At 61.6% G+C, this 44,259-nt stretch carries 40 protein-coding genes; 12 read left to right on the top strand and 28 right to left on the bottom strand.

What is annotated here, in order from left to right; genetic code table 11:
* Positions 1-361 precede the first annotated feature (361 nt).
* From CXY72_RS02820 to CXY72_RS02770, 11 genes are all read right to left on the bottom strand, one after another.
* Positions 362-577, bottom strand: coding sequence for a DUF2945 domain-containing protein (locus tag CXY72_RS02820; protein WP_104126204.1), 216 nt, complete (start codon positions 575-577; stop codon positions 362-364).
* Positions 578-661: 84 nt separating this feature from the next.
* A complete protein-coding gene (locus tag CXY72_RS02815) occupies positions 662-1,270 on the bottom strand; it encodes a hypothetical protein (RefSeq protein ID WP_104126199.1) in 609 nt (202 codons plus the stop codon).
* A complete protein-coding gene (locus tag CXY72_RS02810; RefSeq protein ID WP_104126203.1) occupies positions 1,257-1,823 on the bottom strand; it encodes an RNA polymerase sigma factor in 567 nt (188 codons plus the stop codon). The genes CXY72_RS02815 and CXY72_RS02810 overlap by 14 nt, the downstream gene beginning before the upstream one ends.
* Positions 1,824-2,044: 221 nt before the next feature.
* Positions 2,045-3,064, bottom strand: a complete 1,020-nt coding sequence (locus CXY72_RS02805) for an aldo/keto reductase (RefSeq protein ID WP_104126198.1) — start codon at positions 3,062-3,064, stop codon at positions 2,045-2,047.
* 434 nt (positions 3,065-3,498) lie between these two features.
* Positions 3,499-6,201 carry an AMP-binding protein gene (locus CXY72_RS02800; protein WP_104126197.1) on the bottom strand — a complete coding sequence of 901 codons (2,703 nt, stop codon included), beginning with the start codon at positions 6,199-6,201 and terminating at the stop codon, positions 3,499-3,501.
* A 197-nt stretch (positions 6,202-6,398) separates the two neighbouring features.
* Positions 6,399-7,895 (bottom strand): beta-Ala-His dipeptidase, encoded by a 1,497-nt coding sequence (gene pepD, locus CXY72_RS02795; RefSeq protein WP_104126196.1) that lies wholly within the window; start codon positions 7,893-7,895, stop codon positions 6,399-6,401.
* 19 nt (positions 7,896-7,914) lie between these two features.
* A complete protein-coding gene (locus tag CXY72_RS02790; protein ID WP_104126195.1) occupies positions 7,915-8,922 on the bottom strand; it encodes an ABC transporter permease in 1,008 nt (335 codons plus the stop codon).
* Positions 8,922-10,457 (bottom strand): sugar ABC transporter ATP-binding protein, encoded by a 1,536-nt coding sequence (locus CXY72_RS02785; protein WP_104126194.1) that lies wholly within the window; start codon positions 10,455-10,457, stop codon positions 8,922-8,924. Before CXY72_RS02785 ends, CXY72_RS02790 begins: the two co-directional genes overlap by 1 nt.
* Positions 10,454-11,503 carry an ABC transporter permease gene (locus tag CXY72_RS02780; protein WP_104126193.1) on the bottom strand — a complete coding sequence of 350 codons (1,050 nt, stop codon included), beginning with the start codon at positions 11,501-11,503 and terminating at the stop codon, positions 10,454-10,456. The genes CXY72_RS02785 and CXY72_RS02780 overlap by 4 nt, the downstream gene beginning before the upstream one ends.
* A 94-nt stretch (positions 11,504-11,597) precedes the next feature.
* Entirely contained in the window at positions 11,598-12,758 is a 1,161-nt protein-coding gene (locus CXY72_RS02775; RefSeq protein WP_104126192.1) for a sugar ABC transporter substrate-binding protein, read from the bottom strand.
* Positions 12,759-12,932: 174 nt separating this feature from the next.
* Positions 12,933-14,168: an epoxide hydrolase family protein gene (locus CXY72_RS02770; RefSeq protein WP_146071027.1), complete on the bottom strand. Its 1,236-nt coding sequence runs from the start codon at positions 14,166-14,168 to the stop codon at positions 12,933-12,935.
* A 214-nt stretch (positions 14,169-14,382) separates the two neighbouring features.
* On the opposite strand from CXY72_RS02770, the gene CXY72_RS02765 reads away from it, so the two are divergent.
* Positions 14,383-15,330: a 3-keto-5-aminohexanoate cleavage protein gene (locus tag CXY72_RS02765; RefSeq protein WP_104126190.1), complete on the top strand. Its 948-nt coding sequence runs from the start codon at positions 14,383-14,385 to the stop codon at positions 15,328-15,330.
* Between the two features lie 55 nt (positions 15,331-15,385).
* Here CXY72_RS02765 and CXY72_RS19140 read toward each other — a convergent pair whose 3' ends face one another.
* Positions 15,386-15,940 (bottom strand): hypothetical protein, encoded by a 555-nt coding sequence (locus tag CXY72_RS19140; protein ID WP_158252447.1) that lies wholly within the window; start codon positions 15,938-15,940, stop codon positions 15,386-15,388.
* Positions 15,941-16,388: 448 nt separating this feature from the next.
* Between CXY72_RS19140 and CXY72_RS02755 the strand changes: the two genes are divergently transcribed.
* Positions 16,389-17,357 carry a sugar-binding transcriptional regulator gene (locus tag CXY72_RS02755; RefSeq protein ID WP_104126188.1) on the top strand — a complete coding sequence of 323 codons (969 nt, stop codon included), beginning with the start codon at positions 16,389-16,391 and terminating at the stop codon, positions 17,355-17,357.
* Between the two features lie 70 nt (positions 17,358-17,427).
* Here CXY72_RS02755 and CXY72_RS02750 read toward each other — a convergent pair whose 3' ends face one another.
* The 14 genes from CXY72_RS02750 to CXY72_RS02685 form a co-directional block, all read right to left on the bottom strand.
* The gene (locus CXY72_RS02750) at positions 17,428-18,099 is read right to left on the bottom strand and encodes a 2-oxo acid dehydrogenase subunit E2 (RefSeq protein WP_104126187.1); all 672 of its coding nucleotides are present in this window, start codon (positions 18,097-18,099) and stop codon (positions 17,428-17,430) included.
* The gene (locus tag CXY72_RS02745; protein ID WP_199183929.1) at positions 18,099-18,971 is read right to left on the bottom strand and encodes a class II fructose-bisphosphate aldolase; all 873 of its coding nucleotides are present in this window, start codon (positions 18,969-18,971) and stop codon (positions 18,099-18,101) included. Before CXY72_RS02745 ends, CXY72_RS02750 begins: the two co-directional genes overlap by 1 nt.
* Before the next feature lie 36 nt (positions 18,972-19,007).
* Entirely contained in the window at positions 19,008-20,567 is a 1,560-nt protein-coding gene (locus CXY72_RS02740) for a glycerol kinase GlpK (protein WP_104126186.1), read from the bottom strand.
* A complete protein-coding gene (locus CXY72_RS02735; RefSeq protein ID WP_104126185.1) occupies positions 20,564-22,288 on the bottom strand; it encodes a glycerol-3-phosphate dehydrogenase/oxidase in 1,725 nt (574 codons plus the stop codon). Before CXY72_RS02735 ends, CXY72_RS02740 begins: the two co-directional genes overlap by 4 nt.
* Positions 22,289-22,326: 38 nt before the next feature.
* Positions 22,327-22,569 (bottom strand): biotin/lipoyl-containing protein, encoded by a 243-nt coding sequence (locus CXY72_RS02730; protein WP_104126184.1) that lies wholly within the window; start codon positions 22,567-22,569, stop codon positions 22,327-22,329.
* Between the two features lie 18 nt (positions 22,570-22,587).
* Positions 22,588-23,616: an alpha-ketoacid dehydrogenase subunit beta gene (locus CXY72_RS02725; protein WP_104126183.1), complete on the bottom strand. Its 1,029-nt coding sequence runs from the start codon at positions 23,614-23,616 to the stop codon at positions 22,588-22,590.
* A complete protein-coding gene (locus tag CXY72_RS02720; protein ID WP_199183928.1) occupies positions 23,613-24,596 on the bottom strand; it encodes a thiamine pyrophosphate-dependent dehydrogenase E1 component subunit alpha in 984 nt (327 codons plus the stop codon). The genes CXY72_RS02725 and CXY72_RS02720 overlap by 4 nt, the downstream gene beginning before the upstream one ends.
* Positions 24,597-24,670: 74 nt before the next feature.
* Positions 24,671-25,603, bottom strand: a complete 933-nt coding sequence (locus CXY72_RS02715) for an HAD-IIA family hydrolase (protein ID WP_233197623.1) — start codon at positions 25,601-25,603, stop codon at positions 24,671-24,673.
* Entirely contained in the window at positions 25,600-27,105 is a 1,506-nt protein-coding gene (locus CXY72_RS02710) for an FGGY-family carbohydrate kinase (RefSeq protein ID WP_104126182.1), read from the bottom strand. Before CXY72_RS02710 ends, CXY72_RS02715 begins: the two co-directional genes overlap by 4 nt.
* Positions 27,102-28,544: an iron-containing alcohol dehydrogenase gene (locus CXY72_RS02705; RefSeq protein ID WP_104126181.1), complete on the bottom strand. Its 1,443-nt coding sequence runs from the start codon at positions 28,542-28,544 to the stop codon at positions 27,102-27,104. The genes CXY72_RS02710 and CXY72_RS02705 overlap by 4 nt, the downstream gene beginning before the upstream one ends.
* The gene (locus tag CXY72_RS02700) at positions 28,541-29,464 is read right to left on the bottom strand and encodes an ABC transporter permease (protein WP_233197622.1); all 924 of its coding nucleotides are present in this window, start codon (positions 29,462-29,464) and stop codon (positions 28,541-28,543) included. The genes CXY72_RS02705 and CXY72_RS02700 overlap by 4 nt, the downstream gene beginning before the upstream one ends.
* 117 nt (positions 29,465-29,581) lie before the next feature.
* Entirely contained in the window at positions 29,582-31,192 is a 1,611-nt protein-coding gene (locus CXY72_RS02695; protein ID WP_104126179.1) for a sugar ABC transporter ATP-binding protein, read from the bottom strand.
* Between the two features lie 78 nt (positions 31,193-31,270).
* Positions 31,271-32,248 carry a substrate-binding domain-containing protein gene (locus tag CXY72_RS02690; protein WP_233197621.1) on the bottom strand — a complete coding sequence of 326 codons (978 nt, stop codon included), beginning with the start codon at positions 32,246-32,248 and terminating at the stop codon, positions 31,271-31,273.
* Positions 32,249-32,397: 149 nt separating this feature from the next.
* Entirely contained in the window at positions 32,398-32,694 is a 297-nt protein-coding gene (locus tag CXY72_RS02685) for a hypothetical protein (protein ID WP_104126177.1), read from the bottom strand.
* An 18-nt stretch (positions 32,695-32,712) separates the two neighbouring features.
* On the opposite strand from CXY72_RS02685, the gene CXY72_RS02680 reads away from it, so the two are divergent.
* From CXY72_RS02680 to CXY72_RS19750, 6 genes are all read left to right on the top strand, one after another.
* On the top strand, positions 32,713-33,546 hold the full coding sequence (locus CXY72_RS02680; RefSeq protein WP_370446196.1) for a GAF and ANTAR domain-containing protein: 834 nt from the start codon (positions 32,713-32,715) through the stop codon (positions 33,544-33,546).
* Positions 33,547-33,878: 332 nt separating this feature from the next.
* The gene (locus tag CXY72_RS19770; protein WP_199183927.1) at positions 33,879-34,886 is read left to right on the top strand and encodes a DDE-type integrase/transposase/recombinase; all 1,008 of its coding nucleotides are present in this window, start codon (positions 33,879-33,881) and stop codon (positions 34,884-34,886) included.
* Complete coding sequence (locus CXY72_RS19765) at positions 34,871-35,617, top strand: hypothetical protein (RefSeq protein WP_199183926.1); 747 nt, start codon at positions 34,871-34,873, stop codon at positions 35,615-35,617. Before CXY72_RS19770 ends, CXY72_RS19765 begins: the two co-directional genes overlap by 16 nt.
* Complete coding sequence (locus tag CXY72_RS19760) at positions 35,614-35,757, top strand: hypothetical protein (protein WP_199183925.1); 144 nt, start codon at positions 35,614-35,616, stop codon at positions 35,755-35,757. The genes CXY72_RS19765 and CXY72_RS19760 overlap by 4 nt, the downstream gene beginning before the upstream one ends.
* Before the next feature lie 6 nt (positions 35,758-35,763).
* Positions 35,764-35,910 (top strand): hypothetical protein, encoded by a 147-nt coding sequence (locus CXY72_RS19755; protein ID WP_199183924.1) that lies wholly within the window; start codon positions 35,764-35,766, stop codon positions 35,908-35,910.
* A gap of 6 nt (positions 35,911-35,916) precedes the next feature.
* Positions 35,917-36,282, top strand: coding sequence for an ATP-binding protein (locus CXY72_RS19750; protein ID WP_199183923.1), 366 nt, complete (start codon positions 35,917-35,919; stop codon positions 36,280-36,282).
* Positions 36,283-36,581: 299 nt separating this feature from the next.
* Here the strand turns inward: CXY72_RS19750 and CXY72_RS02665 are convergent, their stop codons facing one another.
* Entirely contained in the window at positions 36,582-37,592 is a 1,011-nt protein-coding gene (locus tag CXY72_RS02665) for a LacI family DNA-binding transcriptional regulator (protein WP_104126175.1), read from the bottom strand.
* Between the two features lie 233 nt (positions 37,593-37,825).
* Here CXY72_RS02665 and CXY72_RS02660 point away from each other — a divergent pair, with 233 nt between their 5' ends.
* The 4 genes from CXY72_RS02660 to CXY72_RS02645 are packed head-to-tail and all read left to right on the top strand — an operon-like array spanning position 37,826 to position 42,942.
* Positions 37,826-39,100 (top strand): ABC transporter substrate-binding protein, encoded by a 1,275-nt coding sequence (locus CXY72_RS02660; RefSeq protein WP_104126174.1) that lies wholly within the window; start codon positions 37,826-37,828, stop codon positions 39,098-39,100.
* Positions 39,101-39,133: 33 nt separating this feature from the next.
* The gene (locus tag CXY72_RS02655; protein ID WP_104126173.1) at positions 39,134-40,093 is read left to right on the top strand and encodes a carbohydrate ABC transporter permease; all 960 of its coding nucleotides are present in this window, start codon (positions 39,134-39,136) and stop codon (positions 40,091-40,093) included.
* The gene (locus CXY72_RS02650; RefSeq protein WP_104126172.1) at positions 40,090-40,986 is read left to right on the top strand and encodes a carbohydrate ABC transporter permease; all 897 of its coding nucleotides are present in this window, start codon (positions 40,090-40,092) and stop codon (positions 40,984-40,986) included. Before CXY72_RS02655 ends, CXY72_RS02650 begins: the two co-directional genes overlap by 4 nt.
* 36 nt (positions 40,987-41,022) lie before the next feature.
* Positions 41,023-42,942 carry a glycoside hydrolase family 127 protein gene (locus CXY72_RS02645; protein WP_104126171.1) on the top strand — a complete coding sequence of 640 codons (1,920 nt, stop codon included), beginning with the start codon at positions 41,023-41,025 and terminating at the stop codon, positions 42,940-42,942.
* 238 nt (positions 42,943-43,180) lie between these two features.
* Here CXY72_RS02645 and CXY72_RS02640 read toward each other — a convergent pair whose 3' ends face one another.
* Positions 43,181-44,101 carry an aldose 1-epimerase family protein gene (locus CXY72_RS02640; protein ID WP_104126170.1) on the bottom strand — a complete coding sequence of 307 codons (921 nt, stop codon included), beginning with the start codon at positions 44,099-44,101 and terminating at the stop codon, positions 43,181-43,183.
* Between the last annotated feature and the right edge of the window lie 158 nt (positions 44,102-44,259).

Here is a 44,259-nt window from a genome sequence, read left to right as displayed (position 1 = left end):
GACGAGTGGGAAGCCGGCGAACGTCGTTATTTCTCCGAAGCCTCGATGCTCGAGCTGACCACCATGAACAACCCCGTCGAGATCATCGACGAGGCGGTGATTCTCCCCGAACTCGCTGCCGCCTAAACTAAACAAACTGATCCGCACGGTGACGAGGAATTACACCACCCAGCGGGACGTGACCCTTGCCGATGCGCCGACGCCCGAAAAACCAGGGCTGGTTCCTGGCGCACCGGCCCAGCGGCAGGTCTAGATTTGCCGCTGGGCAAGGCTGAGTTTCGAATCGTTGAGGAAGTGCTGCTGTATATTCATCGCAGTCCGGCCGGGTATGACGGGGCAGCGGTCGCACGCTCCATTGCCTCTAACGTGGCGACAGCTTGCGCAGGGCGCTGGCCTTGTGCGCGGCTTCGGCATCCGTCTTTTCAGATTTCACGATAAACGCTGGCTCATCTTTCGAGGCGTGAAACGTGTGGCCCGCAAAGTCGAAGTCGCTCGTCTTCTTCTCGACTATCTCCCCCTGAGTTCGTCCTTGAGCTGTTGCCCAACTCACCCGGTCGCCTGTACTGAAGTCTGTCATCCTCGAAGCATACGGACGGAGAGGGATCTGGGCTAGCACGGCAGGGTTGGAATTATTGGCGATCGCCTGCTGTGCGGGCCTGGATCAGCCAGGGAACGCTGCGCCGTAAATCGCGCGGAGCTCGGTGCTGTCGGCCCCGGTCACGCCGCAGCCGGTGATCGTTCCATCGACCGCGCCGACGAGGAAGCTCTGGCCGACCTCGAAGGGCACGCCCGAGAAGTCGGAGGTCACCGCATCAACCTGTGCTACCTCCACGCGGTCGGCGACGTCGCCGGTGAAGCGCTCCGTGACCTCCAACAAAATGGTCTTGCCCTGGATCTGCAGCACCGTCGCGGCGAACGCCTGCTGCTGCGCCGCGACGGTCGCCGGCTCGAGCACGAGGCAGCTGCCGCTCGCGAGGCCTCCGCCGCTGGGAGGCTGCAACGTCTCGACGGTGGGTTCCGCGCCGCCGAGCACGAGGGGCGCAACGATCGCAGCGGCGATGGCGAGGCCGGCGGCGATACCGATTACCGGCCTCCACCGCCGAAAGTCGCGTCGCGGCGCCTCGGGGGTGACGGTCGTGGTGCTGGAAGACTCGTCGGTCATGATCTGCTCCATTCTGTGGTCGAGCCACGTCGGCGAGGCAGGGGGCAGCGCGCGGGCCGGATCGGCGGCGCGCAGCTGATCGCGCAGCGCACGGTCATCGTCGTGCATCTTCGCTCCCTTCGTCGTAAGTTATATGTCCGGTCGGGTTGCCGGATTTCAGTAGCTCCTGCTTGAGTCGCGCCTTTGCACGGTGAAGTCGGATCGCCGCTGCGTTTGCGCTGATGCCGAGCACAACGGCAAGCTGGGGGCTCGTCAATTCGTCCCACGCCCACAGCCGCAGGATTTCGGCGTCGTTTCGACGCAGGCTGGCGAGGGCTGCGGTCAACCGGGCCGTCTCGGCTGTGCCATCTTCGGTGGATGCGGCGGGGCTCTCGTCCGCAGCGGCCGGTGGCGGGTCGATCGCGATGATGCGGCCGATGAGACGGGTGCGGCGACGCTCGGCACGTCGGGCGTTGCTGAGGCACTGCCGCGCGACGACGATCGCCCACGGCAGGGCGTCGTCGGGCACTTCGTCGAGGCGGCGCCAGCACACCAGCAGGGTGTCCCCGATCACGTCGTCGGCCGTCGCGGCGTCGGTACGGCGGTGCAGGTAACGGCGGACCGGGTCGATGACGAGCACGACGAGGTTGCGCATCCGCTTCTCGCGCTCGGTGTCAGTCACAACTCTCATACTGAGGTCTGTCCGGCACGGGCGCGGGGATTTCAGGCGAAATACTCTCGCACCGTTTTACCCTGTCAGCTTCCCGCGCGTGGCAACAGTCGAGGCTCACACCCACTATCGGGAGGAGGACGGCGAGTCGCGCCTGGAGCAGGCCATGGCAACTCTGTCAGGGCAGTGGAAAGCGCGCCGAAAATGAACCGGCCAATTGCGGGCTTCTACATCTAGTCGAGCATGCGGGAGCGCTGATCGCGTCCCGCTTCGCCGTACGGCCACGCCGAGGGCTCCGGGTCGCTTGCTGTGTTGAGCGTTGCAAGGTCCACTGCGGTGAGCGTGACGTCGACGCTGCCGAGGTTGTCAGCAAGCTGCTCGGTGGTGCGTGCGCCGAGAATGACCGAGCTGACCGCCGGTTGCGCACTCAACCAGGCCAGTGCGATACGCGACATCGACTGACTGTGAACGTCAGCGAGACCTTGCAGCGCCTCGAGTACACGCCACGTTCTCGCCTGAGCGGAGCGCAGGTCGTAGGCCTCGACGCCGCGCTGGGGATCCTCGCCCAAGCGAGTCGCGCCGGAGGGGCGCTGGTGCTGTGAGTACTTGCCAGCCAGCCAGCCGCCACCGAGGGGCGACCACGGAAGCACCCCTAGGCCGTTGGCTTCGCAGGCAGGCAAGATCTCCCACTCCACCTCGCGCGCCAGCAGATTGTATTGCGGCTGCATTGAGATGAGCGGGAACCGTCCGCGAGCGGCCGACGCTGCCTGAGCAATCTGCCAGCCAAGGAAGTTTGAGAGGCCGGCGTAACTAATTTTGCCCGACTGAACCGCAAATTCAAGAAACCCGAGGGTCTCATCAAGCGGGGTTATGGGGTCCCACGAATGCACCTGATACAGGTCGATGTGGTCGACGCCCAGCCGCCGCAACGTGCCGTCGAGCGCGCGCCGCAAGTGCCGGCGCGACGTGCCGGAATCGCGCGGGTCCACGCCGACGGGAAACCGCCCCTTGCCCGCAATCACGAGTCGGTTCCGCGCGAGCGCACTTTGGCCGCGCAGCCATTCACCAACGATCTCCTCCGACTGTCCACTGCTGTACACATCGGCGGTCTCGAGCATGGTGCCGCCGGCCTCCGTGTATAGATCCAGCTGGGCATGCGCCTGCTCGGCGTCAGTTTCGGCGCCGAAAGTCATCGTTCCCAACGCGAGCGAGGAAACGGCCAGCCCGGAGCGTCCGAGGGTGGTGTACTTCATACTTGGGTGACCTTTCTAAAGCGACGAAAGCGGAGAGCGTGGCCGAAAACGCCGACGAATGCTTCCCTGTCGGCATCGACCCGCAGGTCAATTGTCCATGATTCGGGTCAGGGAATTGGCGAGGCCGGGTTCGCAGGTGTGCGCCTGGCCTTGCAAAACGGCGAGACAGCCCTACGACGTCTTTGATCGCTGTCTTCGCTTCGCCGCCACCGCATGGTTGTCGTCGATATTGGCTCAGTCTTCGACTGACATTGAGCACGACACCTGTCGCGACCCAAACATCGACGTCGATAGCATGCTGCCCCACCGCTCACAGACGAACGGCAGAGTCGAGCGTTTGCACCGCACTTTCGGCGCCTCCCGAATTGGAACCACTGACCTGCACAGTGTTGAAAGACGCCGTCATTCAGCGGGACGTGACGCCAGGGGTGGTGTCACCGCCAGTAGTTGCGGCGTCGTACCGCACTGGTATCTGGTGGCGTTTCGTCGGTTGCATGTGGCGATTCGTCTCGGCGTGACACAGCAAACTTCTGGCCCCTGATACCAGTGGGGACAGAGTGATTCAGCGCTCGGCCGCCCAGGCGATACAGGTACCACGCCGCAACTCCGATGGCGAGAGACAAGACCGTTCCGAACCAGGGAGCGCTGATCTCCCAAGCTGGGTAGACGACCCAGTGGGTGAGGTAGATGAACAGGGATGCGCTGGCCAGAAGTCGCACGGCCGGCACGAGAACCCGGTGTATTCGTAGCTGCTGTGCCCAGATCAATAACAGTATTCCGCCCACTACAACCGCTTCGCGCGCTGGATCCCCGAAGAAACCGGCCGTGGCGACGATCGCCGCCACGGACACTGCCAGTCGCTTTCCCCGGCTGTCGGCCCGGGCGATGACCCACCCGAGCAGGAGAGACCACAGCACGGTGATCCCGGCGTAGCGTTCAACACCTTCAGCTTCGATCCCCACGAGCGCGAACCGGAGCGTGACCGCTGCCACAAAGAGAGCAACGGAAAACATCCAGGGATGTCGGCGCTCAAGACGATCGATTGGGCGAATGAGGAACATGGCCGCCAAGCCGAGTATTGTCCACACGGCGGCTTCGAGGAACCAGAATTGCCATTGCTCGTTCCAGCTACCGTCGCCGGGAACAATATTGTTGACCAACAAAGTGGTGGTCCAGGTGTACTTGCCGGTGAACACCGCGACGGCACCGATCCACAGCACGGCCGGAACCGCGATTTGGGCTGCGCTCGTGAACAGGCGGCGAACGCGCGTCGCCCCCGCCACGTTGGCAAGCTGGAACCTGGCAAGGTTGTACCCGGCGACGGCGAGCAGCAGATGCGCGCCGCCCTGCAGTGTGATCAGATCGGCATGGGTGGCAACGATCAGCACGATAGCCACAGCGCGAAGTACGGCGGGAGTTTCTACTCGGGAAAAACGGTCCCACCATCCCCTGCCTGTCGCCGCTTTTCGTTTCTCCGATTCGCCCGGAACAGTGCGATCAGCATGGGGGGAAGATCCTTCGGCCAAGCAAACGAGGGTCTGAGCCGATTGGCTGGGCCAATTTCGTGGCAGGGTCCCGAGCAAATCTTCCAGCCGCAAGGTCACCTCAACGTAGCTCAATGAATCCCCACCAAGCCCGGCGAACGAGTCGTTGATCGTGGCATCGGGTCGCTCGAGAAACACGATGAACAGGTCACGAATCATGTCGGCAGTTGCGCCCTGCCCGCCGTTCACCCCTATCGACGCCTTGTGAGCGTCAATCATTTCGGCATACCGCACGAGCGCGGCAAAATCGGGCTTGCCAGTGACCGTATGCGGAAACTCACTGATCGAGTAGACACGTATCGCGTGAGCGGGAATGCCGAGTAGTGCAGCGGCGCGGATTCGTGCGCGGTCAACGAAGCGGGCCGCTCGGACGAATACGAGGACGTCTTCTCCGGTGCTCGCGGTACGGGCTTCGAATCCCTCCTGGGTAAGGAGTCGTTGAACGGAATCGAGGTCGACCCGGAGTCCGTACACCTTCACAAAACGGTTCAGCCGGCCCACGACCTCGAACATGCCGTCGTCGCGGTGCCGGGCAAGATCGCCGGTGCGAAGCTCGTGGACGGTGCGCCCGAGGGCGAAATCTGCGGGTGTTTCTGCGTAACCGAGCATGACGTTGGGGCCCTGGTAGACCAGCTCGCCGACATCCGTTCCCGGCGCAGCATCGATGCGTAGGTGACCGCCTGGGATGGCGCGGCCGATTGTGCCAGCGGAATGGGAGGCGAACTCCGCGGGGACGTACGCCATGCGCGCGGTTGCCTCTGTCTGCCCGTACATAACGAAGAATTGGAATCCGCGACGTTCCCCGAGGTGCGCAAAGCGGCGCACCGCGTCGGGAGCGAGGCGGCCACCGGCTTGGGTGAGGTAGCGGATGCTCGCGGGCAACCGATCAGTGAACTGGCCCGCCTCGAGAAGCTCGAAGGTATACGGGACGCCAGCGATGGAGGTGATCCGGTGCATCGCGGCCTCGTCCCAGAACGCCGCGTCGGCTACTGACCGTTCAGTGAGGACAACGCTCGCTCCCGCCACGAGATGACTGTTCACCACGGAGAGCCCGTAACAGTAATGCAATGGGAGCGTGGTCACTGCCCGGTCAGCGGGGGTAAGACGCAGATATGACGTTATGGCGTGTGCATTGCTCAACACGTTCTGTCGCGATAAACGCACGAGTTTGGGCGTCCCGGTCGACCCGGACGTGCTCACCAGCAGAGCGAGGTCATCAGCGAAGCTGTGCGCGGAGCCGGGCCGTATCTCCTGCAGAGCCGCGTCACCCCCACTGCCGGCAAAAAGGACATCAGGATTGAACCGGTCGACGAGCGACGTACGAAGAGTCCGCGATGCTTCGTCGTCACCCGGCGGGACTAGAAGTACGGGGTGTCCGCCTTCCAACGCTGCAAGGTACGTGACGATCGACTCGACGGCGTTGGTCGCCTCCAGCATCACCAGTCGCCGCACACTGCCCAGCTCGTGTCGACGTGCAGCGGCCAGCTGGGCCACCTGGGAATAGCTGACGGTTCCACTGCCAGTGACGAAGGCGATGTCCTCGTCAGCGCCATTGAGGAGCCTGAGTCGTGGAGCGGGAACGGACTGGAACACGGAACACTTTCGAACGATACGTAGGAGCTTGTTAGGTAAGGATAACCTAAATGCGTCTACAGTCCTCCGTCTTCACAACCCGATCGTCGAGGTCAAGTCGGGCGGCCGCCCTGAGTCATCTTCGCGTCGCAGAATCGCGTTCTCTGTGTGACAGGCGGGAATGGCCCGCAACCTCGTTGCCCCTGCACCATCCGTGCCTATCCCAGTCGCGAAACGACCATCTTGATCAGCGGCCAGACACGTGCCACGGACTTGTGATTCACCCTCTCCGCGGCAGAATGCAGGGCCTGAAGCTCGGTGCCGATCGAGATAATATCGGCGACGGGCACCCTTCTGCTGAACATACCGAGCTCAAGTGAGCACTGAGACACCTCGACGTTGGGCTCCTTGCCGAGCACGTCACGGTAGGCCGCGGATGCCGTGGCCAGGAGTTGGGATTGCGGACGATACGGAAACTCCGGCGCGTCCAGGCCGTAGAGCTCACAGACGACACCACCGCCGGCGAGCGCCACGAGCGCTTGTACTCGCTCGATCAACTCGTGTTTCCTCGTGGTCAGGGCCGACGTGACCGTCGACATGATCCGTGCACCGTCAGCCGTCGGTCGCAACGTTCCGACATTGTTCGACGTTTCCACACGACCGGGGACGTGCAGATTCCAGCTGACCACCCCCTGCGGGATAAGCCGCAAAACGGTCATGAGCCGGAGTCCGGCGGCATGCGAAAATGCGACATTAGGACGTATCGCGTTCTTCAGTTCGACGCGAATGGCGGGGTCAGAAATCTGGTATTCACTCTTGAGATGTACATCGAGCTCGGCGATGAGAGCCTCGATCGAATCCGTGTCCGCGTCATTAAAGACGATGACAGCGGATGCATCGGCCGGGATCGCACTATTTTGAGCACCGCCAAACGGATCGGAAATGCGCACCTCGTGCGTACCGGACAGCCTGTGAACCGCGCGGGCCAGCACCTGCAGGGCGTTCGCCCGCTCCAACTGAATGTCGAATTCGCAGTGACCACCATTGAGCCCGTGCACCTCCAGCGAGCGCGCGCGGGTCAAGGTAGTCGGTATCGGTTCGAACTCCCCCGGGACATCGATTGTGAACGTCACGTCTCCGCTGCACCCCGCGAGGATCTCTTCGTCGGTGATCCAGTTGAAGTCGATCATGCGGCGCCCAGCGAGTTGCGTGACGTTGAACTGTCCGGCCCCCACCTTTCCCTTCTCTTCCATGGCTGTGAGCACTGCCTCCAGCGGCGGATGAGGAATGTCCGTCGATTCCAGCAGTGCGAGGATGTAGGACACTCCGATTCCGTTGTCCGCCCCCAGAGACGTTCCCGTTGCCGAGATGTACTCGCCGTCGACGACGAGGCTCAACGGTTGGTTCACGAAGTCGAATTCGACACCTTCGGCCTTTTCGCAGACCATATCCAGGTGGCCGTGCAGGATGAGCGGCGCTGCTTTCTCCAGGCCTCCCTGCCCCGGCTTTTTGACGAGTACGCAGTGCAGGTCATCCTGGGTCGCCTCGAGTCCGAGCGATCGCGCGAAATCCACGACCCAGGTGGCGACCTGTTTCTCGTTCCCTGACCCTCGCGGGATGCCCGTGAGCACTTCGAAGAATCGAAATACCTCGCGGGGTTCGAGGTCTCTGAGCACGCCAGAGTTGGTCGCTTCTAGGACGTCCACTGCAGACATATGTGATCCCTCTCGTTTGTTACTTGACAATGCTTGATTTGTTGCGCGACATGGTGAGGGCAACTACCCCGATAATGACCGCGCCGTAGACCAAGCTCTGGGCCTGAGCGTCGATGCCGACTGCGGTCGTCGCGATGGGAACCAGGGCAACGGTCAACGCTCCGAAAATTACCGTGAGCGGATTGACGACACCTCCGGAGATCGACGTTCCTCCGATCAGAGCTGCGGCGATGGCGGGAAGCAGCAGGTCGCTTCCCAGCCCTGTGGGTGACGCAGACCCCGCCTGGGCGATGATCGCGATGCCGGCGAGTCCGGCGGCGAACCCCGAGAGCGCGAAGGCCAGCACCTTGAGGGACCGGGTACGAACCGCAGAGAAGATCGCGGCCGACTCGTTCTTGCCGATGGCCGTCATTCCGCGGCCGATGCGGGTATAGCGCAAAAGCACCCAGAGAAAGACCGCAAGACACACGCCCATCCAGAACGTCATCGGCACATTCGCGATTCCGCTTTCGTACAGCGCGTGAACGCCTTCCCCGTTACTGGCGACGTAGACGGTCGTCCGGCCGCTGGCCACGAGCGCGACTGCCTGAAAGATTCCCAGCGTGCCCAGTGTCAGGGCGAAGGACGGTACCTGCGCGTAGGCGACGATCAAACCGTTCACGGCTCCGAAAGCGGTCGTGGCCAGGAGCACGATTACCGGCGATAGTCCCGCTACGGGCCCAAGTGTGAGCGCGAGCAGGATTGCTCCCAGCAGGCCAATCGCGGCATTCGACAGGTCGATCGACCCGACGTTGAGCACCATGGCCTGCCCGAGTGCCAGCAAAAGGATAGGGGCCGACGACGACGCGATTATCGCCAGTCCTCCACTCCCGATGAAGGCCGGCGTGAGGATGGCAACGACGACGAGTATCGCGAGGAAGATGACGATCGGGCCAATCGCATGCCAGCCTCCGATGCGCTTCACGGACGGCATCTTTCCGCGGGCAGGGACGGCGACCTTCGTTCTCTCGCTGTCAATCTTGGTCATCACAGCATCCTTTCGAGCAGGTCCAGGGTCGCGGGATTGTCGTGCCCGAGGTCGAAGACGCCTGAGATCCGGCCGTCTCGCATCACCACGATGTCGTCGGCGATGTCTAGCGCCTCATCGATCGTGTCGGGAATGAGGATGATCGCGGTTCCTTCATCGCATACCGACCGAATCTGCGCATTCACTGTTTCGGCCGCGCCCGGGTCGAGGCCTCGAAGCGGATGGTCCAGCACGAGGGCCTTCAGATGCGAGGAGTTCAACCACTTGGCGAGGACGACCTTCTGCTGGTTGCCGCCAGAGAAGTCCTGCAGCGTGTGCCCCGGCTCGCGAGGCCGGATGTCGAGCTTCTCAAACCACGCACGTGCCAGAGACAGCCTGCGCCGGGGAAGCTCGAACGGCCCGAGGGCTGCGGAGCCGGGATGCGTGAGCGTGATGTTTTGATCCGCCGGCATTTCCCCCACCATTCCCTCTGTCTTGCGCTCCGCGGGAACGTAGCCCACACCAAGAGCAACGGCCTTCTTGATGGTCAACTGGCGCCCGGAATAGCCCGCGATCGACACCGATCCGGAATCGAAGCCTTCGGCGCCGAATATCGCTCGCGCCACGGACTCGCGGCCGGAGCCGCTGGTACCCAGAATGGCCAGGACCCGGCCGGGGTAGGCATCGATCGACACATCCGCGTAGGAGCCTGCCCGGGTGAGGTCGTGGATCGAGATGACTGGACTATTCGCCGGATCGATACTGCGCCGACTTCGAACGGCAGCGTGAGTTTCCCGACCGACCATGAGACGGAACAGTTCCTCTTCGGTTACGTCATCGACGGTGCGGTCGGCGATCAATTCACCGTCGCGCATGACGACGACGCGATCGCAAATCCGCATCACCTCGTCGAGTCGGTGCGAGACGAAGATCACCGAGCCGATATCGCGAAGCTTGGAGATTTCCCTCTCCAAAATCGCGGTCTCCGTCCTCTCTAAAATCGCGGTCGGTTCGTCGAGGATCACGAGAGGAGTCGTGTGACTGGCGGCACTCACCCGGATCGCCCGGGCGATTTCGACCATCTGGCGATCAACGAACGAGAGGTCGCTGACCCGCGTCTTCGGATTCAAGTGCGATCCGATCAGGTCGAGAGCCTGTGCCGCGTCCGCGTAGAGGCGTCGCCAGTTGTAGAGCCCCAGCCGGTTGACACCGCCCCGGCCGATTGGGGTGTTCACCTCAATATTTTCGGCAATAGTGAGATTCGTGAATAGTGATTGCTCCTGGTGAACGACACCGATCCCCGCGCGTAGGGCATCAGCTGGCCCGCGGAACTGGACTTCCCGTCCGTTGACCGCGATTGTTCCTTCATCGTGCCGATAGTTGCCCGACAAGATCTTCAGCAGCGTGGACTTGCCCGCGCCGTTCTCGCCGATAAGTCCGATAACCTCACCGGGTTGGATACTCAGGGACACTCCACGAACGGCACGGTTAGATCCAAAGCTTTTGGAGACATTGTTCAGGTGAAGCACTGCAGGAGTTGTGGTCAGGTTGCTCACTTCGCCACCCGCAATCTGTCACGCTGCGACCATGCGGCGAACACAATGGCTGCGACCAGGATCGCGCCGGTGACGGCCGACTGATAGCTCGACTCAACGCCGGAGAGGATGAGCCCGTTGTTAAGGATCGTCAGGAGGAATACGCCCAATACGGTGCGCAGGATCCCCCCTTTGCCGCCGGCGAGGTGAGTTCCTCCGATGACAACTGCAGGGATGACGATGAAGAGCACTCCGGAGCCGACTGTGGGCGACCCGATGTCGAGTTGAACAGTAGCGAGGATACCGCCGAGTCCACTCAGTACAGCGGCGATGGCAAAGACGGCGACCTTCACAGGGAAAGCAGGAAGGCCCGCCGAGCGAACGATCGTCTCGCTGTTTCCAATGGCAAGGGTCACACGGCCGATCCGGGTGCTGCGCAGAACGAGTATGCCCAGCCCGATGACGAGCAGCGCCACCCAGAAGGAATTAGGAAGGCCAAAACTTATTCGCGAGGTCCAGCCCTTGAGCCCTTCGTCTTGCAGACGAGGGAGAAGGTCGGTTCCATAGAGCATGGTGGCGATCCCTAGCCCGACGTACCACATACCCAGGGTGACGATAAATGAGGGAACCTTCAGGGCGGTGAAAATGAGACCGCTGGCGATTCCGAGCAGGAGGGCTACGCCGAGGGCGATAACCCAAGCCCACGGCCCCAGGTCCGCTCCCCCGCGCGAGTTATTACTCAGGAGTATCCAGGTCATCCCGGTTGCCCCCATGACTCCCTCCACTGACAAGTCGATGGAGCCGAGGAGAATGACTAAAGTCGCTCCCACGGCCACAATCAAGGGGATGGCGGACTGGGTGAGCACGTTTTGGATGTTGGACGTGGTCAGAAAACGTTCATTGAGTAGGGAGAACACACCGATAAGAACGGCAAGGGCCACGAGTAAACTCAACGGCTCGGCGAGACCGCGAAACCGAGCGCGGCGCTCGATGCCGGACTCGCGGATCCTGATCGCGGTGGTGGTTATGCTCCCCGCGCCCTGTTCCGACAAGACTTTGTGAACCATGAGAAATCTCCTCGTTGATACCGATCACATAATGGTGATGTACCTGATCCGGCCCTCGTCGATCAGACGAGGGCCGGATCAGGTGGCCGCAATGCTACGGCTTGGGCAGGACTTCGGGTCCACCGCCGCCGATCAGAGTTGCCGGCTCGGTGTCCCACGGGCCCTTCTCGACGAGCTGGTCGACGAAATCAGCTGCAGCGGTGGGGGTGTCGTACTTTAGGTAGTCCCCCAGGGTTTCGGGCGTCACACACTTGATGTCGAAAAAACTCGTGCGCTTTTCCTTGGGCAGTTCAGACGGAACGATTTCTCCGGTCGCTGCCAGGTAGGCCGTATACAGACCGATAGCGGAGGCCATGTAGCCGCGGTGGAAGGTCTCGCCGACGATGGCGTTGTTGCCATAGCCTTTCTCCATCAGTGCCACCGTGTCGGGGTACAGGCCGTCAGAGGCGAACTTCACCTTGTCCAGCAAACCCGCGTCGTCGAAGGCCTGGATCGCACCGAGCTGCATGCCGTCGTCGGCGCTCCAGACACCATTGATCTGGTCTCCGTACTTTGCAATCAAGTCCTTGGCATTCTGATTCGCGAGCTGCGGGTCCCAATTCGAGGGCTGGTTCTCGAGAATCTTGATCCCTGGGTAGTTTTCACGCATTTCAGCTTCAAAGCCGGCAACACGCGTCTGGCTCGTTGTGCTGTCCTGGACGCCGGGGAACATGATGACGTTGCCCTTACCGCCGAGCGCATCACCGATCGCCTGAGCGTTGCAGCGGCCCGAGTCCACGCCGGGGTGCTTCTGGAAGGCCACAAAATTGTTGCCCGAGTCCCAGGGCTCGAAATTGTCCGGCTTGTTCCACCAGATCGACACGTAGCCGCCGGCACGCTTCACAGCGTCCACGATCGTCGGGGTGTCCGAACTCGCGACGGTGTTGACGAACATCACGACCTTCTTGCCCTGCGCCAGAATTGCCTGAATCTTTGAGATTTCAGTCTGCGACGAGCCCTGCGAGTCGATGATCTCGAGCGGAATGTCCAGTTTTTTGGACAGCGCCTTCGCCCCCTCAATATTGGCGATGAAGTAGGGGTTGGTTGTGTTGATGACAGAGGCGACGAGGACCAGGTCCTCCTTGGCAATGGGGCCGGAGGAAGAAGATCCGCCAGCTCCACTCGCGGTCGACGTGCACCCGGCGAGTGCGAGCGCAGCGACAGCGGCGATAGCGGCGAATCGAACGAGCGCACCGCGATTGTGTTTCAGAGACATCTTTGACTCCTTGTTGGTGAGTGAGGCTTGGACTACGTCCCGTGCATCTTTATTCAATAAGGCATTTTTGATTCATTGTGAGGATAGAGGCGATGAGGCGCGCACACAAGACCATTTCGCTTGATAGTTCACCTGTAACCGATTCGTTAGAATTGGGCTCCGGCAAAGCGTGCATCAGTGCAAAGTGCGGAAGAAATCACGGACGTCGGTCACGTAGATTTCCGGTTCCTCCAAAGGAGCGAAGTGCCCACCGCTCTGATGAACCCGGTATTGCTGAAGGTTGAAGTATTTCTCCGTCCAGGTTTTCGGCGGCTTGTATATCTCGCCCGGGTAGATCGACACGGCGGTCGGTACTCCCACGACCGGGAATCGGTTGTGACTCGGAGTCCACGGGTTTCCTCGGCATTCCCAGTAGTACCGGGAGGACGTTCCGCCTGTTCCGGTGAGGAAGTACACCGCGGCGGTCGTGATCAGGTCGTCCTTGGGCCAGACACTCTCAAATGCCTCTGTGCCGCTACCGCGTTCCGCGAGGCCCCAGAAGTACCGCTTTTCGGTGATCCAGGCCAGCTGGGCTGCAGGTGAGTCGGTGACGAGCGCCGCGAGCGTCTGTGGCTTCGTCAATTGGAGCTCACCGTAGCCGCTCTCATTCTCGACGAACAACTTTCCCCGATCGAACCAGCCGGATTCGTCAGCAGAGTACTCGCTCGCCGCCGGCAATCCCAAAGCGGAGTCGTACTCGATGCCCTCGGGTTGGTCGGGATGTTGTGCGAGATAGTGCGACATCTGCGCGGGAAAGTGCGTATAGACGCCGATGACGTCGGACTCGTACTTATGCCCGTGCTGCTGTGCGATCAGCGCACCCCAATCCCCTCCCGCGGTGGCGTAGCGGTCATACCCGAGGATCTGCTTCATGAGTACGTTCTCAAGATCAGCGGTCTTCCAGAAATTCCACCCTGTCTCTGTGAGCGGCGAGGAGAACCCATAGCCGGGCAGGGAGATGAGAACCACATCAAAGGAGTCAGACTCCACGCCGCCGAATTTAACCGGATCCGTGAGAGGTTCGATGATCTTGCGGACGTCCCAGAAAGTCCACGGCCAGCCATGGTGGAGAAGCAGCGGCTTCGGATTGGTTCCTTTGCCACGTACATGGATGAAGTGCAGGGGAACGCCCATCACGTCGACCTTGAAGTGTGGGAGTTCGTTCATCTGACGCTCGACAGCGCGCCAGTCGTACTCATTGATCCAGTAGTCGATGAGGGTGCGGTGGTACTGGGTATTGTAGCCATAGCGCCAGTCTTCGTTCCCAAAGTCCTGGGGGAATCGAGTCCGTTTCAGCCGCTCCATCATGTCGTCAAGATCCGCGTCGGGGATGCGGATCTCGTACGGACGAACATCAAACGAGTCCAACAAACTAGAACCTCCTTGTTCCGTGTCGCACACGCGGGGTATTTTTTTATTCAGTGACTGCGTGTATATTCATTTTATATCTCATCCGCAGTCCATCTGTCAACGAATCGCGGCAGCCCGGAAGGTACAGGCGAACCGGGCCCAAGCATCGTCGTCCGGTTTGGACGAAGCACTAGACCGTTTCGGATGCAATCATCTCGAGAAAGAGAAGTGAACCATGGTCACTGCCCTCGACAAGTATGCGGATATGAAGCCCAACTGGGACTACCCAGTCATAATCGAGTCTCATATCAACGGCATTCGTACGAAAGAAATGAACCCGAACACCCCGATTTCCTACGACGAGATTGCGGAAGACGCAATTCGCTGCTGGGAAGCCGGAGCCGGTGCGATCCACGCCCACAACACCAGTTTCGACCTCATGGGCAAAGATGCGTACAAGGACTACATGCGCACTTGGGACAAGGTGTTGCAGAAGCACCCTGACATCACCTGGTACCCCACGACCTGCAACAACCTCCGTCTCAAAGGCGACGAGAACGGCCTTCAGCACGTCCCCTTCCTCGTCGAGAAGGCAAACGTTCGGATTGCCTGTGTCGACACCGGGCTCACCCTATTCGCTACAGAAACGGATGCCGAGGGATACCTCGCCGGCCCCGAATTCGGGTTCAACTACGAACGCGTTGGCAGTCAAATCAGGATGCTGCGGGCGCACGGCACTCCCATGGTCTTCGGCGTCTACGAACCAGGCCATCTTCGCCACGCCATGCACTACGTCAACAAGGGACTCTCTACGCCAGGCTCCATGTGGGATTTCTACCTCATCGGGGATTACGGTCTCACTGCCACAGATCCCATCGGAACGAACGGTATGAAGCCAAGTCTCGAGAGCCTGTACTACTACCTCTGGATGATCGAGGAAGCGAAAGTCACACACCCCTGGTACATCTCGATCTGGGGTCAGGGCGCCCTCGACGACACCTCGATCCTCCGCAGGGCGATCGAGCTCGGGGGCCACATCAAGACCGGCCTGGAACTGTTTTATGATCCGGCTCGCAATCCGACGAACCTGGAGCTGCTGCAGCAGGCCCAGGAAATCGCCAGGGAAGTCGGCCGGCCCATAGCAACGCCGGACGAGGCGAGGGCTCTGTACAACATTCGATGATGCACAATTGACGGGAGTATTTCGCGCAGCCCCCTGCGCTCGAATGCGCGACTATTTACGCACGAGCATCGTCAGTATGAGTTACCCGCGGAAACGCCCATTCCGAGTGTCGTTGTTGGAGCCCGGTCACAAGCGCATGCACGATTTCGTCGACTGTCCCCTGGACCCCCTCGCCGCGGATGCTCCCCAAACTCGAAGGCGACCAGTCCAGCTTCATTGCACCGTAGACCGCGTCGACGACCGGCCGCAGTCGCTCGGGTTTTTCCAGCACGATACAAGCGGTGAGCAGCCTGGCACTATGCATGGCGCGCTGAGCGATTCCCACGACCTTCACCTGCCCTCGCGCGTTGACGCTATGGTCCCCCGCACAGTATTCCCCGACGACGGGACCGACTCGAGCGTCGAGGCCGAGGTCGCCCAGCACCTCCCGAAAACAACCAGCTCCCGCTTCAAAGGCCGCTATGTGATCACCGTAGAACTTCAAGGGGGCCATGAGATCGACGATCAGGCACGTCTGGTCGTACGCCACTGCACGTCCCCCTGCGAGGCGGATCACTGGCTCAAAGCCGAACCCACGAGCCACCGCCGAGGCTGCGGCGAATTCAGGCATCAAGCTTTCACGTCGACTGAATGCCACGGTGGGAATTGGGCGATAGGCCCTGATCCGAGCCTGAGGGTTGGCGTCTTCTTGCATCTCGCGGAGCACGCGTAAGGATTCATCGATGTCGTCTTGCGCTGTGTCGCCGACCCGACCCAGTGATAATTTCGGACCGCGAGTGAGCAACTTCTGGTTCCCCTCCGTCATCACGTGCAGGACTCAGAATCTGAATCGGGGAAGAGGCGATCGATAGATTGTTCGATCGGCTGGCGGATGCGCCCCTGCACCGAGAGGTGCGTTCCATCAAGACCAGCCTGAAGCCACCGGTGTGGGATCGTCATCCGTCGATTTCCCCACCCCATGAACTGACCTAACCTAGACTCGAAGTCTAGAGCGAATTGGATATTCTTGCAACTGACGAATCTTGATACAATTGCGTAACTGAGCGATAGGAGAAGCTGTGGCTACTGACCTTGAACCGCGCCGGTTCATGACAAAGGTGGCGCGGATGTACTACACCCACGGCATTCGACAGATCGAGATCGCGGCGACCTTGGGCATATCGCAGGCCCGCGTTTCCCGGCTGCTTCAAGCCGCCGAGCAAGCGAAAATTGTGCGAACGATTGTCGTCATCCCTGAAGGACTGCACGCGGAGGTCGAAGAAGATCTCCAGAAGCGCTACGGCTTGTCTCAGGTTCACATCGTGGAGGCGCTGGATCCAAACGATGAGGCCGGCATCAATCGAGACCTCGGAGAGGCCGCCGCGCTCATCCTCTCGGCAATGCAGTTATCAGGGAAAACTATCGGCTTCACGTCATGGAGCCGGTCGCTGCGTTCACTCGTGGCCGCCCTCGAACCGTCGAAAAAAAAGAAGTCCGGTGCCACTCGCATCGTCGAGATGCTCGGGGACGTCGGCCCGCCACAGTTGCAGCATGATTCCACCCGTTCCACGCAGCGCTTTGCCGACCTGATCGGTGGGACTCCCCTGTTCATCCGCGCCCCCGGCGTTCTGTCTTCTGCGGAAGTGCGTGAAGCAATGATCAGCTATGACGCGCACACCCGCGAAGCGATCGCGGCGTTGGATGAGTTGGACGTTGCCCTTGTCGGTATCGGTACCTGCAATATCGATGCACCGTTGGAGCCGGGCGGCAACTTTTTCACAGTCGAACAATTTGCAATGGCACAGTCGCTCGGCGCCGTCGGACAGATCAACCTCAGGTTCATCGACGCGGACGGAATCCCGCTCGAGAGCGAGCTTGATTCCCTGGTGATCGGTGTGACCCTGGCCCAGCTTCCCGCCAAGGGCGGACGATTTGCCGTCGCTGGTGGAAGGTCGAAATACGAGGCTGTGCGCGCGGCCCTGCGCGGTCACTGGATCGACACCCTGATCACGGACATGGAAACGGCAGAGCGACTCTTGCAGGAGTAAACGCCCAGAGCGGCGGCCCGCACCGCGAGCCGCCGCCGTCACTATAACCATCACCGACGAATGCACGTTGTTAGAGCGGCGCTTCCAGTTTCGTCTTCAACGCCGCGAGGAACTCGGCCGCAACCGCGCCATCCAGGGCGCGGTGATCTGACGTCAGGGTCAGTTCGGCGATCGGGCGCCAACCCCCGCCATCCTCAGTCCAGACATTTCGGCGGATCGTGGCTCCAACCGCCAGGATCGCGGCCTGGGGCGCATTCACGATGGCATCGAAGCGGGTCACCCCGAGCATGCCGAGATTCGAAATCGTGAACGTCCCTCCGGTGATATCGTCGCGCCCCAGTCCGCCGGAACGTGCACGCCCGACGATGTCGCGCCTGCGCTGAGCGATCTCTTCAAGATCCAACTGATCGGCATTGTGAATAATCGGTACTGTCAGACCTTTCTCTGTGGCGACCGCTATCCCGACGTGAGCTCGGGGGAAAGATATGACCGCTTCGCCGTCGACGTGGACATTCACTGCCGGCACCACGGTCAGAGCATGCGCGGTTGCGCGAACAAGCACGTCAGTCACTGTCGCCCCCGGTACGACGACCTTGGCACGCCCTGCCTCCGTCATGTCGACCTCCACCGTGAGGTGGAACACCGGCGCTTCCCACGCCGTGACCATGCGCCGCGCTGCGGTTCGACGCATGCCCTTCAACTCGGTGCGCGCACCCTCGTCGAGATCGAGTGCTTGCGGCATCACGCCCGCGCTTCGGTCAAGACGGCGGTCGTCGAGGCGCCGGCACACCCGTACTCGCGCATCTTTGCGATCGTCGCTTCGATCATCTGGCGCTTTCCTTCAGACAGGGCATCTTCGAGCTGGCGGTCACCCTGGGCCCAGGTCTCTTCAATACCGCGGCGAAAGGCATGGCGCAGATCGGTATCGGCGTTCAGCTTGTGCACACCAGCCGCGATCGCGGCGCTGATATCCGACTCCGGTACTCCTGACGCTCCGTGCAGAACGAGGGGAACACCCGTGACATCCCGAATGCGCTGGATTCGTTCGATATCCAGGGGCAGGGGGTCACCGGACGTGATGCCGTGCATCACGCCTGCCGAGATCGCCAGGAAGTCGACACCGGTTTCCGCGACGAATCTTTCGGCTTCGTCGACGTTGGTGTAGTGCGCCGACCAGTCGATCCCGTTGGATGCATCGGGAATGCTGCCCAGTTCGGCTTCCACCGGAACGCCGAATGAATGTGCGACCTGAACGACGTACCGGGTAGTTTTCACGTTTTCTTCGAACGGCAAGTGGGAGCCGTCGAACATGATCGAGTCAAATCCGAGACGCAGGGCTTCGAAGACCTCGTCGTAGGTACCGTGGTCGAGGTGGATGACCGCATCCGCTCCCGTACCGTCGAGTTCATGACGGGTCATGAGGTACGCGGCCTCCAGGCCCAGATGTGGAACGATCGCCCGCCCGACCTGCAGGAACACTGGTGATTGGGCGCGAATCGACGCTTCGATCAGTGCTTGCGTGGTCTCGGGGTTGTGCATATTGAAACCACCTACTGCATAGCCACCTGCTCGGGCGCGGGCAACATAGTTTTCGGCTGTCTTCGTGGTCATCATGATCCTCTCGATTGGTTCAGTTGCGTGACCAGCACGTCAGTGCGCGGCCAGTATCGGAACGGAATTTTCAACCGTCCCGTTAGTCGGGTGAGGTGGTGCCGGTGGCATCATGCGGGCGGACCGTACAGCGGCCTGCCAACCGCCGTAGAGCTGGTCGCGACGATCGCTGCTCATACGAGGCTCGAATACTCGCTCCGCGCGCCACGTCTCGCGCACGAGATCTTGCGCGTTCCACAGACCTATTTCTGCCCCGGCGATATAGGCGACTCCGAGAGCGGTGCGTTCGAGGCCCTCCGGCCGAACAACCGGCAGGCCGAGGATGTCTGCTTGGAACTGGCACAGGAAGTTGTTACAGACTGCTTTTCCATCCACCTTCAGCGACGTCACGTTCATACCGCCGGCGCGCAACGCGTCAAGGTTGTCGCGCGTCTGGTAGGCCATGGCTTCAAGCGCCGCGCGAACGATTTGGTCGATGCCCGTGTCGAGAGTCAATCCAAAAATTGATGCGCGGACGTCTTTGTCCCAGTAAGGGTCGCAGAGGCCGGCGAATGCGGGAACAAAGTAGACGCCCTGAGTATCTGTGACCCGTTCTGCGATGCGCTCCATCTCCGCTATGGATCCAACTGCGCGCATCTTGTCACGCAGCCAATGCAGTGTCTGCCCGCTGTGGAACACCACCCCTTCGACTTCGTAGCTGGTGAGCCCGGGAATGTTCATCGCCACACTGGTGGTCATTCCGGGCAAAAGCAGTGGACTGCTCCCGACGTTGGCGACGAGCACGCCAGCGGTTCCAAACGTGTTCTTGACAGAACCCTCGTTGAAACATCCCTGCCCAAAGAGCCCGGCCTGTTGATCAGCGACGACCGCGTGGATCGGGATGTAATGGCCGACGCCGCCGGGCAGAATACTGGGGTCAAGATAGCCGAAATGTGAATTGGACGCACGCACCTCGGGGAGAAGCTCCTGTGGGATTCCGAAGACGTCGCACAGTCGGTCGTCCCACATGAGTTCGTCGATGTTGAGCAGTGCCGTTCGCGACGCTGATGTCGCATCGGTGACGTGCTCACGCCCGCCCGTGAGGTTCCAGACCAGCCAGGTGTCGACTGTTCCGGCAGCGTAGGCGCCCGTGCCGGCAAGTGCTTTGAGTCCCGGAACATTTTCGATGAACCACGCCAGTTTGGGGGCTGAGAAAAACGAGTCGTTCCGGAGGCCGGTGCGCATCCGGATCTCGGCGTCGAGCCCCAGGTCTGACCAGCGCTGCACGATCTCATCGGTCTGATGCGAAGACCACATGATCGCGTTGTGCACGGGGATGGAGGTAGAACGATTCCAGATCAGACAGGTTTCCCGGTGAGTTGTCACCCCGACCGTTGCGATATCACGCGCTGTCAGCCCCGACCGGGCCATGACCTCGTCGATCGCTGCCCGCATCGCAGTCCACAGCTGAGCTGGGTCAAGCTCGACCCAGCCGTGGTTGGGAAAAAGGGGCGTGAGTGAATTTGATGCCTCCGCGATGATCCGCCCGTCCGTATCGACGAGTACCGCCCGCGCGCTGCTCGACCCTTCGTCGAGCGCGAGAACATAGCGGCCTGTCATAGGTCCGCCCCGCTCTGGAGGGCGACGTCGTCGACGGTCAACTCACTTTCCCGTTCTCCGGATGTCACGCGAACGGGAATGTGCGCTGCGGGTCGGCCGGGGACTGCCAGGTGGCCGAGCCATTCAACGTAGCCCTCGATCTCATCCTGGATACGGTCTTCATCCCAGCCGTTGATCGCCGCCATGATCGTCGCGATCCGCTCGGCGCCCTCGATGCCGTGATCCGGTTCGAACGCCAGCAGGAGTCGTCTCGCCATGACGTCCGTGAGAGTGCGAGCGAACTCTTCAGTGATGGCGAAGACCACTTCAGCAGCCAGAGCCCCCGACTTCTCGTCGACGATCTCAGCAAGACTGACGTCGTTACTCACGAGAGCCGCTATGTTCGCTGCCCGCACTCCATACAGAGCGAGGAGGCGCTTCGCCACTAACGGTGGCAAAGCGCCGTTCGCAATGAACGCCTTCGAGAACGTCTCATAGTTTGCGACTCGAGCACCAGGAAGTGGGCTGGTCAGAGTGATTGTTTTGACCTTCTTGGCGCCCAGACTGCGAAGCGCCAGGTCGACGGCGTCTTCTGAGAGCTGCCGGAACGTCGTGAGCTTACCCCCGATGACGGAAAAGAGGCCCTCGACGCCGTCTTCAGCGTGGTCGTGGATGATATGGCTGCGCGGAATCTTCCATTCGGGCACACCCGGAGCGTAGGGCAGTGGTCGCACTCCGCTGTACGTGTAGAGAACATCGTCGGTGCTCAGTTTTGCGCCCGGCACCAGAGTGTTGACCTCGTTGAGAAGGTAGTCGATTTCCGACTGTTCTGCGCGAGCAGAGTCCGGCTCCTCGTCGTAGAGGTTGTCCGTGCACCCGATGAGGTATCTGCCCATCCACGGTATGACGAGGACCAGACGGCCATCGGCCTGCGACTCGTAGTACACGACGTCGCGCGGCGCCCCGGGGAAGGGAGCCACGATGATATGGCTGCCTTTGGAGCCGCCGATGAATCGGGGTGAACTGACTCCCCCAAAATCAGCCAGCAGGCGGTCGACCCACGGTCCAGCGGCGTTCATGACCACCCGTCCGCGCACGGAATGACGTTCTCCTGTGATCGAATCGGTGTACTCGACGCCGGTCACTCGAGAATCGGACTTCAACAGCCCATCGACTCGGGAGTGGGTGACGATGTCGGCTCCGTCACTTTGAGCTGCTACCGCCAGTTCAACACAGAGGCGCTCAGCATATTCAACCTGACCGTCGATGAAGACCGCGGAACCGGTGAGTCCGGCAGGTTCCATGCCGGTGAAGCGGGATAGCACCGCGCGCTTCGTCAGAATGCTGTGATTGGGTTGCTTCTTGTCCCATGAGAGTACGTCGTAGGCGATCATGCCGAGGCGGATCAACCACGACGGCCGCTTGTTGCGGGCGTAGAAGGGCATGAGAAGCGGCACCGGCTTGACCAGGTGCGGAGCAAGTTTGAAGAGGCGCTCGCGCTCCTTCAGGGATTCGCGCACCAGAGCGAAGTCCTTATGCTCCAGGTATCGGAGACCACCGTGGATGAGTCGCCCCGACCACGCGGACACGCCGCTGCAAATGTCCTCCTGGTCGATGACGATGGTTCGCAAGCCTCGCGCAGCAGCGTCGCGCGCAATGCCGAGTCCGTTAATGCCAGCACCCACGACGACGAGGTCGTAGGGTACGCGGGTGTCGCCGGCGTTCACTGAAGATGCGCTCATGGCTCCTCCTCCTTCGTTGTTTTCGTTGAGGCCCGCGTTTAGTCGGTTTCGATCACAGCGAGAATGGTGCGGACCTCGACTGAGGAACCTTCCTCGACCAGGATCTCAACCAGGGTTCCCGTGGCAGGTGACTCGAGGGTTTCCTCTACCTTCTCCGCCTCGACCTCCGCCAGAGGTTCGTCTTCATCGACGTGGTCGCCCACCTTCTTGAGCCACTCGACGATTGCCCCTTCACTCATTCCCATTCCCCACTGGGGAAGCAACACATCTATACGCGCCATTTGGATTCTCTTTCGTTATTAAACTGCGGCTGCGACCGGCTGAAGCGCCGGCAGGTCGACGACGCGCCGAATGGCGGCCGCGATGGTGGCCTTCGTCGGGTACATCTGCTTTTCGAGCGAGGGGCTGAAGGGAATTTGCATGTCCGGTGCCGTCACACGAATAATCGGGGCTTTGAGAGAATCAAAGATTTCTTCCGCGACGAGCGCACTGATCTCGGCCGCTGCGCCGCAGGTGCGGTGCGCGGGCTCGGCTACCACCAAGCGCCCAGTCTTCGCCACCGACCGCAAAATGGCATCACGGTCGAGTGGCACGAGCGTTCTCGGATCAATGACCTCGACGGACACGCCTTCCTGTGCGAGTTCTTCCGCTGCAGCCACAGCCTCGGGCACTGAGCTCGAGATAGCGACGACGGTGACGTCCGTTCCTTCTCTCGCCGTGCGTGCGACCCCAAGCGGAATCCAAAACTCGTTCTCGTCGACGTCCTCCTTTGCACTCCACAGGAGGCAGGCCTCGAAGCTGAGGATTGGGTCGTCGGAGTCGACCGCGGAGCGGAGCAGCCCTTTTGCGTCTGAGGGCGTGGCAGGGGCAATGATTTTCAGTCCCGGGACGTTCATGAACATCGGATACGGACGGTCCGAGTGGTGCGCGCCGGTGTTCAGTCCGTAGAACATGGCGGAACGGAAGACTACGGGCATCGAGGCCTGGCCGCCGAACATGTACCGGTTTTTCGCCACCTGGTTCACGAACTGGTCCATGGCCATGTACAAGAAGCTCGAGTAGGAGAGGTCGACTATCGGGCGCAGCCCGGTCATCGCAGCACCGGCGGCCGCGCCAACAATGCCCTCCTCGGAGATCGGGGTGTTGCGAATGCGGTTCTTGCCATACCGCTGCAGAAAATCACCCTTGTCGCTGCGGGATTTGCCGCCGCCGGTAGTGCCATAGACATTCGCTTCGACGTCTTCGCCGATGATGATGACGCGCTCGTCGGCGTCCATGGCCTCGCGCTGGGCTGCGCCGATAGCCCCCAAATAGCTCATCACAGTCATGCTGCGGACTCCTTGTCGGTGTAGAGGTCGTCGAAGGCGACCGAAAGATCGGGGTAGGGACTCGCGTCCGAGAATGCGACAGCCGCGTCGACCTCGGCGAGCGCCGTGGCCTGGAGACCATCGAGCTCATCGTCAGAGAATCCCTGAGATGCCAGATAGTGACGAAAGAGGATGATGGGATCCTTTTTCAACCAGGCCTCGCGCTCGCCGGCGTCTCGGTAGTCCGTGCCTAGTCTCAGCCCTTCGGAGTGTTCGTTATACCGGTAGGTCATGACCTCTACCAGGGTGGGGCCGTCCCCGGCGCGCGCCCGTGCAACCGCTTCGGAGACGGCGTCGTAGACAGCCAGAACATCCTGGCCTTCTTCAACTCTGATTCCGGGCATCCCGAATCCAGCGGCACGTTGGGAGATGACGCCCGATGTTACGGTGTGTGCCGGAGTGCTCAGCGCGTACTGGTTGTTTTCGCACAGAAAGATCATCGGGAGGTCCCACACGCCGGCCATGTTCATCGACTCGTAGAGGACCCCCTGATTGGCGGCTCCGTCGCCGAAGAAGGCAAGCGCTACTTTGCCGTTGTTCAGCACCTTCGACGACAGGGCTGCTCCATTGGCAATCGGGATGGACGACCCCACAATGCCGGACTCTCCGAGACTTCCTACCGCGAAGTCAGCAAGGTGGAGCGAGCCGCCCTTGCCTTTGCAGACGCCCGTCGCCTTGCCTGCAAGTTCAGCCATGAGTGGGCCGAGCGGTGAGCCTTTTCCGATGGGGTGCCCGTGGCTGCGGTGGTTTCCGCTCATGTAGTCACCGGCACCCAGGGCCATCGTGGCGCCGACAACCTGCGCTTCCTGCCCGATGCTGGTGTGAACAGTGCCGGGAATGTGGCCTCGTTTCACCATCTTGGATGCGCGCTCGTCGAACGCTCGGATTCTCAACATTCGCAGCTGCATTTCACGCAGGGTATCGTGTGCCAGTTCGGCCATTGGGAACCGCCTTTCTCTCGACTTCTTCGTCTGCGTTAAGGAGTGAATATTCATTCGTGTTATGAAACTCTATGCTACGCACTTCTCTGTCCCACTGCAAGCGATTTTGATGGGACATCAGACCAACCGAGTTGATGCCGCACAGCCGCTGGAATGACATGGTCCACTCGGTCAAGAATGTACGTGGGCTGGTCCGCTGCAGCGGTGCGCGCCACCGAGTCGAGGTCGGCGTCTCCGGTGAGCACGAGCGCAGAGTCCATCCGGGCATCCACGGCCATTTTCACATCCGTGTAGAGCCGATCGCCCGTCATGAGGCATTGCTCAGGCCGCAGCCCCAGGGTCGCCATCACCGTGTCCAGCATGATCACGCTGGGCTTACCGGCGTTGGCGACGCACGACACACCGGTGCACGCCTCGATCGCCGCGACAATCGCCGCCGCGTCAGGTTCACCGCGTCCACCAGGAAACGGGCAATAGCGATCCAAGTTGGTCGCCACCAGGATCGCTTCCCGCTTCCACAAAGCGTCGAATGCGATTTGAAGCTTGGAATAGTCGAACCCTCGGTCATAGCTCGCCAAGACGATGTCTATCTCAGCGGGGTTAGACGACGTCGGGATGCCCGCATTCTGCAGTGCCGTGATCAGCGGTTGTTCGGCAATCGGGTAGACCGTTTTGCCAGGGTGTTCACGCCTGAGCCAGGCGACCATGCTCACCACTGAGTTGACAACCTCCTCGGGAGCCACCTGAATGCCGAGTTTCGTGAGTTTGGAGACGTACATTGCCCGGTCGAGCGTTGGGTTGTTCGAGAGAAACACCACGCGTCGTTTCGTCTCGCGGAGGTGCGTCAAAAGCTGGAGCGCTCCGGGGAGAAGTTCCTCGCCCAGATAGATGGTGCCGTCCAGGTCGAACAGGTAAGCGTCGTAGACCCGTTCGGGCAGCACCCGCGGTTCATCGTCATCCGTCTGCGCCGCGGGTACGCTCAGGCCGGTCACCGTCGTTTTACTCACGCCATCACTTCGATCCGGTCGTGGAAGAAGGAGCGGAACGCGGGGTAGATCGCTGCGTATCGGCGGTAGAGAGCTTCGTAGTCGTCGGCCGCTTTCGGGTCGGGTTCATATCGGAACTCGGTGGCACTCATGGCCTCGGCGGCGTGGCGGATGCTGGGAAAAAGTCCCGCCCCGAAGGCCGCGAGCATGCCAGCGCCCAGACAGGTTGTCTCCCTCTGGCGCGACAATACAACGGGCCGGCGCAGAACATCCGCGATTATCTGACACCAGAGCGGGCATTGCGAGCCGCCTCCCATAGCGACGAACTCTTGCACGGTGTCCCCCGTTGCTTGCTCAACCTGGTCTTGACTCAGCCGCAGTTCGAAGGCGACGCCCTCCAGTACGGCGCGGTAGATGTGGGCGCGACGGTGCACGCCCTGAAGGCCCACCATGATGCCGCGGGCCTCATGGTCCCAGTACGGCGTAAGCGCTCCGTTCCAGTAGGGGACAACGTACAGGCCGTGACTGCCGCGAGGCACGACCGCCGCTTCGGACTCGAGGGTCACCTCGACCCCGCCGCGAAACTCCTCCGAGCAATGGGTGAACGTATCGATGAACCAGGAGATCATGTACGTACCTGCCCCCACGAAGGTCTCGTACGCGAAGCTGCCCGGAATCGTACCCAGCATTGCTCGATACGCCCTGTCGGGCTGGTACTGAGAAGAATACGTTCCAGAGATCAGGCCGGTACCGATATTAAGGTACGCCCGCCCCGGCGCCGCGACCCCGGCGCCGAGGCCTGCGCACTGTCCGTCACCGGCTCCCGCGACGATGAGCGTGCCAGGGAGCAGACCGAGAAGCTCGGCGGCATCGACGGTGAGGCCTCCGATGACGTCTCCGGGAAGGTGCAGCGTCGACAGTTGAGAGCGGTCGAGACCGAGGTGCGTCAGGACGGCTGCGTCGTAGTCGCCGGTTCGAATGTCGACGAGGCCGGTAGGGTCCATGCTTGCGGTCGAGGTTGCCCAGAGGCCGGTCATGCAGTGCACCAGATAGCCATGCACCTCGACGACGTGCGCCGTACGACGCAAATTCTCGGGTTCATGCTCGGCCATCCAGAGCAATTTATAGTACGAAACGGTTGTGTTTGGTGGCTTGCCGGTGCGGTCGTGTACATCGGCCGAACCAAACCGGTCCACTTGCTCGCCAGCCCGGGAATCCAGCCACAGCATCGCGGGTCGCACGGCTTCGCCGTCGTCGTCGAGGCACACGAAACTCTCTCGCTGGTGAGTTACGGTCAAGGACATAACACGTCTGAGGTCGAGGCCCGCGACCGCACTGCGCACCGCGCTTTGCATGGCTGTCCACCATTGGCGCGGATCTTGTTCGCCGCGCCCCGGCGCGGGGATGCTCAAGTCAAGTTCGGCCCGACCACTCGATACCTCGGTGCCATCCGCGTTCCAGACACTCGCTTTCGCGCCGGTAGTTGAGCAGTCCACCGCGATGACCACGCGCTCATCGCTCATGACGTCGGCTCACTCTGCGCCTGAAAGGCCTGCTCAATCACCACGTCCACGTCGGCCGGCGTCCACCAACCGAGGAGGAAGAGCAGGTCAATGACCGTGAAGCGGTCGCGCATGAACAGGCAATTCGCGACAGCCCACCGCCAGATATCCGGGGTGACCCATTCGACAAGGTCACCCGGCGTTGTGGGTGACCCCGCAGCGAGCAGACCGGCAGACAACGACGCGGGCGTGGGAACCGTGGCAGCAATCGCGACGCCATCGGAGATCGCGTTGGCGACGAGGCCCTTCATGCGTTCCGGGTCGGCGTTCCACGCCTTGATCTTGCGGGCGTAATCGGACCAGCATTCCTCACCGCGACCGCCGGTCTCATCGCATACCTCGAACGCTCGTTTCACGTGCTGTTCGAGGTCGCTCGCAGCGGGGAAACGTACTGTGATCTCACCCTCGGCCACTCGGCGGCGCAAGAGGTCCCATGCTGCGGACGCAACCTGAGTTGCGACGCCAACCTGAGCTCCGTGGAGGCCGATCGGTAAATTGTGGGCGGCGGCATACATGTCGAGCATGTGCGAAACGACGTGCTCGACACCGGAGAGGCAGGCCGTGGTACCCGCAATCCCTGTGCCCATTCCACGAATGGCGAGCATCCGGGTCAAATCAAGCACGGCTTCGGGGGCGCCGTCGGCGAGGCCGTCCACCCAGGTGGCGGGGTCGCCGGCAAACTCGAGCAGGAAATCCCTCGGGGTCAGCCGAAAACTGTTATCGAAGCCCAAGCGGTTGGCGAGTTCCCAGTCAGCAGGAGCGGTGTAGAGCGAGAGCACCTCACCAAAACCGGCAGTGTTCATGGCAACGGGTGCGTCTGCGATTGTCGTGATGTCGGCGAGCACGACGTCGGGCCATCGGGAGGGGATAGTGCGCTTCACTCCGTTGCGCAGGACCACCGAGACGTTGTCGGTAAAGCCGTCGACGGATGCTGCGGTTTGCACGATCACGAGCGGGATTCCACCCAGGCGGTCAGTGGCCACTTTTCCGATGTCGGAAACAGTACCGCTACCGATCGCGACGGCGCAGTCATACCCGTCAATTGCCGCCGTCGCAGTGTGGAGCGCGTCCTCGTCGGCGTGCAGCTGTCCCCCGTGGCCGAGCACGACAATCTCGATCGTGAACGCTTCGGCAAGAAGTTCGCACAGTTGCTGTTTCAGGTCACGGCCATCGCGCAGGATGGCCGTCTCATCGACCAGCACTGCGACTCGACGCGTTCCTGTCGGTCCGTCGGCTACCAGGCTTTTCACCGCTGGGACTAAACCGAAGCTTGCTTGAGGCGAGATCACGAGTGCGCGGATGCCGAGCGGAACCAGGTCGACCGCATCGGCTGTAGAGGCGATGACCGCGCGAATCGCGTCGAGGTCGGTGGGATCGGTGATTGAGGCGAATGTACTCATGTGTGCCTTCTACTCGACTTTCGGTCAGTGAGAACCGCGGCGGCGATAACGGCGCCAATAACCACGGGCTGGAGGTTGGCGGAGACGTTCAGAAGCGACATTCCGTTATTCAGGACTCCGATGATGAGGAGTCCGACGAACGTGCCCAGAAGACTGCCCGACCCGCCAGAGAGGCTGGCACCGCCGATGACCACGACAGCGATAACGTTCAGGAGGTCAGCAGCGCCAGCGGTGGGCTGAGCGGAGTCGAGTCGTGAGGTGACCAGGAGACCTGCTACTGCCGCTAATAATCCGGCGATGGTGTACACCAAGATTTTGGCGCGGCGCACGGGAAGTCCGGAAAGTCGAGCCACCTCCTCATTTCCGCCGATCGCATAGAGCGCACGGCCCGACGGCCGGAACTTGAGCCAGAATGCGGCAATAGCGAATATCGCGACGAGAATTACGCCCTCGATCGGGACGCCGAGAATGCTCGTAGCTGTGATCGCAATGAACCAGTCGGGGAACCCCGTGATTGGGTTGCCATTCGTGATGAACAACGCGAGGCCAGCCGCTGCGGACATAGTTGCCAGCGTTGCGATGAACGGTTGCAGTTTGCCGTAGGCGGTCAGGATGCCGTTGATGAGGCCGACGAGGGCGCCCACGATAAGGCCCGCAAGGAGCGCGACTTCGAAAGGCCAACCGGCCATTTTGTACATTGCGGCCATGGACATCGAGCTGAGCGCCAGCACGGAGCCAACGGAAAGGTCGATACCGCCCAGGAGGATGATCAGTAGCGCTCCGACCGACATGACGCCGACAGCGGAAACCTGGCTCAGGATATTGAGCAAGTTGCGAGGAGTCAGGAAGTATGGGGACAGAAATGAGAGTGCGACGAATATCACGATCAGGCCGATCAGGGGACCGGGAATTTGGCTCATTATTCGCCGGAACCGGTTCGTGTTGACGGACCCAGCAGACGCAGGCGCGACCTCGTCGTGGGCGGAAGAAGAGTCTGGCCGAGGCGGCGTGACGTTGCGGTCGATTATGGCCATGGTTCAGTTCTCCTGCGTTCTGATCGTCGTTTGATACTCTGCTTCGCCGTCGATCGGCGACTCCAGTGGGGATTCTTTTGGGACGTTGCTGAGCGCGAGGGCCATGACGGCTTCCGGTGTCGCGTCGGCGCGATCGAGAATCGCCCGCTGGAGGCCACCGGACATCACGAGCACGCGGTGCGACAGACCGAGTACTTCTTCGAGTTCTGATGAAACGACGATGACGCCGACGCCGGTTTCGGCCAAGGCTCTGATGGTCTCGTAGATCGTCATCTTCGCTCCGACGTCGACCCCCCTGGTGGGCTCGTCGAGGATGAGTACTTTGGGCTCGTTCACCAGCCACTTCGCCAGCAGGACCTTCTGCTGATTTCCGCCGGAGAGAGAGCCCACTGGGATGTCGAGCCGTCCGCGGATGTCCAGGAAGTCGCGCAGCTTGTTCGCGGTGGATGTCACCTTCTTCTTGGTGATAATTCCGGCTGAACTCAGCTCTTTTTCCCACGGGAGGGTGATGTTTTCGGCACCGGTTCGGTCCAGGTTGAGTCCTTGGCCTTTCCGGTCTTCGGGAACCATCGCGATCCCAGCGTCGATTCCCGACCGTGGGTTCCTGATCTGAACGACCTCGCCGTGCACCTTGATTTCCCCGGCGTCGGCTTGATCCGCCCCGGCGATGGTTCGCACGACCTCGGTTCGGCCAGCTCCCACGAGTCCAGCGAAACCGAATATTTCGCCCCGGTGAACATCGAAGTCGATGCCCGCGAATACTCCAGCTTTGCTCAATCCTGTGACGGACAGTGCAACTTCGCCGGTAGCGGGCTGTGGCGCACGGTGGGAAAAAACAAAGTCGCGGCCGACCATCGCCTTGACCATTTCTTCTTTCGTGATCTCGCTTGCCGGCCAATTTCCGACCAACGCACCGTCCCTGAGGCACACGATCGTATCCGCGACTTCTTTGATCTCTTCCAAGCGGTGGGAAATGTACACGATTCCTACGCCACGTTGTCTCAACGCTGCGATCTGAGCGAAAACATGTTGAGTTTCGGACTGACCGAGGGAAGCCGATGGCTCATCGAAAATGATGTATTTCGGTTCGCGGGAGAGGGCGCGTGCGATCTCGATTTCCTGCTGCGCCGCGATGGAAAGTCCGGCAACGGGGCGGCGCGGATCAGTCTGTGAACCGACAAGCTCGAGGTATTCCCTCGCCTCGTCGTTGATGCGATTGCGATCGATCACTCCTCGTCGACGAGGCAGCCTCCCGATAAAGATGTTCTCCGCTACCGACAGCTCCGGAACCATACGAATCTCTTGATGAATAAGCGCGACACCATTTTTTAAGGCATCTGAGGGCCGAGTTGGTTCGTAAGGAACGCCGTCAATGGTCATCGAACCGCCGTTGGCTTCAACTATGCCCGCGATAATCGACGACGTTGTCGACTTTCCGGCCCCGTTCTCGCCGATAAGTCCAATGACAGTTCCAGGCCGGAGCGTAATGTCAACGCCCTTGAGTACCGGAACTCCCCAGTAGCTTTTGGAGAGCCCCATACAAATGAGACCCGAAGAATCTTCGTTTGCCTGGCCGTCGTGAATCGTGTGTGCGAGTGTCTGTACCACTGTCATCCATTCATTGCGATCGCAATAGAACCGGTGGAAGACGGTCAAACGCGGTTGACGCGTCTTCCACCGGCGGCTGTTCGATTACTTGAAGTTAGGACCGTAGAACTTCGCGGGATCGTTGTCAGCGACGTTCTCACCGGTGACGAGCACCGTGTCCTGGTACTGGAGTTTGGGAATGTCTCCGCCGTTTCCCTCGGCAATCTTCACCGCGTCCTGGACCGACAGCTGCCCCATAAGGTACGGCTGCTGCGCCATTGTGGCCTGGGTCAATCCGTCTGCGACCGCCGTGAACATTGTCGGGAATCCGTCGATACCGACGAAGACCAGGCCGGTGCGGCCTTCCTGCTGTGCAGCCTTGGCTGCGCCCAGAGCCATGGCGTCGCTTTCGCCGAAAATTGCTTTCAAGTTGGGATTTGCCGTCAGGATATTCTGTGCGGCGGTGAATGCCTTGGTTTCGTCCCAACCGGCTGATTCTTGAGCGACGACCTTGACGTCGGGATAGTTGGCCAGTGCTTTTGCGCAGCCTTCGCTGCGCTGCAACTCTGCGGTGGAGCCAAGCGGGCCTTGGAGGATCGCTATGTCGCCGGTGCCGCCGAACTGGTCGAACATCCAGGTGCACAGCTTCTCGGCTGCCGCGACGCTGTCCGTCGCGATGTAGGTCGCCAGTTTGCCGTTGCCAGACTCAGGCTTTTGGTCGACGGCAACGATCGGAATACCGGCGTCATTGGCCAGCTTGACGCCGGCTGCTGCTGACGTCGCGTCTTGGGCGATGAAAATGATCACGTCGACCTGCTGAGTGATCAAATCCTGAACCTGGTTGACCTGTTGACCGGAATTGTTATTGGCGGAGAGCGTGACGAGTTTATAACCGGCTTCGTCTGCAGCCTGCTTCATTCCGTCTACGGCTGCGACGTAGAACAGTGATTTTTGGTCCGCGACTGCAATCCCAATCGTTTTGCCATTATCACTGCCGCTTCCGGAAGCGCCTGTCGAGGAGACAGTCGGGCTGCAGCCGGTGAAGAGTAGAGCGGCCGATAAAGCCGCTGCGGTCGCGATCATACGTTTTGGGCGAAATTTAAAACTCTGCATGCGTTTCTCCTTTGAAACAGTTCACGGCTCGTAGCATATTTATTCATAAGCTGATCGACCATGCGGCCTTGGTCGAGTGTGGCACGCCCCCCAAAGGTCTGTCAAGAACCTGCCCTGGTTCAGACCCAACGGCCTACCCGACTGAGCACGAAGGCCGTGAAGAATTCGACGGCGGCGCTGGGTCCAATGGACCAGTGGTGCTGTTCGAAGAACTCGAGAATGATGGTCGGCGAGCTTGGTCGGCGAGCTTGGTCGGCGAGCTTGGTCGGCGAGCTTGGCAAAATATCACCGGCCGCCGTCGCGGGGATGAACGCGGTTCGGTCGGCCGATGCCGTAGCCGAGCTGGTCGCCCAGCGCCGCCGAGAGCGCTTGGCCGGGATCACGACCCAGAGCGGCCAGCTGATCGCCCCGCCCAAGGTGAGAACGTCGCTGAAGTGAGAACGTCACTGACCAACAGCAGGGCATTGCCGGGAAGAAAGACGCCTTCCTCCCAAAATACTGAGATTCGGGCGGAGCTCGTTATCAATTGTGGGAACGAGTCCAGAATGATAAGCATGACGAAACTGTCTCGCGCCTCGCTGGTGAGCGGAGCATTTGTGCAACTGGCTGACGCGCTGGTGGGAGAGTACGACTCTGCTGACCTCCTGCGTACTTTGGTCGATCAATGTGTCGTGCTGCTCGACGCCACGGCAGCGGGTCTTCTCCTGGCGGACCAACACGGCAATCTTCAGGTCATCGCCTCCACGAGTGAGGAAAGCCGTCGGGTTGAAGTACTGCAAAACGAGGCCGGTGCCGGTCCATGCGTCGACGCTTATCGATCCGGCACGGTCGTCACCCTGAGCGATATTGCAGCGGATGGTAACGACTATCCCGATTTTCAGGCAGCAGCGCTAGCCCAAGGTTTTCAATCCGTACACGCCATTCCGATGCGCTTTCGTCCAAGTACAATCGGCGCACTGAATCTGTTTCGAAGTCACAAAGGTGCGTTGAGCGATGAGGATGCGGTCATCGGGCAGGCCTTGGCCGACGTGGCGACCATCACTCTCCTTCACGAACGCACTGCTCGAAAAAACGCGACGGTGAACGCTCAGCTTCAACACGCACTGAACAGCCGAGTTTTCATCGAGCAGGCAAAGGGCGTCATTGCGGCACGCAACAACATCAATATGGATGAGGCCTTCAAGCGTCTCCGCGCGCACGCCCGTTCACGCCAGGAGCCGATGCACAGAAGCGCCGCTGACGTGATCAACAATCTGATTCTGATTTAGGCCATGTATCCCTGCGGCGCCAGCTGCGCCAGTGGTCAAAACAATCGCCAGCAGGGAATCGCCCGAGCCGCCGCTACTCGGGAGAGACCACAAACAATCAGCTTGGACTGCTGCACCTCGTGCATACGATGGGCCACTGGTACCTGTCGTTTGCCATGAATATGGGACCACCGTAGGCGGTTTTCTGCCAGGTTCATGGGACCACCTGAATAGCCAGTTATAGGACCACCCGGCGAGTCGTGCCGGTGGGTTCTTCGCGCAGCTGTTTGATCATCGCGTCAGCGTTTCTCGCCGTGGAGGAGTCATCGGCTATGGGATTCAGGGAGGTCAGTGTGAATGAGATCAGGGAAGTGCTGTGGGGGTGGCTGGACAGGGTCGGGCTGCGCGTCGTCGCCGAGCGTGCCTGCGTGGATCGCAAGACCGTGCGGCGCTATGTGCTCGCGGCGCAAAAGGCGGGGTTGGAGCGATCGGCCAGTGTCACGGCGCTAACGGACGAGATCGTCGGTGCGGTCGTTGCCGCGGTGCGACCAGCCCGGCCCAACGGCCACGGCAGCGCCTGGGAGGCATTACTGGAGCGCGAGGCGCAGATCAAGGTCTGGGTCGCTGGTGATGGCCGTGACCATCCGGCGCTCTCGATCGTGAAGATCGAGGAGCTGCTTGCCCGGTCGGGCTGCATGGTGCCGTATCGGACGTTGCATCGCTTCGCGACAGAACGCTGCGGGTATCGGCTCCGCGACGTCACGGTCCGCGTCAACGCTGGCGAGCCGGGCTCGGAGTTGCAGCTCGACTTCGGTCAGATGGGATTCATCACTGACGCGGACACTGGGAAACGCCGGCGCGTGCACGCGCTGATTTTCACCTCCGCGTACTCACGTCGCATGTTCGTCTGGCTGTCTTACTCGCAGACCCTCGCCGCGGTGCTCGCCGAGTGCGAAGCGGCGTGCGCCTTCTTTAACGGGGTATTTAGGGTCCTCATCCCCGATAATTTCAAGCCCGTCGTCATCGCTGCCGACGCAGTCAACCCGAAGTTGTCGTCAGGGTGGCTCGACTACGCCCAGCACGCCGGGTTCGTCACCGACCCTGCCCGCGTGAGGGCACCTAAGGACAAACCCAAGTTCGAGCGGGCGGTGCAATACGTGCGCGCAATGTCTGGGCCGGAGAGACCTTCGCCACCCTCGAACAAGCCCAGGACGCCGTCACCCGGTGGTGCCCTGATCGGCCGGGGATGCGGATCCATGGCAGCACCCAGGCCCGCCCCGCTGAGCTGTTTGCCCAGGCCGAGGCACAGGTCTTGCTGCCGGTCCCGCCGGTGTATGACGTGCCGATGTTCACCCGGGTGAAGGTGCACCTGGACCTGCACGTCGAGGTGGGGAAGGCGTTGTATTCGGTGCCGGGCAGCTACCTCGGCCGGGACCACGACGCCCGCGCTGACCGAGCTCTCGTCAAGCTTTATGACAGCGGCAAGCTGGTGCGGATCCACCCGCGGCAGGAGCCCGGCGGGCGGTCCACCGACCCGGCCGACATCCCCACAGGCAAGGCAAGATATGCGCTCCGTGACCTCGATCTCCTCGTCGCGACGGCTGCGGGCCACGGCCCACGGCCCACGGCCCACGCATCTTATACAGCCCAGATCCTCGATGACCCACGGCCGTGGGCGCGCATGCGGGCCGTTTACCGGCTGCTGGGTTTGGTGCGTCGTTACGGCGCCGACCCCGTCGAGACGGCTTGCGCCCGGGCGTTGGAGCTCGACGTGGTCTCGGTCATGAAGATCGAGTCGATGCTGCAACGCGCGACAGAGAACACGATCCCGCTGCTGCCCGCCCGGACCGACAACGCCAACAGCGCCCGGTTCGCTCGATCCCCCGCCGAATATGCCGCCCGGCGGCGCGCCGATCTGGCCAGTTCCGGGACCAGCCTCACCAGTCTTGGGACCACCCCGGTCGTTGAACGAATGATCCCCACCGCCAGGGCCACGGCCACGGCCCGAGCGACGTCCGGCACTGGCTTGACTCTGAGCCCCGGCCTGTTCACCCTCATCGTTCCCGACACCGAAATAGAGATCCCCTCATGAGCGTCACGACGACCAAACCCACACCGACCGCGCCCCGGCCGGTCGATCCCATCAGCACCAACCTCGCCCACACGTTGCGCACATTCAAGCTCTCCGGCCTGAAGGACACTGTCCCTGAACGCTTCGCCCTCGCGCGTTAACACAGCATGGGCCACGCCACGTTTCTCGAGCTGCTCCTCATGGACGAGGGCACCCGGCGCGAGGGGCGCTCCGGAACCCTCCGTGCCGCCAAAGCCGGCCTCGACCCCACCATGCGCATCGAGACCTGGGATGAATCAGCGGACCTCCGCTAAGACCGCATGCTCTGGTCCGATATGGCCAGCCTCCGCCTTACCGAGGCCGCCACCAATGCCCTCATCCTCGGCCCCGTCGGCGTCGGGAAAACCCCCCTCGCCACGGCCCTGGGCCACACGGCAATCCGCCGGCATCTCAGCGTGAGCTACTCGCGGGCCGACAAGCTCTTCACCCGGCTCCGCGCCGCCCGCCTCGACAACACCCTCGACGCCGAAATACGCCGCATCACCGCCGTCGACCTCCTGATTCTCGACGACTTCGCCCTCAAGCCGCTCGACGCTACCCAGACCAGCGACTTCTACGAACTCGTCGTCGAACGCCACCGCAAGAAGAGCACCATCTGGGTGTCCAACCGCGAACCCTCCGAATAGCTCACGATGACCATCGACGCGCTCCTGGCCCAATCCGCCGTCGACCGCCTCACCTCCGGAGCGCACCACCTCATCGTCGAGGGCCCCCATACCGGCAACGCCAGCGTGTCGCCCTTGACACGGATCGAGGTGTCCGCAATGCTCAGTGACCACTCCAGGTGGTCCCATACTCCTGTCAACAGGGTGGTCCCCTATCCCTGGCTAGCGACACTTCACTCCACAACCGGAGGTCCTCACCCACGTTCAGTGACTACAGCATGTCGTCATATTTACTCAACCAACCTCCCTGGGCAGTACAGCTAGGTGGTCTCGCGTGGAACGATTCGGCATGGCAGCAGCTCGACACCGGACCGAGAATCACCGTTGATGGCATCAAATAGTCGGCGCGCTGCCAATGCACCAAGCGCCTCCAGGTTCATGTCCACGCTCGTTAGCTGGGGCCGAGATCCAGTCGTGAAGACCTCCCAGTTGTCGTAACCCATCACTGCGACCCGCCCGGGCACGGTCCAGCCCGCCTCCCGCACGGTTTCGAGTACGCCGCGGGCGATCTGGTCATTCCCGCACAGGATTCCGTCGACCTCGGGATGCTGCTCGATCAACTGGGCTGCTGCGTTGCGTCCCCATTGTTCAGTCCAGGAGCCGAACTGGGCGCCACCGACCAGTGGCAGGCCATGACTCGACATGGCTCTTTCGATGCCGCGCACGCGATCCTGTGATGCTGCATAACCGGTTTCACCGGTGATGTGGGCGATATGACGCCGGCCTCGAGAAACCAGGAACTCTGCGGAATCTGCGCCTCCTTGCACGTTATCGGGCACGAGGGAGAGATCATTCTCGTCGGTTGAGGGGGCGTAGACATATACGACAGGTACCGGCAAGTTCCGACCAAGTGATGGCCGTGGATCCGTACGCGAGCCCACCACGATCAGACCGTCAACGCGCCGGCTAAGCAGTGCGTCGAGGTGGTACTTCTCCCGGATGGCATCGCCGCGCGCATCGCACAGGAAAACCGACATTTTCCCTTTGCCAAACGCATCCTCGGCTCCCATCAGAATCGGCAGGGAGAAGCGACCGTCGAGGTCGCCGGTTATTAGCCCGACGGTGCCGGTCTGCCCGGCCAGCAGCCCGCGAGCGAGCGCGTTGGGAGTGAACGAGATCCGCTCCGCAGCAACGAGTACGCGGGCACGGGTGTCCGGATGCACTTGGTCGCGACCGTTCAGTGCTTTCGAGGCGGTGGCGACTGAGACACCGGCCAGCCTGGCGACATCGCGCAGGGTGGAGCGGGGTTGCGGCTTGTCTGTGGTCACCATAGCGGCGCCCCCTAGCGTTTCGATTACTGCGGATGCTCGGCGGCACGATCCGGACCGCGGGCAAGTCTCCGCGAAAAGACGGAACCAAAAGTTTTTCGGTTGAGTCGACAGTACACGGTTGACGGCAGCCATTGCTGGCTGATACATTCGCCGAAAACCTTTTCGGTACATTTCGTGGATGTTATTCGCATCGCGACGCACCAATCAACGACGATTCCAGACAAGGAACTCACATGGCAGTGAAATCCGCGCGCAACAGCCGCATCCGCGCATTCTCTTTGGCGGGCGGTGCAATTGCCGTTTCGGCAGCGCTCGCCCTCACCGGGTGCACCCCGACATCATCAGGTGGATCCGCTGGCGACAGCGACACCATCACGGTGTGGCACTACTTCAGCGATGAGAACCAGGTCAAGGTCATGACCGACTATAAAGACCTCTTTGAGAAGAACAATGACGGTGTCACAGTTGAGAACGTCTTTGTTCCCTATGACCAACTGAACTCGAAGCTCATCACCGCAGTGGGTTCGAAGACCGGACCCGACGTGGTCGTGTTCAACGGTGCAGACGCCTCGGCGCTGGCTCTGGGCGGCGCTCTCGCCCCCATCACCGAACAGTGGGGTGCCTTCGCCGACAAGAACCAGTTCCCCGAGGCCGTCGTGCACTCTCTCGAGGACGATGTCTATGCCGTTCAGGGCTACGTCAATCTGCTGGGCCTTTGGTACAACCAGGACATCCTCGATGAGGTTGGCGTTGAGCCGCCCACGACGATGGATGAACTGAACGCCGCTCTGGCGACCGTGACCGCCGCAGGCAAGAGCGGCATCACGTTGTCTGGCTTGCCCCAGTCACAGGGAGAGTGGCAGGCGTACCCGTGGCTGACGAGCTTCGGATTCAACTACGACAAGCCCGAGGCCGCACCGCTCGAGGACGCCTTCACGATGATCCAGTCCTGGACCGGGTCGGGTTCACTCACGCGCGAGGCCGTGACCTGGGACCAGACGGTTCCGTTCCAGACTTGGGCGGCGGGAAACGTGGCGTTCGCCCAGAACGGGAACTGGCAGCTCGGAACCGCTCGCAGCGACGCCGACTTCAAGTATGGCGTCGTGCCACTTCCAGTCGGCGACAGCGGAAAGGTCTATCTCGGTGGCGAGGGCCAGAGCATCGGGGCGTTCAGCGCGAACCCGGAACTCGCCTGGGACTACTTAGAGCAGACCTACTTCAGCGAGGAAGGACAGGCCATCGCGCTGAGCGGGGTCGGCAGCATCCCGAGCCGCCTGGATGCCGCATCCGCCCCCGAGGTGACCGAGGATCCGATCCTCGCGGCGTTTGCCCAGTCGCTCGAGCAAAACGGGGCGAACTATCCGTCACCGGCCGTGCCGGCGGTGTCTATCGCAGACCAGCAGCTCGTCGTGGGACAAATCTGGAGCGCCGTCATCGGTGGCCAGATGACACCTGCCGAGGCCGCAACGAAGCTCGTCACTGACCTTGAGCAGTTGCTCGCGCAGTAGACCCGGTACACAACGAGGCGAGGTAGGAAGTCCATGTCAACAGATCTGACGGTCTCAGGGCCGGCACGGCGTACTCCAGCGCCGCCCGGCCGGGCGCCCCGGTCGGGCGCACGCTGGCACGCAGCCAAACGCAAGAGGCTCGCCTTCGCCCTGCCAGCAGGGATCTTCCTCCTCGTCTTCTCGTTCTTTCCGTTGGCCCAGCTGGCACGCATGAGTGTCAGCGACGTGACCGCGCGAACGCTCAACCAACCGTGGGAATTCGTCGGAGTGGACAACTTCGTTGGCAGCGCGGCCCAGGGTTCTCTCTTCCCGACTCTGGGCAACACCATCGCGTTCGTTCTGATCGTCACTATCATCGGACTGGTCGGAGGGCTGGCCGCTGCGATCTTGCTCAGCACGAGCAACCTGCTCTCTGCCTTCGTGCTCGGCCTCATGGTCTTCATCTGGGCCCTTCCGCCTGTGGTGAACGGAAGCGTCTGGAAGTTTCTGCTTGGCGACGCCGGCCTGATCAACTCCGTCATCACCGGGGTGGGGCTCACGCAAGACGCCGTGCCGTTTCTCTACGACGACAGATTCGCGCTCTTGTCGGTGGCGATCGTCAACTCCTGGGCCGTGGTGCCGTTCAACGCGCTCGTCTTCCGTGCCGGAATTCTCGGCATTCCCGCGGAAACCTTCGAAGCGGCACGGATCGACGGCGCGAGCCGGTGGCAGGAGATCCGGTACATGATCATCCCCGCCGTGCGGCCGACCACGCTTGTGCTCGCCGTTCTCACGATCGTGTACGCGTTCCGGTCCTTCGACTTCATCTTCGTCATGACCTACGGCGGACCGGGCGTCTCAACCAACACACTGCCGTTCCTGAGCTACCTGCAGGCGTTCGTACGGTTCGATTTCGGCATGGGGGCCGCGACCGCAGTCATCTCGGTGCTACTCGTGCTCGTGCTCGCCGTGATCTACGCACGCAGCGTTCGCGCCGAGGAGGCCAACTCATGAGCATCATGATCCCCACGCGGGATGCGGCAGCCGTACCGTCGGCCACCCCACACCCACGCCCACGCCCACGGCGACTTCGTCGTCGATTCGAACCCATCGCCGGCCCGTTGCGCGTGGTGCTCCTGCTCGTCTACGCCATCCCTATCTTGTTCATCGTGTTGACGTCGTTGAAGGACCCGAGTGACGTCATCTCCTCGCAGTCGTCGTTCCTGTTCACACCCACGCTCGAGGCTTACACGGCCGTGCTCGCCAACCAGGGTCTCTTCATAGCCATGCAGCAGTCGCTGACGATCGCAACAGGAACAACGGCGCTCACGCTACTCGTGGCGATTCCGGCCGGCTATGGACTGGCGCGGGTCGACTCCCGCATCACGACTATCGGCCTCGGCCTGCTGATCGTGTTGCAGATGGTTCCACAGACCGCCAACGTCATCCCGCTGTACCAGATTTTCGGGGCGTGGGGATTGCTCGACCAGAACCTCGGCGTGATCGTCGCCGATACTGCTCTTCTGGTACCATTCGCCACCCTGCTGCTGCGGCCGTTCTTCCGCTCGGTGCCTGAAGCGCTCGAAGAAGCCGCATCGATCGACGGCGCGAGCACAATGCGCACCTTCTGGTCGGTTATGCTTCCGATCGCCCGCAACGGCGTCGCCACGACCGGCACTCTCGTCTTCCTGATGTCCTGGGGCGAATTTCTCTATGCGGTCAATTTCTTCCTCTCACCCGGGAATTACCCGCTGAGTGCGCTGCTGGCCCAGCAAGTTTCTGCGTTCGGCATCAACTGGCCCGGGCTGATGGCATTGGCCGTCATCACATCGGTGCCCATTCTCATCCTCTTTGTTTTCACTTACCGGCTGCTGCGTGAAGGACTCACGCTCGGCGCGGTCAAGTAGCCAACTTTTCGCCGATAATCCGCACTGGAGACCACCATGACCGTACGCACCCCCCTGCCAGCAACCGCGTTTCCCGTCTCCCCGTCACGAGGTGCGCTCCGCCCTCTCGCGCTGTCAGCGGTGCGGATCGAGAGCGGTTTCTGGGCAGACATGCAAGACCTGAACGCCTCGGCCATAATTGGCCACTGCGAAGCCTGGATGGAGAAGGTCGGCTGGATCGGCAACTTCGACGCCGCCGTGGAGGGACGTTTGCCAGCGGATCGGCGTGGTCGCGAGTTCTCGGACTCCGACGTGTACAAGCTTCTCGAGGCGATGGCCTGGGAGGTCGGCCGCACCCAGGACGAAGAACTTGACGCCCGTCTGCGTGCGCTCGTCGCACGCGTCGGAGCTGCCCAGGAGACGGATGGCTATCTCAATACCCGCTTCGGCCGGCCCGGCCAAGGGCCGCGCTACTCCGATCTCCAGTGGGGCCACGAGCTGTACTGCTACGGCCACCTCCTGCAGGCCGCCGTGGCGCGAGGGCGCACGGCGGGCGACGACGCACTCGTCACCATCGCCCGCCGCGCCGCCGACCACCTCTGCGAGGTCTTCGGCGTGGGTGGCATCGAATCGATCTGCGGGCACCCCGAGGTAGAGATGGCGCTGGTCGAGTTCGGCCGATACACGGGAGAGAACCGTTACATCGACCAGGCTCGGTTGTTCATCGACCGTCGTGGGCACGGCCTGCTCGGCGACATCGAGCTCGGCCCGAGCTACTACCAGGACGAGACTCCCGTGCGTGACGCCGAAGTGTTGCGCGGGCACGCCGTGCGAGCGGTCTATCTTGCCGCTGGTGCCGTTGATCTGGGCGTGGAAGACGACGATGCCGGGCTGATCGCCGCGGTGTCGACGCAGCTGGCGCGCACCGTCGCCCGGCGGACCTATATAACCGGAGGGATGGGCGCCCACCATGAGGGCGAATCGTTTGGTTCGGACTTCGAGCTGCCGAGCGATCGTGCGTACTCCGAAACCTGCGCCGGTATCGGTTCAATCATGCTCAACTACCGTCTACTTCTGGCGACCGGTGAAGAACGCTACGCCGACATGATCGAACGCACCTTGTACAACGTGGTCGCGACGTCTCCCGCGGCTGATGGGCGCGCGTTCTACTACACCAATACCCTCCATCAGCGGGTGCCGGGTTCAACGCCGTCCGCTGAGGATCCGAGTCCACGAGCATCCTCCAGCTTGCGCGCGCCGTGGTTCGATGTGTCCTGCTGCCCCACCAATGTCGCCCGCACCCTGGCAACGCTGGGATCTTACTTTGCCACGTCGACTTCAAACGGACTTCAACTGCACCAGTACGCGGCCGGGGAAGTGTCCGCGGCCCTCGATGGCGGTCCGGTTGTCGTGCGCGTTGAGACGAACTACCCCCGCGATGGCGAGATTCGGATGGTCGTGACCGAGACCCTCGACGCCGAGTGGGACCTCTCCCTTCGTGTGCCCGCCTGGGCGACAACTGGAGCGCAGCTCCGGGTGGATGGCGAGTCCCGGGATGTGGCCCCGGGCACAGTCTTGACCCGCCGAGTGTTCACCATCGGCGATGAGATCACGCTCATCCTCCCCGTGGCAGCTCGTTGGACCACACCGGACCCGCGGATTGACGCGCTCCGCGGCCAGCGGGCTGTCGAGCGGGGGCCGGTGGTCCTCTGTCTTGAATCGACGGATGTCCCATTCGCCGGCAGCGTCGACAATCTGCGAATCACTGGGGAGCTGAACGACGTCGACGGTGTCGTGACCATCGGCGTGCGCGGCATGGTGGCACCGGACCTTGCATGGCCGTACGGGATTGACGCACCGGAAGTATCGCCGGAGATCCAGAGCGTGCAGCTCTTGCCGTATTACTCTTGGGCGAACCGTGGCCCGTCGTCCATGCGTGTGTGGCTACCGACCGAGGGCGACGCTGCGGTCGTCTGACGCGAAGCAGATCGTTCCTGACTACGGTCTGGGGCGAATACTCTTACCGTCACCGCGGCCCATTGGTGATGTCGCTACTGGACGTTGTGACCGTGTAGGCGCGGCGGCCATTGGGAATTTCTGGCTGAGCGTCGATTCCCTGACTCCCTCGGCTTTACACCCGCGGCCGGTTTGAGATCGGCCCGGCACCCAGTGCCGGATCGACGATGGCATAATCCGCATCAGTGCGACGGGTCCCCTACTGGATGGCGCTGATTGTCCAACCCGCGCGATGCGATTGGCCAGCTGCCAGGCTCACGAGACCGTCATGGGAATTGAAAGCGTCCGGCGCGCACGTCATCGGTTCGACAGCGAGACCCACCCGGTCGTTCTCTGATCCGGGGAGATCAGCGGTGTGAATTTGAACCCACGAGCATGAGGCATCAAAAGTCATCGACACACCTCCCCCGTCGCGTTCTCTTAGTTCGATGGTCACCAAGCCGTTGTCGCGGCTCAAAGCGGTGAAGGCATGGTCAATTTGTGTCCAGCCGATCTCGCGCGGTTCACGAAAATCAAAGGTGCTTTCTTGCACCGGAGCAAGCGCAAGCGGGAGTAGCCGGTCGTCGCTGACCTGAAGGTACTGTTCTGCGGGGAGTGACAGAATCCAGCTATTCAGTGTTGAGTCTCCGGCCCGCAGATAGGGATGCGGGCAGACCCCATACGGGGCAGTGGCTGCACCCACATTCGTTGCAGCGACCGACGTTGAAAGCCCAGCGAGAGTCACAGAATATGTCACGGTCATTGCCAAGTGAAACGGATAGCCGACGCTGGGCAGCAAATCCAGACCAAGAGTAACTTCATCTGCCGTGTGGGAGAGGAGATGCCACCGCTCGCCAAATACCAGGCCGTGAAGTGCACAATTGCGGATCGGTTCATTGATCGGTAGGTGATGCACGACGCCATTCACTTCGTACTCCCCATCCGCAATCCTGTTGGGCCAGGGTGCTGCCACCGCTCCGCGGTACGCAATCATGGGTTCGTCGACGGCGAAGCTGACGATGAGTTCGCGGCCCAGAAATTCCAGCTCGCGCAGGCACGCGCCTATTTCGGTGACGACAGCGCGGTAGCCGAAGCCCTCGATCTCGTATTGCACACTACTGGCACCGGTAAAGGTCCTCATTCCCCACCGCCCCTTACAGGCCTTGTGCCAGTCGGTAGTAGGCCTGGTTCCAACGCACTTCGCGCGTGAAATCACGTTGGGTGGTGGTCTTATCGATCACGAGCAGCTCGGTGCGAGCTATCTCGGCGAAATCATGGAACACTTCGATGCCGACGGCG

The sequence above is a fragment of the Cryobacterium sp. Y57 genome, assembly GCF_002929505.1.
In the GTDB taxonomy this organism is placed as follows: domain Bacteria; phylum Actinomycetota; class Actinomycetes; order Actinomycetales; family Microbacteriaceae; genus Cryobacterium.
The sequence above is the reverse complement of the archived record's forward strand: the minus strand, read 5'-3'. Positions and strand labels throughout refer to the sequence as shown.

Coding starts and splice junctions, on each gene's coding strand:
- CXY72_RS19750 (WP_199183923.1), top strand. CDS start 35,917: ATGCTCTGGTCCGATATGGCCAGCCTCCGCCTTACCGAGGCCGCCACC.
- CXY72_RS19755 (WP_199183924.1), top strand. CDS start 35,764: ATGGGCCACGCCACGTTTCTCGAGCTGCTCCTCATGGACGAGGGCACC.
- CXY72_RS02645 (WP_104126171.1), top strand. CDS start 41,023: ATGACCGTACGCACCCCCCTGCCAGCAACCGCGTTTCCCGTCTCCCCG.
- CXY72_RS02710 (WP_104126182.1), bottom strand. CDS start 27,105: ATGAGCGATGAGCGCGTGGTCATCGCGGTGGACTGCTCAACTACCGGC.
- CXY72_RS02805 (WP_104126198.1), bottom strand. CDS start 3,064: ATGAAGTACACCACCCTCGGACGCTCCGGGCTGGCCGTTTCCTCGCTC.
- CXY72_RS02690 (WP_233197621.1), bottom strand. CDS start 32,248: ATGATCGCGACCGCAGCGGCTTTATCGGCCGCTCTACTCTTCACCGGC.
- CXY72_RS02650 (WP_104126172.1), top strand. CDS start 40,090: ATGAGCATCATGATCCCCACGCGGGATGCGGCAGCCGTACCGTCGGCC.
- CXY72_RS02750 (WP_104126187.1), bottom strand. CDS start 18,099: ATGCCGCAAGCACTCGATCTCGACGAGGGTGCGCGCACCGAGTTGAAG.
- CXY72_RS02695 (WP_104126179.1), bottom strand. CDS start 31,192: ATGACAGTGGTACAGACACTCGCACACACGATTCACGACGGCCAGGCA.
- CXY72_RS02720 (WP_199183928.1), bottom strand. CDS start 24,596: ATGGCCGAACTGGCACACGATACCCTGCGTGAAATGCAGCTGCGAATG.
- CXY72_RS19765 (WP_199183926.1), top strand. CDS start 34,871: ATGTTCACCCGGGTGAAGGTGCACCTGGACCTGCACGTCGAGGTGGGG.
- CXY72_RS02640 (WP_104126170.1), bottom strand. CDS start 44,101: ATGAGGACCTTTACCGGTGCCAGTAGTGTGCAATACGAGATCGAGGGC.
- CXY72_RS02705 (WP_104126181.1), bottom strand. CDS start 28,544: ATGAGTACATTCGCCTCAATCACCGATCCCACCGACCTCGACGCGATT.
- CXY72_RS19760 (WP_199183925.1), top strand. CDS start 35,614: ATGAGCGTCACGACGACCAAACCCACACCGACCGCGCCCCGGCCGGTC.
- pepD (WP_104126196.1), bottom strand. CDS start 7,895: ATGTCTGCAGTGGACGTCCTAGAAGCGACCAACTCTGGCGTGCTCAGA.
- CXY72_RS02665 (WP_104126175.1), bottom strand. CDS start 37,592: ATGGTGACCACAGACAAGCCGCAACCCCGCTCCACCCTGCGCGATGTC.
- CXY72_RS02725 (WP_104126183.1), bottom strand. CDS start 23,616: ATGACTGTGATGAGCTATTTGGGGGCTATCGGCGCAGCCCAGCGCGAG.
- CXY72_RS02790 (WP_104126195.1), bottom strand. CDS start 8,922: ATGACCAAGATTGACAGCGAGAGAACGAAGGTCGCCGTCCCTGCCCGC.
- CXY72_RS02745 (WP_199183929.1), bottom strand. CDS start 18,971: ATGATGACCACGAAGACAGCCGAAAACTATGTTGCCCGCGCCCGAGCA.
- CXY72_RS02660 (WP_104126174.1), top strand. CDS start 37,826: ATGGCAGTGAAATCCGCGCGCAACAGCCGCATCCGCGCATTCTCTTTG.
- CXY72_RS02700 (WP_233197622.1), bottom strand. CDS start 29,464: ATGAGCCAAATTCCCGGTCCCCTGATCGGCCTGATCGTGATATTCGTC.
- CXY72_RS02765 (WP_104126190.1), top strand. CDS start 14,383: ATGGTCACTGCCCTCGACAAGTATGCGGATATGAAGCCCAACTGGGAC.
- CXY72_RS02775 (WP_104126192.1), bottom strand. CDS start 12,758: ATGTCTCTGAAACACAATCGCGGTGCGCTCGTTCGATTCGCCGCTATC.
- CXY72_RS02740 (WP_104126186.1), bottom strand. CDS start 20,567: ATGACAGGCCGCTATGTTCTCGCGCTCGACGAAGGGTCGAGCAGCGCG.
- CXY72_RS02735 (WP_104126185.1), bottom strand. CDS start 22,288: ATGAGCGCATCTTCAGTGAACGCCGGCGACACCCGCGTACCCTACGAC.
- CXY72_RS02815 (WP_104126199.1), bottom strand. CDS start 1,270: ATGCACGACGATGACCGTGCGCTGCGCGATCAGCTGCGCGCCGCCGAT.
- CXY72_RS02820 (WP_104126204.1), bottom strand. CDS start 577: ATGACAGACTTCAGTACAGGCGACCGGGTGAGTTGGGCAACAGCTCAA.
- CXY72_RS02655 (WP_104126173.1), top strand. CDS start 39,134: ATGTCAACAGATCTGACGGTCTCAGGGCCGGCACGGCGTACTCCAGCG.
- CXY72_RS19140 (WP_158252447.1), bottom strand. CDS start 15,940: ATGCCTGAATTCGCCGCAGCCTCGGCGGTGGCTCGTGGGTTCGGCTTT.
- CXY72_RS02780 (WP_104126193.1), bottom strand. CDS start 11,503: ATGGTTCACAAAGTCTTGTCGGAACAGGGCGCGGGGAGCATAACCACC.
- CXY72_RS02730 (WP_104126184.1), bottom strand. CDS start 22,569: ATGGCGCGTATAGATGTGTTGCTTCCCCAGTGGGGAATGGGAATGAGT.